General features: G+C 37.0%; 45 protein-coding genes, 1 pseudogene and 1 other annotated feature (2 of these 47 cut by a window edge). Of the genes and pseudogenes, 8 read left to right on the top strand and 38 right to left on the bottom strand.

Going from position 1 to position 57671, the window contains the following annotated elements; genetic code table 11:
- The 4 genes from pyrF to asd form a co-directional block, all read right to left on the bottom strand.
- Positions 1-183 carry the 5' portion of an orotidine-5'-phosphate decarboxylase gene (pyrF, locus tag DW721_RS02510; protein WP_055943573.1) on the bottom strand. The gene continues 735 nt to the left of window position 1, outside the view, so only the first 183 of its 918 coding nucleotides appear in the window; it begins with the start codon at positions 181-183; its stop codon lies off the left edge, out of view.
- Between the two features lie 105 nt (positions 184-288).
- Entirely contained in the window at positions 289-1566 is a 1278-nt protein-coding gene (locus DW721_RS02505) for a dihydroorotase (protein ID WP_118744693.1), read from the bottom strand.
- Between the two features lie 73 nt (positions 1567-1639).
- On the bottom strand, positions 1640-2044 hold the full coding sequence (locus tag DW721_RS02500) for an NUDIX hydrolase (protein ID WP_022014952.1): 405 nt from the start codon (positions 2042-2044) through the stop codon (positions 1640-1642).
- Positions 2045-2115: 71 nt separating this feature from the next.
- Positions 2116-3213 (bottom strand): aspartate-semialdehyde dehydrogenase, encoded by a 1098-nt coding sequence (gene asd, locus DW721_RS02495; RefSeq protein WP_118744691.1) that lies wholly within the window; start codon positions 3211-3213, stop codon positions 2116-2118.
- A 447-nt stretch (positions 3214-3660) separates the two neighbouring features.
- Here asd and hisS point away from each other — a divergent pair, with 447 nt between their 5' ends.
- Positions 3661-4899, top strand: a complete 1239-nt coding sequence (gene hisS, locus DW721_RS02490; protein ID WP_118498312.1) for a histidine--tRNA ligase — start codon at positions 3661-3663, stop codon at positions 4897-4899.
- A gap of 376 nt (positions 4900-5275) precedes the next feature.
- Here hisS and DW721_RS02485 read toward each other — a convergent pair whose 3' ends face one another.
- The 17 genes from DW721_RS02485 to DW721_RS02405 form a co-directional block, all read right to left on the bottom strand.
- Positions 5276-6811, bottom strand: coding sequence for a L,D-transpeptidase family protein (locus tag DW721_RS02485; RefSeq protein WP_182436176.1), 1536 nt, complete (start codon positions 6809-6811; stop codon positions 5276-5278).
- 421 nt (positions 6812-7232) lie between these two features.
- Positions 7233-9023, bottom strand: a complete 1791-nt coding sequence (locus DW721_RS02480; protein WP_118744689.1) for an ammonium transporter — start codon at positions 9021-9023, stop codon at positions 7233-7235.
- Between the two features lie 386 nt (positions 9024-9409).
- Positions 9410-10159, bottom strand: a complete 750-nt coding sequence (locus DW721_RS02475; RefSeq protein WP_022014947.1) for a hypothetical protein — start codon at positions 10157-10159, stop codon at positions 9410-9412.
- 249 nt (positions 10160-10408) lie between these two features.
- Positions 10409-10747 (bottom strand): DUF6142 family protein, encoded by a 339-nt coding sequence (locus DW721_RS02470; protein WP_022014946.1) that lies wholly within the window; start codon positions 10745-10747, stop codon positions 10409-10411.
- 8 nt (positions 10748-10755) lie between these two features.
- Entirely contained in the window at positions 10756-11244 is a 489-nt protein-coding gene (locus DW721_RS02465; protein ID WP_118744688.1) for a VanZ family protein, read from the bottom strand.
- A gap of 541 nt (positions 11245-11785) precedes the next feature.
- Positions 11786-14224 (bottom strand): phenylalanine--tRNA ligase subunit beta, encoded by a 2439-nt coding sequence (pheT, locus tag DW721_RS02460; protein ID WP_118744687.1) that lies wholly within the window; start codon positions 14222-14224, stop codon positions 11786-11788.
- 111 nt (positions 14225-14335) lie between these two features.
- Positions 14336-15355: a phenylalanine--tRNA ligase subunit alpha gene (gene pheS / locus DW721_RS02455; RefSeq protein WP_118744841.1), complete on the bottom strand. Its 1020-nt coding sequence runs from the start codon at positions 15353-15355 to the stop codon at positions 14336-14338.
- Between the two features lie 184 nt (positions 15356-15539).
- Positions 15540-15863: a binding site (T-box leader), on the bottom strand.
- A gap of 72 nt (positions 15864-15935) precedes the next feature.
- Positions 15936-17324, bottom strand: a complete 1389-nt coding sequence (gene murF / locus DW721_RS02450; protein ID WP_118744686.1) for a UDP-N-acetylmuramoyl-tripeptide--D-alanyl-D-alanine ligase — start codon at positions 17322-17324, stop codon at positions 15936-15938.
- Positions 17325-17393: 69 nt separating this feature from the next.
- Entirely contained in the window at positions 17394-18509 is a 1116-nt protein-coding gene (locus DW721_RS02445; protein ID WP_118744685.1) for a D-alanine--D-alanine ligase, read from the bottom strand.
- A 146-nt stretch (positions 18510-18655) separates the two neighbouring features.
- On the bottom strand, positions 18656-20368 hold the full coding sequence (locus DW721_RS02440; protein WP_182436175.1) for an NlpC/P60 family protein: 1713 nt from the start codon (positions 20366-20368) through the stop codon (positions 18656-18658).
- A gap of 56 nt (positions 20369-20424) precedes the next feature.
- Positions 20425-21042 carry a ribosome biogenesis GTP-binding protein YihA/YsxC gene (gene yihA / locus DW721_RS02435; RefSeq protein WP_022014939.1) on the bottom strand — a complete coding sequence of 206 codons (618 nt, stop codon included), beginning with the start codon at positions 21040-21042 and terminating at the stop codon, positions 20425-20427.
- A gap of 8 nt (positions 21043-21050) precedes the next feature.
- Entirely contained in the window at positions 21051-23414 is a 2364-nt protein-coding gene (lon, locus tag DW721_RS02430; protein WP_347560345.1) for an endopeptidase La, read from the bottom strand.
- Between the two features lie 152 nt (positions 23415-23566).
- On the bottom strand, positions 23567-24850 hold the full coding sequence (clpX, locus tag DW721_RS02425) for an ATP-dependent Clp protease ATP-binding subunit ClpX (protein ID WP_055943604.1): 1284 nt from the start codon (positions 24848-24850) through the stop codon (positions 23567-23569).
- A 21-nt stretch (positions 24851-24871) separates the two neighbouring features.
- Positions 24872-25459 carry an ATP-dependent Clp endopeptidase proteolytic subunit ClpP gene (gene clpP, locus DW721_RS02420; RefSeq protein ID WP_022014935.1) on the bottom strand — a complete coding sequence of 196 codons (588 nt, stop codon included), beginning with the start codon at positions 25457-25459 and terminating at the stop codon, positions 24872-24874.
- Between the two features lie 128 nt (positions 25460-25587).
- On the bottom strand, positions 25588-26874 hold the full coding sequence (gene tig / locus DW721_RS02415; RefSeq protein ID WP_118744683.1) for a trigger factor: 1287 nt from the start codon (positions 26872-26874) through the stop codon (positions 25588-25590).
- 132 nt (positions 26875-27006) lie between these two features.
- The gene (gene glmM / locus DW721_RS02410; RefSeq protein ID WP_118744682.1) at positions 27007-28350 is read right to left on the bottom strand and encodes a phosphoglucosamine mutase; all 1344 of its coding nucleotides are present in this window, start codon (positions 28348-28350) and stop codon (positions 27007-27009) included.
- Positions 28351-28490: 140 nt separating this feature from the next.
- Positions 28491-29246 carry a polysaccharide deacetylase family protein gene (locus tag DW721_RS02405; protein ID WP_118744681.1) on the bottom strand — a complete coding sequence of 252 codons (756 nt, stop codon included), beginning with the start codon at positions 29244-29246 and terminating at the stop codon, positions 28491-28493.
- A gap of 237 nt (positions 29247-29483) precedes the next feature.
- Between DW721_RS02405 and DW721_RS02400 the strand changes: the two genes are divergently transcribed.
- On the top strand, positions 29484-31925 hold the full coding sequence (locus tag DW721_RS02400; protein ID WP_118744680.1) for a glycosyl transferase: 2442 nt from the start codon (positions 29484-29486) through the stop codon (positions 31923-31925).
- A gap of 109 nt (positions 31926-32034) precedes the next feature.
- Here DW721_RS02400 and DW721_RS02395 read toward each other — a convergent pair whose 3' ends face one another.
- From DW721_RS02395 to DW721_RS02380, 4 genes are all read right to left on the bottom strand, one after another.
- Positions 32035-32523: a dihydrofolate reductase gene (locus DW721_RS02395; RefSeq protein WP_022014930.1), complete on the bottom strand. Its 489-nt coding sequence runs from the start codon at positions 32521-32523 to the stop codon at positions 32035-32037.
- On the bottom strand, positions 32523-33803 hold the full coding sequence (gene hflX / locus DW721_RS02390; protein ID WP_118744679.1) for a GTPase HflX: 1281 nt from the start codon (positions 33801-33803) through the stop codon (positions 32523-32525). Before hflX ends, DW721_RS02395 begins: the two co-directional genes overlap by 1 nt.
- An 18-nt stretch (positions 33804-33821) precedes the next feature.
- Entirely contained in the window at positions 33822-35012 is a 1191-nt protein-coding gene (locus DW721_RS02385) for a tetratricopeptide repeat protein (protein ID WP_118744678.1), read from the bottom strand.
- Positions 35013-35254: 242 nt separating this feature from the next.
- Positions 35255-35980, bottom strand: coding sequence for a LytTR family DNA-binding domain-containing protein (locus tag DW721_RS02380; RefSeq protein ID WP_022014927.1), 726 nt, complete (start codon positions 35978-35980; stop codon positions 35255-35257).
- A gap of 310 nt (positions 35981-36290) precedes the next feature.
- Between DW721_RS02380 and DW721_RS02370 the strand changes: the two genes are divergently transcribed.
- Positions 36291-37121, top strand: coding sequence for a hypothetical protein (locus DW721_RS02370; protein ID WP_118744677.1), 831 nt, complete (start codon positions 36291-36293; stop codon positions 37119-37121).
- Positions 37118-37705, top strand: a complete 588-nt coding sequence (locus DW721_RS02365) for a dipicolinate synthase subunit B (protein ID WP_118744676.1) — start codon at positions 37118-37120, stop codon at positions 37703-37705. The genes DW721_RS02370 and DW721_RS02365 overlap by 4 nt, the downstream gene beginning before the upstream one ends.
- Before the next feature lie 108 nt (positions 37706-37813).
- Here the strand turns inward: DW721_RS02365 and asnB are convergent, their stop codons facing one another.
- The 3 genes from asnB to DW721_RS02350 all read right to left on the bottom strand — a co-directional run bounded on the left by asnB (position 37814) and on the right by DW721_RS02350 (position 41657).
- Positions 37814-39673, bottom strand: coding sequence for an asparagine synthase (glutamine-hydrolyzing) (gene asnB / locus DW721_RS02360; protein WP_118744675.1), 1860 nt, complete (start codon positions 39671-39673; stop codon positions 37814-37816).
- Between the two features lie 104 nt (positions 39674-39777).
- On the bottom strand, positions 39778-40731 hold the full coding sequence (locus DW721_RS02355) for a tRNA-dihydrouridine synthase family protein (RefSeq protein WP_243035925.1): 954 nt from the start codon (positions 40729-40731) through the stop codon (positions 39778-39780).
- Complete coding sequence (locus tag DW721_RS02350) at positions 40728-41657, bottom strand: YegS/Rv2252/BmrU family lipid kinase (protein ID WP_022014922.1); 930 nt, start codon at positions 41655-41657, stop codon at positions 40728-40730. Before DW721_RS02350 ends, DW721_RS02355 begins: the two co-directional genes overlap by 4 nt.
- Before the next feature lie 576 nt (positions 41658-42233).
- Between DW721_RS02350 and queA the strand changes: the two are divergent.
- Positions 42234-43250, top strand: a pseudogene (gene queA / locus DW721_RS02345) (tRNA preQ1(34) S-adenosylmethionine ribosyltransferase-isomerase QueA); the annotation flags it as partial.
- 291 nt (positions 43251-43541) lie between these two features.
- Here queA and ispD read toward each other — a convergent pair.
- From ispD to DW721_RS02315, 6 genes are all read right to left on the bottom strand, one after another.
- Complete coding sequence (gene ispD, locus DW721_RS02340) at positions 43542-44273, bottom strand: 2-C-methyl-D-erythritol 4-phosphate cytidylyltransferase (protein ID WP_055943638.1); 732 nt, start codon at positions 44271-44273, stop codon at positions 43542-43544.
- A gap of 30 nt (positions 44274-44303) precedes the next feature.
- A complete protein-coding gene (locus DW721_RS02335; RefSeq protein ID WP_055943640.1) occupies positions 44304-45182 on the bottom strand; it encodes a PRD domain-containing protein in 879 nt (292 codons plus the stop codon).
- Between the two features lie 187 nt (positions 45183-45369).
- Positions 45370-47565, bottom strand: a complete 2196-nt coding sequence (locus DW721_RS02330) for a PTS transporter subunit IIABC (protein ID WP_118744673.1) — start codon at positions 47563-47565, stop codon at positions 45370-45372.
- Between the two features lie 395 nt (positions 47566-47960).
- The gene (locus DW721_RS02325) at positions 47961-48566 is read right to left on the bottom strand and encodes an Rpn family recombination-promoting nuclease/putative transposase (protein WP_118744672.1); all 606 of its coding nucleotides are present in this window, start codon (positions 48564-48566) and stop codon (positions 47961-47963) included.
- Between the two features lie 285 nt (positions 48567-48851).
- Positions 48852-49325 (bottom strand): IS200/IS605 family transposase, encoded by a 474-nt coding sequence (gene tnpA, locus DW721_RS02320; RefSeq protein WP_118744671.1) that lies wholly within the window; start codon positions 49323-49325, stop codon positions 48852-48854.
- A gap of 204 nt (positions 49326-49529) precedes the next feature.
- Positions 49530-49757 (bottom strand): hypothetical protein, encoded by a 228-nt coding sequence (locus DW721_RS02315; protein ID WP_118744670.1) that lies wholly within the window; start codon positions 49755-49757, stop codon positions 49530-49532.
- 183 nt (positions 49758-49940) lie between these two features.
- Between DW721_RS02315 and DW721_RS02310 the strand changes: the two genes are divergently transcribed.
- Complete coding sequence (locus DW721_RS02310; protein WP_022013067.1) at positions 49941-50240, top strand: hypothetical protein; 300 nt, start codon at positions 49941-49943, stop codon at positions 50238-50240.
- 381 nt (positions 50241-50621) lie between these two features.
- Positions 50622-51098, top strand: coding sequence for a hypothetical protein (locus DW721_RS02305; protein WP_055943659.1), 477 nt, complete (start codon positions 50622-50624; stop codon positions 51096-51098).
- Positions 51099-51840: 742 nt separating this feature from the next.
- Here DW721_RS02305 and DW721_RS02300 read toward each other — a convergent pair.
- On the bottom strand, positions 51841-52059 hold the full coding sequence (locus tag DW721_RS02300; RefSeq protein WP_118744669.1) for a hypothetical protein: 219 nt from the start codon (positions 52057-52059) through the stop codon (positions 51841-51843).
- An 84-nt stretch (positions 52060-52143) separates the two neighbouring features.
- Between DW721_RS02300 and DW721_RS02295 the strand changes: the two genes are divergently transcribed.
- Complete coding sequence (locus DW721_RS02295; protein WP_147355373.1) at positions 52144-54939, top strand: hypothetical protein; 2796 nt, start codon at positions 52144-52146, stop codon at positions 54937-54939.
- Positions 54940-55139: 200 nt separating this feature from the next.
- On the opposite strand, the gene tpiA is transcribed toward DW721_RS02295, so the two are convergent.
- The 3 genes from tpiA to gap form a co-directional block, all read right to left on the bottom strand.
- Positions 55140-55889 (bottom strand): triose-phosphate isomerase, encoded by a 750-nt coding sequence (gene tpiA, locus DW721_RS02290; protein WP_118744667.1) that lies wholly within the window; start codon positions 55887-55889, stop codon positions 55140-55142.
- A 41-nt stretch (positions 55890-55930) separates the two neighbouring features.
- Entirely contained in the window at positions 55931-57130 is a 1200-nt protein-coding gene (locus DW721_RS02285) for a phosphoglycerate kinase (protein WP_022014214.1), read from the bottom strand.
- A gap of 382 nt (positions 57131-57512) precedes the next feature.
- A protein-coding gene (gap, locus tag DW721_RS02280; protein WP_055943667.1) for a type I glyceraldehyde-3-phosphate dehydrogenase crosses the window boundary here: on the bottom strand, positions 57513-57671 show its 3' portion. It continues 858 nt past the right edge of the window; only the last 159 of its 1017 coding nucleotides appear in the window; its start codon lies beyond the right edge, outside the window — the gene reads right to left on this strand; the stop codon is at positions 57513-57515.

Genomic DNA, 57671 nt, shown 5'->3' with positions numbered 1-57671 from the left:
TGTCGCATCTACTATGGCTTTGTTGAACTGCCATATAGCCTCTGCCGCTCCCTCAAGTGTCTCTCCATGCTGTGCAAAAGCTTTTTCCTGTATATGCTTTGGCACATAGTTAAGCATAGGATCAAGTCCCACGACTATAGGTGCATTTTTCTTCTTAATCTCTGAAACTAATTTATTTATCATTTATCTTCCTCCGTTTTATTTTTTATATACTCTGTTTACTGCTTATAACACTATTAACTGCTATCTCAGCATATAACCTGTTTTGCAATTATCTTATTTGTTTTCCTAGTATTTATATACGATTTTTCCGTCAACTATGGTCGTTATGACTCTGCCTTTGACTTTTTTACCGTCAAAAGGCGTGTTCTTTCCTTTTGATACGAACTTACTGCTGTCTATTTTATACTCCTTAGTAATGTCGGCTATAACTATATCTGCTGCTTTGCCCGGTGCAAGATTTCCTTTATCTATGCCAAGCACTTTTGCCGGATTTACACTCATCTTTTCCACAAGCTGTGACAATGTAAGCACTCCTTTGTCTACAAGCTCCGTATAGCCAAGTGCAAATGATGTCTCAAGTCCGACTATTCCAAAAGGAGCCTTTAACATAGACTGGTCTTTCTCCTCTTTCCCATGTGGTGCATGGTCTGTTGATATAACTTCCATAATACCTGTTTTAAGTCCCTCTTTTAACGCATCAACATCCGCTCTGTTCCTGAGTGGCGGGTTCATTTTAAATCTTCCATTATCCTCCGTTATCTCATCATCAGACATTGTAAAGTGATGCGGACATACCTCCGCACTCACCGGAAGTCCCTGCTTTTTTGCCATTTCGACAAGAACAACGCTGTCTGCCGTTGAACAGTGACAAAGATGCAGTCTGTTTCCTGCTTCTTTTGACATTATAATATCTCTCGCAACGATAACATCCTCAACAGAGTTTGTGATACCCGGAAGTCCAAGTTCCTCTGACTTCTGCCCCTTATTCATAACACCGCCCTCGACAAGAGCCTTGTCCTCACAGTGCGAGAACATTGGAAGATCAAGTCTTGCAGCTTCTTTAAGCGATTTTCTGAACAATGCAGAATCCATAACCGACTTGCCATCCTCGCTTAATGCCACGATACCCGCATCTTTCATGCCCTCAATGTCAGCAAGTTCTTTTCCTTCCTGACCTATAGTACACGCACCTATAGGAAGAATATGAACCGGTGAGCACTCCGCTCTTTTAAGCAGGTCTTTTACACTTTCCGGACTGTCTATGGCAGGTTTTGTGTTTGGCATCGGACATATGGATGTAACACCGCCTCGTGCCGCAGCTTTTGAACCTGTCTCAATAGTCTCTTTATACTCAAAACCCGGCTCTCTTAAATGAACATGTAGATCAATAAATCCCGGCATAACAGCCTTTTCATCTGCATCAATTACATTTGCATCTTCATCTTCCACAATAAAATCTGCAACTTTTTTTACTTTTCCATCCTCTATGAGAATATCCATTTTTTTGTCAATACCATTTGCAGGATCAACAAGCCTGCCGTTTTTTATAAGAATTTTTTCCATAAATATATATTATGCCTTTCCCTATATACAGAGAGAGCACCCGCCAAACAATATGACAGATGCACTCCTCTTATTAATAAAGTTCCGCCTTTTCAAGATCTTCAAGCATTCGCTTATTATGAATGTATTTTTCAAAGTCCATATAATCAATCCACTTAGCATCGTTCAGTTCTTCGGACAAAACCACTTCATCCTCATTCTGCTCTGTAAGACAAAGATAGGCAAGTCCTAAATTACACTCTGATCCAATCATAAATGTCCATGTATAAAGAACTCTGTCAACTTCGGTTATCAGACCTGTCTGTTCCTGTATTGTTCTTACAACGGCTTTATCCGGTGATTCCCCAAACTCTGCCTCTCCATCGATAAATTCCCACTGATACGGCTCCATGATATTATCATCGTACCATTTTTCTACAGCCAGATACTTATTATCCCTCTGGACAATCCCCTTAACTAAAATACGATACTTATTCATATGGCACCTCCCATTCATGTGCTGCCGTTCACACTTATTGTGCAACCGGTAACATTCATGCTGCTTTATGATTATTTTGCTGTAATATATCCTTTTGCTTTCAAAAGTTCTGCGATAAGAACAGCTCCACCTGCTGCACCACGAACAGTATTATGTGATAAACCTACAAATTTGTAGTCAAATACAGTATCTTCACGAAGTCTGCCAAGAGATATTCCAAATCCGTTTTCATAATTTACATCAAGTGAAACCTGAGGACGATTATCCTCCTCAATATACTGGATGAAATGCTTTGGTGCATTTGGAAGTCCAAGTTCCTGTGGCATTCCGCTGAACTCTCTCCACACTTTAATGATTTCTTCTTTTGAAGGTTTCTTTCCCTCTTCAAATGTCATAAATACTGCTGCCGTATGACCATCCTGAACAGGTACACGAATACACTGTGTTGTGATAACAGGACTATCTGCCTTTACTATCTCGCCATTCTCAACATGACCCCAGATACGAAGCGGCTCCTGCTCGCTCTTTTCTTCCTCACCACCGATAAATGGGATGATATTGTGCTCCATCTCAGGCCAGTCCTTAAATGTCTTTCCTGCTCCTGAAATAGCCTGGTATGTTGTGGCAACAACTGTCTTCGGCTCATATCCTGCTTTCTTAAGTGCATGAAGTGCCGGTGTATAACTCTGAATAGAGCAATTTGGCTTAACTACGATAAATCCTCTTGTAGTACCAAGACGCTTCTTCTGGTCAGCAATAACTTCAAGATGCTCAGGATTAAGCTCAGGCACAACCATTGGCACATCAGGTGTCCATCTATGTGCACTATTGTTGGAAACAACTGGAGTTTCTGTTTTCGCATATTCTTCTTCAATTTTCTTAATCTCGTCTTTAGTCATATCTACCGCACTAAATACAAAATCAACTTTTGAAGCAACACTGTCAACATCGCTGACATCCTGTACCACAATCTTCTTTACGGCTTCAGGCATTGGTGTAGTCATCTTCCAACGACCCCCGATTGCTTCCTCATATGTTTTACCTGCACTTCTTGGGCTTGCAGCTATAGCTACAACCTCAAACCAAGGGTGATTTTCTAATAATGAGATAAATCTCTGTCCTACCATTCCAGTACCACCAAGGATACCAACTCTTAACTTCTTATCCATGTCTTTCCTCCATATAGTTTAACTCACCGACATATCGGCTTTATTCATCTTTTAATTTTACACTATTCAGTGCAATAAGTCAATTTTACTGTGACTACTTTGATGCAGAGATGTAACAGTTCAGCCATAAAAAGGTAATCGGCAATATCTGAGCTTGCTCATTATATTGTCGATTATCTTTTTATGGTAGAATAGCCTTTCATTTATTACATGAGGGCAAAGCCCTCGCGAGCACGCTCAGATGGAACAAATTTATTTGTTCCATCCTCACTTTGCTTTCGCGTAAATAAACATAAGCTGCGAAGCAGCGACTGACAGCTTACTGGCAGGTTTATGAATGTACGAAATGAAAGGCTGAACTGTTACGCAGAGATTGATATAAAAGACCAGATATGGTAAAGTATTAAAGGATTATGATTATTATTTTCAGAAAGGATGATTATTTATATGAAATCTACACCAGTCAAAGGAACGAGAGATTATCTTCCAAAAGAAGTTGAAATAAGAGATTATCTTCAGAATGTAATTGCCGAGACATACAGAGATGCAGGATTTGTACGCATTACTACTCCTATCATTGAAGATGCGGTAAACCTTGACAAGAGCGAGGGTGGCGAAAACTTAAACCTTATATTCAGAGTTCTTAAAAGAGGAAAAAAACTTTCTTCTGCATTAAATAACGAAAATGTGACAGAAAAAGAATTATCTGACATGGGACTTAGATATGACCTTACTCTCCCTCTTTCAAGATATTTTTCAAATAACAAAAATGAACTTATGACACCTTTTAAAGTTATTCAGATGGACAGAGTGTATAGAGCCGAAAGGCCTCAAAAAGGTCGTCTGCGTGAGTTTATGCAGTGTGATATAGATATTATAGGAAATGACTCAAGAGACGCAGAGATAGAGCTTATCCTCACCACAACAAAGGCTCTTAACAGAGTCGGCTTAAAGAATTACACCGTAAAGATAAATGACCGCCGCATACTTAAGAGCATTTTCTCATATACAGGCTTTGATGATGCCGACAACGAAAAGCTTGCCATTATATTTGATAAGCTTGATAAGATAGGAATTGACGGTGTAAAAGCTGAACTTGAAGAAAATTCATTTGACAAAAATGCAATTGACAAATTCATAGGTCTTTTTGAGAACGGCAGTCTCACACTTGACTCTATTGCAGATGTATGTGATGCAGAATATGTCAATGACCTTAAATATATCATTGATACAGTTGACAAAGCTTCAAACGGAACTATCCCTGTTGAGTTTACTCCATCACTCGTAAGAGGGCAGGGTTATTATACAGGCACTATATTTGAGGTTGCAGCCGATGGTTACAGCGGTGCTGTTGCAGGCGGCGGACGATATGACAACCTTATTGGAAAGTTCTTAAATGAGGACATTCCTGCCGTAGGATTCTCAATCGGCTTTGAAAGGATTTTCGGCATCCTCATGGAACAGAATTATGCGATACCTGACCGTAAAAAGCGTATTGCCGTATTCTATGACAAAGATAATTATGCCGATGCCCTTGCATATGCTGAAAATTTAAGGGATGAATATATGGTTTCAGTTATCGCAAGACCTAAGAAGCTTGGTAAATTCTTAAACAAACTTGAACAGAATGAATTCGACGGCTTTGCGGTTTTCGGAGAAGCTGACGGAGTTAAGTTGTTTGGGTAAGCAGTAAGCGATTTACGGACGCAAAAACAGGATTTTATTTTACGCTCAGGGACGGCTCGCGCCTCGGAGAAAAGCGTAGCGGTACATATGTGAGCTTAATACGCTCACTTAGTACCGACGCTTTTCTAACGCCCTTTGCTGCAAAATAAAATCCTGTTTTTGCTGTTTCTCGGAAATTTTTAAACACATTTATATATTTAACTTTAAGTAAAACTATTTTTTAGTTATTGTTTATTTTTCCCTTTTCTTGAAGTTTTCTTTAACTAACACTAATATATTATAATTTAGGCATGATTTTTTATATTAGAAAAGATGCAGTTTTTTTCCATATTGAAATACAAATCTGCATCTTTTTATTTTTTGCTATTTTCTCTTTTTAGTAGTGCATGAATACCATCTGTTTATACTTTGTGAGTTCGTATATTCTCGCTGCACTTGATGGACTTAAGTTCAGGCATCCGTGTGAACCTTTTACTTTGTAAAGGCTTGGGCTCCAGCTTCCCCATGGCTGCCATTCTGCCTGATGGAAACCTGTTCCCGTCCATGTGATACGAACCCAGTTTGCTACAGGTGTGTCATAGTTGTCACCATGAAGAATCCTGTGTCTTGCATGTTCTTTTATAAAGAACATTCCCGTTGTTGTCTTTCTGCCCGGTACAGGTCTTCCTGATATTGTGGCACATGAATAGATTACTTTTCCGTTTTTAAATACATATACCATCTGTGAGCCTAGGTCAGCTTCTATATAACTGTTTTTATTCCAGTCATTCATCTTATTCTTTGGATCGTATCTGTATGCTGTTCCTAACCACTCAGGCTTCTTTGTTACAGTGATGGCTTTTTTGCTCGCATCATCTTGATTTTTGATGTATGCGTTCTGAAGTTTTCTGCTTATCTTCTTTGTGACACCCTCTTTTAACTGGGCACACATTTTTTCATAATCAAGCTGCCATCCGTAATCACCACCGGAAAGTCTCATCATTTTTCCTGTATGACTCTTAAACTTTCTTGTTCCGCCAAGAGTCTTATATTTCAGACAAAGCTTTTCCATCCAGTCTCTCATTGCCTGATTGTCAAGAACTGCTTTTCCATTATTATATGTAATCCATTTACTTATGTCTTCCGGTGTCGCACTCTCCTGAACTCCCTTATGTATAGTCCATGTAACCCATCTAAGTGCTGTTGCATTGCATACATTTACTTCTCTTCTGAGTTCTTTATCTTTAGAAGTAAGTGCCGGTTTTTCGTAAATATCCGGATATTTTTTTTCATCAGAAACATCTATTGAAGTTTCACCATTATCTAAAGCTGTCTTTACTGTTTCTGAAAATTTATCCTTATCAAGAGTGTTTCCCACATCTTCTTTTACAACCTGATAACTGTTCTTCTTTTTTGAATATACAGCTTTTGCATCAATAGGTGCCGTAACCTTATAACTGCTGTCTCCCTTTACTATTGATGCCGAGCTAAGGATAGAATCTACTTCATTTTCATCATACGATACCTTTGGTTCGATTTTAGTATCATTATTCTTGAAAAGATTTGAATACGAAAACTTGTCATGCTGCTGCTCAAATGCTTTTTTTACGGCATCTTCAACACCGACTTTGTAATCAATATCATCACCATTTATCGTAAGTTTTCCATCTTTTCTTCCCTTAATGTCAAGCTGATACGAACCATAGACCTTTTCCATTGCCTTTACCGACTCTGAAAGTGTCATGCCTGAAACATCCTTGTCACCTATCTTTGTATCAGGATACCAATGACTGCCATAATAAACTCTTATGCCTATAAAAACTGCGGCAGCTATGACTACAACTGCAGCAACTGCTATCAACGCAATCTTTCTTCCAAGTCCTGAGGTATTATTTCCTGAAATACTATTCTTTTGTTTATTAGCGTTTTTCATAATTTCCTCCATTAATTATAACATCTTTTCCCTATTCCACTTTACGAATTATAGTTTTAAATTGATACAATGTCAATACTTAGCGGCATTACATTTTTATTACGATTGTTACATTTTGTTTAAAGCAATACAGCTATCATAGCACAAATATGTGTCTTAACAGTGTTTTTATGATGCCGTACGCACCTCAAAAGTAAACAGTAATATTTTCATTACTTCCTATAATACAACAAAACTTCCGTTTATGCAAAAAATTAAGGAGACCTGATATAAAGCCTCCTTAACTTTTATTATGTACTCTCGGTATCTTCTGAGCGAAGAATTTCGAGATGGATTTATTATGATATTGGTTTCAAAATTTATTTTATTGCCAACTTATGCCCCAAAATTGCTGTCTGTTTTCAATCCCTTTATCATATCTTTAAATCTCATCATCACTCTGTAATGCATCAAATCCACTGTCACCTGTACGAACTTTGACTACATTTTCAACATCATATACAAATATCTTTCCATCTCCGATATTTCCTGTATAGAGTGCTTTCTTAGCTGTATCTATAACAGTTTCTACAGGAACGGCACTGACAACAACCTCGACTTTCATCTTAGGAAGAAGTACAACATCAAGTTCTGCACCACGATATTTTGTAGTCATACCCTTCTGAGTTCCACAGCCAAGCACCTGCGTTACCGTAAGACCGTTTACACCGATATTGTTAAGTGATTCCTTAAGATCCTCAAATTTACTCTGTTTGCATATGATAGAAACTTTTGTAAGTTTTGGAATTTCCTCATTCTTTTCAGTTTCAGTTTTCTTATAGGCAGCAGGTTTTGGTGCTGATGCCGTTGATACATTTGTAACCTCGACAGCTTTATCAATAGGCACATTTCCCTTAAGGGTCTCAACTGATGTACCTGCTGAGTAGAACATATTTCCCGCCGGCATAAAGTCTGCATATGCTGATGAAAGACCATGTTCAACTGAATCAAGACCCTGAAGTTCTTCTTCTGCAGACACTCTAAGTCCCAATGTATGTTTGATTGCAAGGAATGTAATCGTAATAGTAACAATCGTCCATGCTATTGTTGCTGCCATTCCTACTATCTGAAGTCCAAGCTGTGTAAATCCGCCGCCATAGAAAAGTCCCTCAGCTTTTATTGCTCCACCGTCAAGTGCAATCTGAAATCCCGGTGCTGATTTTGTTGCAAAAAGACCTACGGCAAATGTTCCCCAGATACCATTCATCATATGTACTGCAACGGCACCTACAGGGTCATCAATCTTAAGTTTATAATCAAGAAGCCATACTCCAAACACAACGAGCACACCTGCTACAGCTCCTATAATAAATGAACCTGCGCAGTCAGTAACATCGCAGGATGCCGTGATGGCAACAAGTCCTGCAAGTGATGCATTAAGACACATTGAAACATCAGGCTTGCCATATTTTATCCATGTGAATATCATACATACTACTGTTGCAACTGCCGGTGCTATTGTTGTTGTAAGGAAGATAGAGCCTAAATCCTCAAGTGAAGTAGCTGCTGCACCGTTAAATCCATACCAGCCTAACCAGAGGATAAATACACCAAGTGCTCCTATTGTAAGGTTGTGACCTGGAATAGCGTGCGGCTTTCCTGTTCTTTTACTGAACTTTCCAATACGGGGTCCAAGCATTGCCGCACCAATAAGTGCACAGATACCACCAACCATGTGAATACAGTTTGAACCGGCAAAATCATGAAATCCCATCTTTGCAAGGAAACCACCACCCCATGTCCAGTGTGCTTCGATAGGATAGATGACCGCTGAGATAACTGCTGAATATACGCAATATGAGATAAATTTTGTTCTTTCTGCCATTGCTCCTGAAACAATAGTAGCTGTTGTTGCACAGAATACTAAGTTAAATACAAAGCCTGAAAAATCAAAATTTGCATAATCCTTAAATATATTAAATCCCGGTGCTCCAAAGACACCTCCGACATCGTTTCCAAGAAGTAATGAATAACCTATCACGATGAACATCACCGTACCTATACAGAAGTCCATAAGGTTTTTCATAATAATATTTCCTGAGTTCTTTGCCCTTGTAAATCCGGCTTCAACCATTGCAAAGCCTGCCTGCATCCAGAAAACCAGTGCGGCACCTATAAGGTACCAGACGCCCCACAGATTACTGTTAATATAATCTAAAATTTCATTTGACATATAATGTGCCTCCTTTTTATCCTGATGTACCATAAATTTTATATAATTTTACTGTTCAAATTTACTGTATAACAGTAACATTAACAACATACATATACTTTTCAAATACATCTCGGTCTTAACCTGTTTTAATCTGCGTGTCCGGACAACAAATCTAACTGGCAATATAATTTATACACCAGCACAAGTTTTGTGCTAATGCAAAAAAGGTGCCACGATTATTTCTTCGTGACACCTTTGTCATGGCTATTATTATACACTTAATTGCTTTTCTGTCAACCGTTTTTTTACATTTTGTTCATTTTAGTAAATAGGTCATATAATATATTAAAATTATATAAAATCTTTATCAGAATTATACAAAAATATCAGATTAAAAAAATCTATTACTCTATCATCCATTTTATAAACTGTTTAGCCTCTTCAGTATTTTTTGATGTAGCAGTTATACCAGCTACCGGCTTTTTAAGCAGACCGCCGAGTGTCTCTTTATATTTTTTACTGTCACTCAAATAAAGTCCGAAATTATAAGTCTTTCCCTCTGATGACTTTAACTTGTCTGCACTCTGTTTACTTTTTCTTAATTCCTCACCTGACACATATTTTGCAAAATACTTTTTATTTTTGTCATAATCTTTGTAGAAAGATACAGTATCTGATGATGACGGGTCTGCCATACAGCCCTCATTTGCCCATCTTTTATATGTATCCTCCGAAGCGATGATAACATCAACCACGCCTGAATAAATATATGTCTGTATCTCCTGGTCGCTCGTTCCATTATCGACTTTTACATACTCATTCTTTGTGTCAATGTTCAGATATTTTTCTACGGCTTTCTCAAAATCAGCAACTTTATCCTCATCAAGCACATCATCTTCTATCGCTATATACAGTACGCAATGCGGCTTCTTTTGAACGGCATTTTTAAAAAAAAGCACTGCAAGTATCGCCACCACGATAACAACCGCCACCGTACCGAGATAATACTGTCTGAAATATGCTCTCTTTTCCCTGCCTTTAAGTTTTTTAAGCTGTCCGTTATTTGCATCAAGACCATCATCTCTTTTCTGATAAATCTCAGATTCATCCTCAAGCATCTTCTTTTTTTCTTCTTCCGAAAAATTCATTGCCATATAACAAATTTCCTCATTTCTTTTTTAATAAATTATAAAAAAATAATCAACAATACAACTAACAAACTCTTTGTAATGCCAATTATTTTTTATGATTGAACTGTTACGATAAATCAGATTATAACTTTTATACATACTATATAAAACATAACTTTTTATATTATTTTTGCACAGATAATTATACAGATAATTGCGAAACTGTCTACATTTTTTACTAAGTTTTACACATATAATCAGTTCCTCAATTGATTATATATACGATCCCCATATATAGACCACCATATAACCCACTATCTGCAATCCGTTCACAACCGCTCCTATTGTCGGAAAAAGGTATCTGATATTTTCTTTTCTAAGACTTATCCATGACAATATAAATCCCGAAATACTTATAATAAAACAGAGTATTCCCACAATGCCGACTATCATCCCACCATTTCCTTTGTTATTTCCCGACACAAAACAGGTTACGCCAAACATCACCAACGCAAAAATGCCTATAATCACTGCCCAGATACCCGATGCCGGGTGCTTTTTGTCTGTGAGCCTTAACTCACCCTCTTTTTTTCTTTTTTTCCTGCTTCTCATATTTATCTTTATTTCCTCCTGTTTTTCTTTTTGTTATTTTTTCCCGTCCTATGTCTAAATATAAACATACAGATTGCAAAACATATATATCCCAATATACCGCCCGATGTATTTAATATCACATCATCGACATCGCACGAGCCAAGCTTTGATATAAGCTGGATAAGCTCAACCGTAACCGAGCACAGCATACACATAAATGTTACCTTGAATATACTCCTGTTCTTATATGACAGTACAGGCAGCACAAATCCAAGCGGCATAAAGCATAAAACATTTCCCACGATATTTAAAAGAACATAGAAACTTCCAAGTCTCCTGTAATAAGTAATATACCTCTGAATCTCCGTAAACGGTTTAAGGTTGTAGTGATATGTATCACTCGGAGTTCTCCCAAGCATCTCACTAAAAAACAAAAAATAGACCATCATAACAAGATATATTATAAATAAGATCCATGAAATGACCCGTATTATAAATTTATGTTTCTTTTTCATTTTACTCCTTATTCCTATACTTTTTTACATATATAAATTTGTACAAAACACAAATCTTTGGTGCAAAATTTTTGCATATATGGATTTTCCGTACTATTCTCAGTCAAAATCCACTCAAAAATACAGTACCCTATATGTATTATACATATATGTACTGCGACTTTCTTATATAATATATTATACACCAAAAACTTTTGCAATATTAAAAGATATTAAATTTTTATTACAGTGTAACAGTTCAGCCATAAAAAGATAATTGGCAATACAATGAGCTTGTTCATTGTATTGTTAAGTACCTTTTTATGGTAGAATAGCCTTTCATTTCTGAAATGAGTAAACATAAGCTGCAAAGCAGCGGCTGACAGCTTGCCTGCAGGTTTATGAGCAAGCAGCAAAGCTGATTGCAAATATCCGCTTTAAATGAAAAGCTGAACGGTTACTGTAATGATTTCTCCTCAAAACACAACAAACAGACAGCCTGATACAGACTGTCTGTTTATCACAAATTTATCTCTTGTAAATATTTCTTCATCAGTGACAATTACTGGCGAAGTTCTACATCCATCTCAGCAAGTGCCTTTATTATCTTATCCATTGCAGCATTTACCTCATCATCTTTGAGTGTGTGGTCTTTTGCCCTGAATACTATCTTATATGCAAGTGACTTAAATCCCTTGACAAGCTGTGAACCCTCATACACATCGAAAAGTTCATATGACTCAACAAGTTTTCCGCCCTTTTTGCTGATTACTTTTTCTATATCTCCTGCGAGAACTTCTTTCTTCATGCTAAGACTTATATCTCTTGTCATTGCAGGGAATTTTGGAACGCCCTCGTATTTTACTTCAAAGTCAGCCATATCCATGATAGCTTTCATATCGACTACGGCGATATATGTTCTCTCACCGATTGCAAAGTTTTTCTGTACTACCGGGTGAACTTCACCTAAATAAGCTATCTGAACACCGTCATACATAACTTTTGCCTGGCGTCCCGGATGAAGAAATGCTTTTCCTGCCTCTGGGTCATACTCTGCCTTTTTCTTAAGACCGAGTTTTGTCATAAGCGTCTCGATAATACCTTTCATTGTGAAGAAATCTCCGTCACCGTACATTCCGAGTGTGAGCTGCATACGCTCATCAGGAAGCTCGGTAAGAGGAAGCTGTTTTGGAAGGTAAACATTTGCAAGTTCATAAAGTCTTACATTCTTGTTTCTTCTATTATAGTTTGTTGAAAGTGATGTGAGCATACCTCCGAGTGCAGATGTTCTCATAACGCTGTAATCCTCACCTAAGGGATTTGTTATCTTTATGCTCTTTCTAAGAACATCATCCTCTGGAAGATTTAATTTGTCATATACCTTAGGACTCTCAAAGGAGAATGTCATTCCCTCGTTGAATCCATATCCCTCTACCACAATTCTTGCAGCCTTCTCATGTTTGAGTTTTTCTGACAATCCCCCTGCTGTAGCAGAACTCTTTGGAAGTGTCATAGGAATCTTGTCATATCCGTAAAATCTCGCTACTTCTTCTGCAAGATCGGCAAGTCTTTCAAGATCCTGTCTCCATGTCGGAACAATAACTTCTTTCTTATCAGTATCTACTGTAAGATCAAGTTTTTCAAAATATTTTACCATTGTGGCTTCATCTATATCTGTTCCAAGAAGTGCATTTATCTTATCTGCATCGTAAGGGATAACTATAGGCTCTTTCTCTACCGGATAGTAATCGATTGCTCCACCAACAACCTCGCCTGCACCAAGTTCCTCGACAAGCTGGCACGCTCTGTTCATCGCATCAATGGCATTGTTCGGGTCAAGTCCCTTTTCAAATTTTGCCTGTGCATCAGTACGCATACCAAGTTTCTTTCCTGAAAGACGGATGTTTGTGCCGTCAAATGTTGCTGCTTCAAAAAGCATTGTCGTAACATCATCAGTTATCATAGAGTTTTCTCCACCCATGATACCTGCAATTCCTACCGGTTTCTTGCCGTCACATATCATAAGCATAGTATCGTCAAGCTCCCTCTCCTGTCCGTCAAGAGTCACGAACTTCTCGCCCTTATCAGCTTTTCTTACGATTATCTTTTTGTCCTCAATCTTATCAAGGTCATATGCGTGCATAGGCTGTGCATACTCCTCCATAACATAGTTTGTTATATCTACGATATTGTTTATAGGACGGATTCCCACTGACGCAAGTCTTCTCTGCATCCATTCCGGAGACGGTGCAATCTTGATGTTTTTTACAACTCTTGCCGTATATCTAGGGCAGAGTTCAGGATTTTTTACTTCAACTGAAATATAATCATTTACATCTTCGCTGTTTCCTGTCTCTTTAACCTCAGGTACTACAAGCTCCTTGCCAAATGTTGCAGCAACTTCCCTTGCAATACCTATCATTCCGAAACAGTCTACTCTGTTTGATGTTATCTCGTACTCAAATCTTACATCGTGAAGTCCTAAAAGTTCTACTACATCTGAGCCAATCTTTGCGTCCTTGTACTCAGGGTTATCACTCAATATATAAATCCCGTCTTTTGCAGCATCAGGGTACATATCAGTTGTTGAACCAAGTTCCTCGATAGAGCACATCATACCAAATGACTCAACTCCGCGGAGTTTTCCCTTTTTAATCTTAAATCCGTTCTCTGACTCTCCGTCCTTGTGTGAACTTGCAACATGACCGCCATCGAGAACAACAGGAACTTTCTGTCCCTCCTTAACATTTGAAGCACCTGTTACTATCTGTACTTCCTTTCCGTCCTCGTCAACCTGTACCTGACAGATAACAAGCTTGTCTGCGTCAGGGTGTTTCTCAATCTTATTTATCTTACCTACAACAATCTTATCAAGGTTTTTGTCAAATTCGGTAAATCCCTCAACCTTTGTACCTGATAAAGTCATTGCATCCGTATATTCCTGAGCTGTACAGTCAAGGTCAGGAACATATGCTTTTATCCATGAAAAAGATGTATCCATATCTCTATACCTGCTTTCTTTCTTCGTTTTACATTTTTTGTTTCAAATATAAAAAATCACAAAATCATCAATATATTTCTTATTAGCTTTATTTTTACAAAACATCATATTTTAAAACTGCTTAAGGAAACGTGTGTCATTTTCATATAAGAGTCTCATGTCATCAATCTCATACTTGAACAATGTGATTCTCTCAAGACCTACACCGAACGCAAAGCCTGTGTATTCCTCAGGGTCGATTCCGCTCATCTCAAGTACATGAGGATGAACCATACCACATCCAAGAATTTCTACCCAGCCTGAACCCTTGCAGAAACGGCATCCTTTTCCGCCACACTTAAAACAAGTAACATCCATCTCAGCACTAGGCTCCGTAAACTGGAAATGATGAGGACGGAACTTAACCTTTGTGTCCTCTCCGAAAAGTCTCTTTGCAAATTCCTGAAGTGTTCCTTTAAGGTCTGCAAATGTGATATTTTTGTCGATAACAAGTCCCTCTATCTGATGGAATGTAGGAGAATGTGTGGCATCCACCTCATCTGAACGGAAAACTCTGCCCGGTGCTATCATTCTTATAGGAAGCTTTCCTTTTTCCATCTCATGTACCTGAACTGAAGATGTCTGTGAACGAAGAAGTATGTCCTTTGTAATATAGAATGTATCCTGTTCATCTTTTGCAGGGTGGTTGTCAGGAATATTGAGTGCCTCAAAATTATAGTAATCATACTCAACCTCCGGTCCCTCAACAACTTCATAACCCATCCCAACAAATATATCTTCAACTTCTTCAAGTGTTATAGTATTGGGATGACTGTGTCCCATTGCGAGTTTTTTACCCGGAAGTGTGACATCTATCGTCTCACTCTTGAGTTTTTCCTCTAAAACAGCTTTTTCAAACATCTCTCTTTTTTCATCTAATCTTTCTTCGATAGTCTTTCTTGCTTCATTTACAAGCTGACCTACCTTTGGTCTGTCCTCAGGAGCAACATCTTTCATCGCTTTTAATACTGATGTAAGCTCTCCTTTTTTTCCTAAAAACGATACTTTAATCTCATTAAGTCTGTCAAGACGGTCTGATGAATCAATCTGTGCCATTGCTTCATCAAGAATTTTTTTAAGCTTGTCTTTCATTTCTTTTTTCCTTTCTTTATTTTCATATAAACACATAAATGTGCGAGCCTTACGGAACTTTTTTAAATTTTTTTGATTGCTGTTCCTCTCACAGAACATTTCTTTCATAACAAAAAGACTTTCCGTAAAAACAATACGGAAAGTCTAATATTATATATAAAGGTACCTCCCGGACTGCACTACAGTCAGGGACGGCTCTTACTTATCTTAAGTACCGCGGTACCACCCTGATTTTCATGTGATATATTATCATTTTCATGTCTGTGCATGAACAATGATAAAAATATATACATAAACTCTTAATTTGCTGATAACGGTCGCTAACCCCGTCACTGTCTACCAAAACATTACTTTTCACACATATTGTGAAACAAGTAAAAATAAAATTCAACAGTGAAGCTCCTGTGGGAAATTCATCATAAACCGTAACATAAAGATGCTTTCAGCCGGGGACATCTTCTCTCTGGATGAATGATATATGACTACTTTACACATTCACAGCCTTTAAACTTTAATAATATCATATAAATATAATAATATATTTATGTTAAGCATAACAGCTTTAACGCAAACTATTCTATCACATCTGTTTTAAAACTTCAACTATCTTTTCAAATTTCATTCCGTGTGATGCTTTTACAAGTATCGCATCATTTTCTTTTACTATGTTCTTTAATCGGTCAACGGCTTCATCCCTTGTGGCAAAATAATACAAACCCTCTGTTTTTCCTGCTGCCTTTGCACCGTCATAGTATTCTTTTGCGAGTTCTCCCGCACATACAATACAGTCAATACCTTTATCTGCGGCATACTCACCAACCTCATAGTGAAGTTTTCTCTCATCACTTCCGAGTTCAAACATATCGCCGAGTATCGCAACTTTTCGCTCCTCTGCCTCTGCAAGCACATCAAGTCCCGCTTTTGTTGATACAGGATTTGCATTATAACAGTCATCCATTATCGTAAATCTGTCTGTCTCCACGATACTGCTATGACCTGATACCGGCTTAAATGCAGCCACTCCTGCGGCTATCTGCTTTTCATCAAGTCCCAATTCAAGACCTATGGCAACTGCCGCAAGAGCATTTGATACCATGTGGTGTCCAGGAACATTTACACGAAGTCTCATTTTTCCTTTCGGTGTAACTGCTGTAAATACTGTTCCTGCAAGACCTTTTGATTCCACATCCTCTGCATATATGTCATTCTTTTTATCAAATCCAAAGAAAACAGGCTCTAAACCGTTTACCTCTTTAACAGTGGCAAGTTTATCATCATCACCGTTAAGAAATGCCTTTCCGCCCTCTTTGAGATAATCAAAAATCTCCGTCTTTGCCTTAAGCACTCCGTCCCTGTCACCCAAATTTTCAAGATGGCACTGACCTATATTTGTGATAACGCACATATCAGGCTTTACAATCTTTCCAAGCCTTGACATTTCTCCAAAGTCACTTATGCCCATCTCAACGATGGCAAGTTCATGTTCTTCACTGAGCCTGAACAATGTAAGCGGCACGCCTACTTCGTTATTAAAGTTACCCTGTGTCTTTAAAGTATTAAATTTCTCGGACATAACTGCCGCAAGCATCTCTTTTGTTGAAGTCTTCCCCACGCTTCCCGTGATGCCAACTATCTTTGTGTTCATTACCTCACGGTAATACTCCGCTATATCTTTCAATGCCTGAAAACATGACTTAACCACTATATATCCGTTTTTTTCCGAAATGCTTATGCCATTTTTATCAGGTTTATCCTCAGACAGACAAACAATGGCACCGTCCTCATATGCCCCGTTTATAAATTTATTGCCGTCAACTCTCTCGCCTTTTATTGCAACAAACATACAATCCTTTTCAACTTTTCTGCTGTCAGTAGTAATCGAAGATATTTCTATATTTTCTATGCGCTTATCTGCATAAAGTTTTCCATTACAAATTTCGGATATTTTTTTTAATGTAAGATTTTTCATTATAACTAAAATTCCCTTCTAAAGTTATTATGCCGGCAGAAAACTCTACCGGCAGTTTCTTTTACTCTATTATAATGACTTCAAATCGTCTTTTCCATAATGACTGTTCGTACCTGGTGCCGGAAGTTCTTCTGTCTCACCATTATATGTGGCAAGTGCCTGTGCGATAACCTGCTCACACAAAACTCCGTACTCGATTCCAAGAACTTTTGCTTCCTGTGGTAAAAGACTTGTCGCTGTCATGCCCGGAAGTGTATTTGCCTCAAGACAATACATATTGTCATCTGCATCAAGAAGAAAATCAATTCTCGCATAAGAACCAAGTTTAAGTTCTCTATACACATCAATGGCATATGTCTGCATTTTGTCCGTTATCTCATCTGAGAGCGGAGCAGGGCAAACATCCTCTGCCATTCCCGGCTGGTATTTTGTCTCATAGTCATAAACACCTGACTTTGGAATTATCTCAATAATAGGAAGACTCTTTCCTCCAATAACACCAACGGAAAACTCTCTTCCCTTTATGTATTCCTCGACTACTACCTCAGCTTCATATTTAAATGCAAGTTCCAATGCCTTATTATATTCTTCCTCATTTTTTGCAATGCTCATGCCGACACTTGAACCTCCACAGCATGGCTTTACAATACAAGGATAACCAATCTCATCAGGAAGTTTTATCACTTGAGATTTTTTCATACTGAAACCGTTTGGTGTTGGAATGCCACTCTGTAAAAATACTTTCTTTGCCATTCCTTTATCCATAGCAAGTGCACTTCCAAGATAGTCGGAACCGGTATATCTTATTCCAAGAATATCAAATGCAGCCTGAACCTTTCCGTTCTCGCCATCTGCACCGTGAAGCCCCATATAGACAATATCAGCCTGACGGCATATCTCAATAACATTAGGTCCAAACAGTCCCTTTTCGTCACCATCTCTCAGCTTTTTAACTGACTCAATATCAGGGTCTACCGCCTGTATATCATTAACATGGTCATCCATCTCATCTGACTTTTCAAAAATATTGCTTACATCATCGCCTCTTTTTTTATATCCGAGAAACACATCAAGAAGGATTGCCTGATGACCTCTCTGCCTCAAAGCCTTTAAGATACCCGCTCCCGAAATCAGGGAAACATCTCTCTCGGTACTAATACCACCTGCTAAAACAACTATTTTCATTTTAATCCTCCAACTTTTGATAAAATATATAATAGTAATGTATATGTAAATTTATGTCATAGTGCAAACAGATTGTAACATGATATCATGTTACAATCGTTACAATTTGCCGTACATCACAATACATTTTATGATATAGTGTACCACTATTTCGTTGGTCTTGCAATCATTACTACAGATCTGTTTTTATAGGCATAATGAATAACCTTATTATGCGAACTGCTTGCCGAAACACTCTTTCCATTTCCAACATACATCTCAACATGGCTTATATTCTTATATCTTCCGTTTCTCTGATATGAATAGAATATTATGTCTCCCGGCAATAATTTTGATGATGATACTCCTGTTCTGTATATAACTTTATTGTTTTTCTGACACCAGTATCCCATACTTGCCGCCGTAGGTGCCCACGATGAATTTACTCCAAAGTTTACACCATATCTCTTATATGTTCTCCATACAATAGAACTGCAGTCATAGTAATGTGCTGACATTCTTCTTGCCTGACTGTATCTTGTCTTTGTCTTTGAAATCGCAATTTCTTTTTTAGCTGCATTATATGCTTTTGCAGATGCTATCTCCACATTTGCTGTTATATTTTTTCCATCTACATTGGCAACTACTTTAACATGACCTGTTTTTTTAGCTTTAATGACACCTGTTGCAGTCACTGCCGCCATCGACGCATTTTTACTTGTAAAACTCATGCTGCTGCCGTCTACCGTACCATTTACGGCAATCTTTCTGCTGCCGCCTTTATAAGTTATCAGATTTGTATATTTCAAAGATGGATTTGTCACCTTAACATTACAGCTTATCTCTTTTCCATCAACCGAAAAAGTTATCTTATCGCTTCCCTTTTTTGTCGCAAAAATCTTTCCATCATCAGTAAATGATACTTTTTTAGAAGATGATTTTTTCCATTTTACTGCACTGTTCGCACAAGTTCCGTTAAGTGCCAGCGCCTTTTTTCCACCTACTGCGACTACCATTTTACTTTTAGCCATAATAGGATTTGTAACCGTAACCGGAACTTCCACTTTTTCTACATCTCCGTTTTTAGCTGTTATGACGGCACTTACATTTGTATTGCCTATTCCTTCTGCCTCAAGCTGTCCATCCGTAACCTTCACTACATTTTCATCATCCGAAAGCCACTTTACAGGTACATCATCCGATAAACTCGTATAGTCATTTATCTCCGGTGTATATGGTTCTGTTCCTACAGCTCTTACAACTACATCCTCAACTGAACTCGGTGTATTTACAGATATATCTGCAACTGCTATCTTTTCACCTTTTCTTCCTTTAGCATAAATAGTAGAACTCTTAAATCCCTGTACCGTCACATCACCTGTATCATTTACAGATACGCTGTCTTTATCTGAGATAAATGTATAATTATCCTTGTCATAGATTGATGCAGCCTCTATTGATGAGGTATTTCCGTAACTTACATTCAGTTTTTCAGGCTCCATTATATTAACCGTAAACGGAACAATAGAAAGATTATTTTTGTATGAAAACTTTATATCAACGATAACAGTTCCGGGCTTCTTCGTTGTGAGATTTCCGTCACTGTCTAACGCTGCACATTCCTCATCTCTATTGGCAATGTTAAACTGATATGAAAGTAACTGTTTATCTTCTTTCCTGCTATAGTTTTCTCCATAATTGTCAAATATATATGTATCGTCAACAAAATCCCTCAGATTTACTATCGTCCCCGCATACACGCTTGTCTCGCTGCTCTTTAAAAGATTTCCAAATGCCGATGCATCCTTATAGAAAAAACACATCATTATTCCAACCAAAAACATACCTAACAGTACCTTACCATATCTTCTGTTACTCAAAATTTTCCCTCCTGACTCATTGTTCATTCATGCTGCATAATACCATTATTCTATGGTTATTTATGCTGCTGTTTTTCTTCGGCATTAAAACCTTCATAAACCATATCAATGTATTCCATTATCTCATCTCTCCCGCTTTTGGTCAATGATGAAAATGGAATGACCGGAGTTCCATCGACAACATTAAGTGTCTGTTTTATCTCTTTTATAAGTTTTGCCTTCTGTGACCTTTTGACCTTATCTTCCTTTGTGGCAATGATAATAGGATTAAAGCCATACTCTATGCACCAGTCATACATCTGTATGTCATTGGCATTTGGCTTATGTCTTATATCAACCAAAAGAAATACAAGTCTCAACACTTTTGAATTTTCAAGATAATTGTCTATCATCTTTCCCCATTTTGCCACTGTATCTTTTGACACTTTAGCAAAACCATAACCCGGCAGATCCACAAAATACAAAGCTTCATTGATATTGTAAAAATTTATCGTCTGTGTTTTTCCGGGCTGCGATGATGTCCTCGCATATGCCTTTCTGTTCATCAAAGCATTTATAAGCGAACTTTTTCCGACATTTGACCTGCCGGCAAATGCTATCTCTACCTTGTCATTTTCAGGCAGCACACTTGTTATACCACATACAGTCTCTAAATTAACACTCTTTATCTTCATATTACTCCTTAACTTTCTAATACAAGTTTCCAAACTTCAGGTGCATTTGTGACAAATCTTATGTCAATATTATCAGTAACCTCACCGTCAAATTCCTCAACATCTTTCCTGTTCTTCTCAGGTACAATTACCATTTTCACCCCAGCCGCTTTAGCTGCAAGTATCTTTTCCTTAAGACCGCCTATAGGAAGAACTCTGCCACGAAGTGTAAGTTCTCCGGTCATCGCCGCATCCGCACGCACTTTTTTACCTGTGCACGCCGAATATATCGCCGTAGCCATAGTGATACCAGCCGAAGGACCATCCTTTGGAACAGCCCCCTCCGGAACATGAAGATGTATGTCATGTTTTCCAAAGAAATCATCTTCGAGTATATCTGCCACCTGTGATTTTACATATGACAGTGCTATCTTTGCCGACTCCTGCATGACATCTCCGAGTTTTCCGGTAAGCTGCAAAGCTCCCTTTCCATGCATAATGTTTACTTCTATCTCAAGAGTGTCACCTCCGACAGAAGTCCATGCAAGACCTCTTACTATACCTACCTGTGAACTGTCTGAAACAAGATCAAGAGTATATTTATAATTTCCAAGAAATTTTTTGATATTTCTGTTAGAAATCCTTACTTTTGCCGTCTGGTCTTTTGCCGCCTCCACAGCAGCTTTCCTGCATAGAGTACCTATCTTTCTCTCAAGACCTCTCACTCCGGCTTCCCTTGTATAATTTTCTATGATGGTATAAATGCCTTTGTCAGATATATTAAACTGTTCTTTTGTCAAACCGTTGGCAATTCTTTGTTTATCCACAAGATAATTTTTGGCAATGTGAAATTTTTCATTTTCCGTATATCCCGACAACTCTATTATTTCCATACGATCAAGAAGTGGTCTTGGTATTGTATCAAGCGAATTTGCGGTGCATATAAACATTGCCTGTGAGAGATCTACCGGAAGTTCAACATAATGATCCGAAAAATGCCTGTTCTGCTCAGGGTCTAAAACTTCGAGAAGTGCCGATGATGGATCACCTTTATAGTCAGCACCCATCTTATCAATCTCATCAAACAATATCAATGGATTTTTTACTTTTGCACTTCTTATACCTGCGATTATCCTGCCCGGCATCGCACCTACATAAGTCCGTCTGTGTCCCCTTATCTCAGCTTCATCTCTGACTCCTCCAAGACATATTCTTATATATTTGCGGTTCATTGCCCTCGCAATAGATTTGGCAATGGAAGTTTTTCCTGTTCCGGGCGGTCCTACAAGACAGATTATCGGACTGTAACCATCTTTCTTTATTGCTTTTACGGCAAGGCATTCTATAACCTTTTCTTTCACATCTTTAAGTCCGTAGTGATCCTCATTTAATACTTTTTCTGCATTTACTATATCAGTATTGTCTTCACTCATCTTCTTCCACGGTATAGAGAGAAGTGTCTCTATATATCCTCTGATAACTGCACTTTCAGAAGAATTCGAGTTAGTAAGCTTAAATCTCTTTATCTCTTCAGCAATCTTCTTTTTGACTTTCTTAGAAGCTTTTAACTTACTTAACTTCTCGCCGTATCTGTCTGCATCCGTCTCTGAATCATCATCTCCAAGTTCTTTATGTATCGCCTTTATCTGTTCGTGAAGATAATATTCTTTCTGGTTTTCCTCGACCTGTGACTTTACTCTTTTTGCGACATCATCCTGTATGCGAAGTATCCCTATCTCTCTGCTTAAGATAACTGATATATCTTCATGTCTCTGATAAATATCCGTTTCCGCAAGGATTTTCTGTTTAAACTGATAATTTACCTGCATACCTGTCGCAATCTGATTTATAAGACTGTCAAGATCAGTGCAGTCCATTATCTCATCAACAACATTTTTATTTATCCTGCCACGCTCGTTTACATATACAGAAAACAAATCTTTAAGACCTCTTATAAGTGCGATCGTCTCTATATCATAACTTATCTGTCTGCTCTCCTCTACTTTTTCAAGGTCTGCCTTGTAATATCCGTCTTCAAGCACAAGGCTGCCAAGTTTCATCTTCTCCTGTCCAACAATTATGACTCTAACTACATTTCCGGGCATTGTCACAAGCTGTTTAACCTGTGCCAGTGTTCCAATTTCAAATAGATCATTCTGCTTAGGATGCTCTACCTTTGGGTCTTTCTGTGCAACCGCAAAAATATACTGTTTGCCATGCATAGCTTCATTTACAGCTTTTACCGTAGCTTCCCTGCCAACTTCAAAATATACTGTCGTTCCGGGAAATACCACAACATCCCTCAGAGCCACGACAGGCACATTCTTATATTCATTTATATTTCCAATATTATTATTTGAATAAATTTCATTGTTATCTATGTTTTGTTCCACGTTAATTCCTCCATCCTGCAAACACACTTATCATACATTATATAATATAAAAGAGGGATTAACAAGTAATCCCTCTGAATAATTTTTCTTTGTAACAGTTCAAAAATAAATCACCGAACTGTTGCGTTATTTATCTCAGATTTTCACAAAATCTATGCACTCTTTCCATCTTCACCGGATGTAAGAAGCTTTGTCTCATTATCTTCCATAATGAGTTTTGGTGACTCTCCATCTAAAACAGCCTCCTTCGTTATAACACATTCTTTTATGTCATCCTCTGATGGAATTTCATACATAACATCTGTCATAACATCTTCCATAATGGCACGAAGTCCTCTGGCTCCCGTCTTTCTCTCAAACGAAAGTTTTGCCACTGCCTTTATTGCTTCATCGTCAAATCTTAATTTCACCCCGTCAAGTTCAAGAAGCTTTTTGTACTGTTTTGTGATGGCATTCTTTGGCTCAACAAGAATTTTCTCAAGTGCTTCCTCTTCAAGAAGATCAAGTGCTACATTTATCGGAAGACGACCGATAAGCTCCGGAATAATTCCAAACTTTACAAAATCTTCCGGAAGAACCTGTCTGAAAAGATCTCCGATATTATCATCTTTTTCATTTGCGATTTCTGCATTAAATCCAATGGACTTCTGTCCTATTCTTGTACCTATTATCTTTTCAAGACCGTCAAATGCACCACCGCATATAAACAATATGTTTGTCGTATCAAGCTGGTAGAATTCCTGATGCGGATGCTTTCTTCCTCCCTGTGGTGGAACACTCGCAACAGTTCCCTCAAGTATCTTAAGAAGTGCCTGCTGAACGCCTTCACCTGACACATCTCTTGTAATAGATACATTTTCGCCTTTTCTTGTAATCTTGTCTATCTCATCTATATAAATAATTCCATGCTCGGCACGCTCCATGTCATAATCTGCCGCCTGAATAATCTTTAAAAGTATGTTCTCAACATCTTCGCCGACATATCCTGCTTCGGTAAGTGCCGTTGCATCTGCAATCGCAAATGGAACATTAAGTATCTTCGCAAGTGTCTGAGCCAGAAATGTTTTTCCGGAACCGGTAGGTCCTACCATCATAATGTTACTTTTCTGCAGCTCAACATCCATATCTTTTCCTGAAAGTACTCTCTTGTAGTGATTATACACTGCAACGGACAATACTTTTTTGGCATCATCCTGTCCTACAACATACTCATCAAGGAAACTCTTGATTTCCTTTGGCTTGAGCAAATTTATATCACTATCGTCGAAATATTCATCGTTCTCCATTTCGAGTTCCTCATCCAGAATCTCTGAGCAAAGTTCTATACACTGGTCACAGATATATACATTTGGACCGGCTATAAGTTTACGAACCTGATTCTGGGTTTTCCCACAAAAAGAACACTTTAACTTTGAATCGTCTTTTTTATTTGCCATTTCGACCTCCCCTGAACATTTTTATTTTCTGTTTGTTACTATTTCGTCAATAAGACCATATTCTTTAGCTTCAAGAGCTGTCATATAGTTATCTCTCTCCGTATCTGCTGCGATAACATCAAGTGGTTTGCCTGTATTTTCAGCGAGTATCTGATTTAATCTTTCTCTTGTCTTAAGTATCTGTTCTGCTACAATTCGTATCTCTGTCTCCTGACCTCTTGCTCCGCCTGACGGCTGATGTATCATTACCTCCGCATTAGGAAGTGCAAATCTCTTTCCTTTCGCACCGCCTGCAAGCAGAAATGCTCCCATACTTGCGGCAAGACCCATACATATAGTAGAGACATCACATTTCACATAGTTCATAGTATCATAGATCGCAAATCCTGCACTAACCGAACCACCCGGACTGTTTATATAAAGATGTATATCCTTTGTTGAATCCTGTGATTCAAGGAAAAGAAGCTGTGATACAACAAGACTTGCAATATCATCATTTACTTCATTTGAGAGAAAAATAATCCTCTCCTGCAATAATCTTGAATAAATATCATACGAACGCTCTCCACCACTTGTTTTTTCAATTACATAAGGTATGCTGTAACTCATTATCGTTCCCCCTTTATATATGTGCCTGTTTTTCAAACGGCATAATAGTGCAAAACGCCAACCGTATGAACAGATGTGTATATAAATATACACCATCTGTTCTAAATTCGGCTGACGTAAGCTAATAATTATTTCTCAACTGCAGCTTCTGTTACTATTTCAACTGCTTTCTGTACGGCAAGATCAAGACCGATCTGCTTTTTCTCTTCTTCGCCAATAACTTCTTTTAATTTATCGACTTCCATCTGATACATTGAAGCCATATTCTCAATCTCTTTATCAAGTTCTTCCTCAGTTGTCTCGATGTTCTCTGCTGCAACTACTGCTTCAAGAACAAGGCGGCTCTGGATACGCTTAAGTGCCTGTGGCTTAAGCTCCTCGATCATCTTCTGAGGTGTAAGACCTGTAAACTGCATATACTGGTCGATTGAAAGTCCCTGTGAAGAAAGTCTCTGTGCAAACTCCTGTGTCATCTGACGTGTCTGTGCATCAACCATCTGCTCAGGAATATCCATCTGTGCATTTTCGATTATCTTACCGATAACAGCTTCTTCTCTTTCTCTCTTAAGAGCTTCTTCTTTGTTCTCTGTAAGTTTCTTCTTTAAGTCTTCTTTATATTCTGCGATAGTATCGAAGTTTGATACATCCTGTGCAAAATCGTCATCAAGTTCAGGAAGTTCCTTAACCTTAATCTCCTTAATCTTAACCTTGAATACTGCCGGCTTGCCCTGGAGTTCTTCTGCCTGATAATTCTCAGGGAATGTAACATTTACTTCTACATCATCACCGATGTTCTTTCCGACAAGCTGTTCCTCGAAGTTATCAATGAATGAATGTGAGCCAAGTACCAACGAATAATCATCAGCCTTTCCACCTTCAAACTGTTTTCCGTCTACATATCCGTCAAAGTCAATAAGAACTGTATCTCCATCCTGTGTTGCTCTGTCATCGATGTCGAGCATTCTTGCATTTGATTCTCTTACTTTGTTTATCTCAGCTTCTACTTCTTCGTCTGTAACTTCAACTTCTTTCTTTTCTACTTCAATCCCTTTATATTCGCCAAGAGTAACTTCCGGCTTAAGTGCAACTGTTGCCGTGAAAATAAATGGTTTTCCACTTTCAATCTGTGTTACATCGATTTCAGGCTGTGCAACGATCTCAAGTTCGCTCTCTTTAGCTGCGTCAGCATAAGCATCAGGAATAATTGAATTGGCTGCATCTTCATAAAATATTCCCTTGCCATACATCTTCTCAATCATAGCACGAGGAGCTTTTCCTTTACGGAAGCCTGGCATAGAGATTTTATTTTTATTTTTCTTGTATGCCTTAGCAATTGCGTTTTCAAACTCTTCGCTTGAAACTTCAATTGTAAGTTTAGCCATATTCTTTTCTAACTTTTCTACCTGTACACTCATTTTAATATTTCCTCCTTAACATTGCCGGGAAATCTCCCGTAAATCACCATTTGTATAATATATCATGAATACCCTGATAAAATCAAGCTGTTTCTTATACTTTTTATATCAAAAAATGTATTTTATTATTCTTTACTTAATCCCATGGCCTTTTGCATACAATACACTGACAACCTCGTCAACATATTTTTTGCAAAGTTCATCTGTTCCCGCTTCAACCATAACCCTTATAACAGGCTCCGTGCCACTTTCCCTAAGGAGTATTCTTCCCTCACTTCCAAGCTCATCCGAAACCTTCTTTACCGCTGCCTGAACATCCTTATCCTCTCTTGCGGCAGGCTTATCGGCAACACGCACATTTTTAAGAAGCTGTGGATAAACCTTTAAATCTTTTCTAAGTTCTGAAAGTTTTGCTTTTTTCTCAAGCATTACCTCCATAAGCATAAGTGATGTTAGAACTCCGTCACCCGTAACGGCATATTTACTGAAAATAATATGACCGGACTGCTCTCCACCTAGAGAATGACCGTTCTCCATCATGTTCGCATTGACATATTTATCTCCAACTGCCGTCTGCTCATATGCGATGCCGGCTCTTTCAAGAGCCTTGTAAAGTCCGAGGTTTGACATAACAGTTGTAACAATCGTATTATTATTTAATTCACCTTTTTCTTTCAGATAGCATCCGCAGAGATAAAGAATGGCATCTCCGTCTATAACCTCACCCCTATCATCAACTGCAAGACATCTGTCAGCATCTCCGTCATATGCAAATCCAACATCAAGATTATTTTCCTTAACAAATTTCTGAAGATTTTCAATATGTGTCGAACCGCATCCGTCATTTATATTGATACCATTTGGCTCCATACCGATGGCATATGTCTTTGCACCGAGGGCATCAAAAACACCCTTTGCAACTGAGTAAGAAGAACCATTCGCACAGTCAAGCCCTACCCTGACATTTTTAAAAGACCTTGTCGCAAGCGACATAAGATAACCTATATATCTGTGTCTTCCTATCGCATAATCAACCGTACATCCGATTTTTTCCCTTGTAGCCATAGGAAGCGTATCTTCCGGGCTGTCAATGTATGCCTCGATCTTTTCTTCAATCTCAGCCTCAAGTTTATGTCCTTTTCCGTTAATGACCTTAAGTCCGTTATCATAGTAAGGATTGTGACTTGCTGAAATCATGATTCCACAGTCAAAGTCCTCCGTTCTTACTACATACGAAACACTCGGTGTAGGTGTGACATGAAGAAGATATACATCAGCACCACTTGCCGTAAGTCCGGAAGAAAGTGCATCCTCAAACATATAACTTGATCTTCTTGTATCTTTTCCTATTATTATACGAGCCTTGTGCTCTCTGCCGTAATACCATCCGAGAAATCTTCCGACTTTATATGCATGAACAACATTCAAATTTACATTTGCTTCCCCACGAAAGCCGTCTGTTCCAAAATATTTCATCTATCTTTTCCTCCGCTGTCTGCTTTAATTGTCATACAGTATCTTTATATGTAATTTTAATATACCATTTTATATATTTTTTTACACACATATAAAATCTTATCACATTGCCATTGGCAAATCAATATCTTTTCTGAGTATTAGTTCTCATAAAAGTGGCAGCACTTACTTCTTTTGGAGAGCACATCAAAACCATATCCTTTTTCTTTTAATTCGAGTATAATGTTATTTAAAACTGATAATGTCATCTTGTTTGCACCGGAATCGTGCATCAATATTACCGGTTCGTCGTATCTGACATAATCCTTTCTTATATTCTGCATTATCGAGGCCTGCGTTGGATTTCCAACTGAATCCTCGGCACTTACATTCCAGTCTGCATACTCAAGACCGATATTTTTAAATCTCTGTATGATATTGTCCCTGTAGCTGCTTATATATGTATTGGCACTTCCCCACGGAAATCTCACAAGACCGGCATCATAACCAAACTGTTTTTTTAATATATTTTTTACTTTAATAACATCCTTATAATATGTATCACAATTACAATATATCCGGTCTGCCTCATGACAATAAGTATGCACTCCGATTTCATGCCCTTGCGATATTTCTCTTTTTATCGTCTGCTCCTCTCCGTTTATCTGCTGTCCTATGACAAAAAATGTTGCCTTTACCCCCTCACTCTCTAAAATATCAAGATATTTTTCAGTAAGGCAGCTCGGTCCGTCATCAAAAGTAAGATATGCTGTTTTTTTAGTGTTTTGAATATTTTTTCCATTATCTTTTGCAATTACATCTACCGCTTTATCCTTTTGCTCTGTTCTTTCACAACCGCATAACATAGTCACAAGGAACAAGGTGAACACACATAAGATTATCTCAAAAAACATCATGATTTTTCTGTAAATAATACAAATTACCCCCTCTTTGATAAAAAAACAATTTTTTCATGTATATCTTATGCAAATTATATGGCTATATGCTTGTTGCTTTTAGTTCTTTTTTAGAATATAATTTGTAGAGATTATTAAAAATCGAATGTACTTCCGGAATCTTCTGACCGAATCCTTTCGTCTGTATTTTTTTAGAATATACCGTGAGTACATAATTAACATGAACGGAGGAAAAATATGAAATTTGGATTTTTCGATGACCCAAATAAGGAGTATGTCATTACAACTCCTAAAACACCTCTTCCATGGATAAACTATCTTGGAAGCAGCAATTTTTTTTCACTTATTTCAAATACCTGCGGTGGTTACAGCTTCTACAAGGATGCAAAACTTCTCCGCCTTACCCGTTACCGTTACAACAACATCCCTACGGATGAGGGCGGACGCTATTATTACATAAAAGACGGTGATACTGTATGGAATCCCGGCTGGCAGCCTGTAAAAACAGACCTCGACTCTTATGAGTGCCGTCATGGTATGGGCTACAGCCGTTTTACATCAAGCAAAAATGATATTGAAGCATCTCTTTTAGCTTTTGTTCCGGTTAATGACAACTGTGAAATAAACCAGCTTAAGATAACAAATAAATCATCTAAGCCAAAAAATATCACTCTTTTCTCTTATGTTGAGTTCTGCCTCTGGAATGCCATGGATGATATGACAAACTTCCAGCGTAACTTAAATATCGGTGAAGTTGAGGTAGTAGGTTCTACTATCTACCACAAGACAGAGTACCGTGAGCGTAGAAATCATTTTGCCGTATATTCAGTAAATACTGATGTAGACGGATTTGACACAAGCCGTGATGAATTTTTAGGTGCATACCGTGGTGTCGCTGATCCTGCCGTAGTTGAGGAGGGAAAAGCACACAACTCTATAGCAAGCGGATGGAGTCCTATCGGTTCACACCAGATAAATGTCACTCTTGAGCCTGATGAGACAAAGAGCTTTATCTTCGTTCTTGGATATTGTGAGAACCCTGTTGATGAAAAATTTGTCGCACCTAATGTTATCAATAAAAAGCCTGCTGATGAGCTTCTTGCAAAATACAAGACTGATGAACAGGTATATGCAGCACTTGACGAACTTAAACTTGACTGGGAAAGTCTCCTTTCTAAATTTACCGTTAAATCGGACGAAGAAAAACTTGACCGCATGGTAAATATTTGGAATCAGTATCAGTGTATGGTGACCTTTAATATGTCGCGTTCAGCTTCTTACTACGAGTCAGGTATCGGTCGTGGAATGGGATTCAGGGATTCATGCCAGGATCTTTTAGGTTTCGTTCATCTTATTCCTGAGCGTGCAAGAGAGAGAATCATCGACATTGCATCTACACAGTTTGAAAACGGAAGTGCTTACCATCAGTATCAGCCTCTCACAAAGAAAGGCAACTCTGATATAGGAAGCGGTTTCAATGATGATCCTTTATGGCTTATCGCAGGAACATCTGCTTACATCCGTGAAACAGGTGATACTTCTATTCTTGAAGAAATGGTTCCTTTCGACAATGACGAGAGTAAAGCTGTTACTCTTATGGAACATCTTAAACGCTCATTCGACTATATTGTAAACCACAAAGGACCACACAATCTTCCACTTATCGGACGAGCAGACTGGAATGACTGCCTTAACCTCAACTGCTTCTCAGAGCATCCGGGTGAATCTTTCCAGACATTCGGACCTAGTGAAGGGCCTGTTGCAGAGTCAGTATTTATCGGTGGAATGTTCGTTAAATACGGTAAAGAATACGCAGACCTCTGTGCATACACAGGTGACCAGACAGAAGCTGACCGTGCAATGAAAGAAGTTGCTGCAATGAATGATGCCGTACTTGATGGCGGCTGGGACGGCGACTGGTTTGTTCGTGCGTATGACGCATACGGCAAAAAGATTGGTTCTAAGGAATGTGAAGAAGGTCAGATATACATTGAACCACAGGGCTTCTGCGTACTTGCAGGAATCGGTGTTGAGACCGGTGAAGCTAAAAAAGCTCTTGATTCAGTAAAGGAAAAACTCGATACAAAATACGGTATCGTTTTACTTCAGCCAGCTTACACAAAATATCATGTAGAGCTTGGTGAAATTTCTTCTTATCCACCAGGATACAAAGAAAATGCCGGTATCTTCTGCCACAACAATCCGTGGGTATCATGTGCAGAAACCGTTATCGGTCGTGGAAACAGAGCTTTTGAAATCTACAAAAAGACTTGTCCTGCTTATATCGAGGACATCAGCGAGATTCACTGCACAGAGCCTTATGTTTACTCTCAGATGATAGCAGGAAAAGATGCTCACTTCTTCGGACAGGCTAAGAACAGCTGGCTTACAGGAACTGCTGCATGGACATTTGTAAATGTTTCACAGTATATCCTCGGTGTAGTACCTACATTAAACGGACTTAGCATCGATCCATGTATCCCGTCAGAGATGGGAACAGAGTTTACAATGACCCGTAAATACCGCGAAGGAATTTACAATATCAAGGTTGAAAATCCTTCAAAGGTTGAAAAAGGTGTTGTAAAACTTATCGTAAACGGAAAAGAACTTACAAATACAACCGTTGTCCCTTATGAAAAAGGACAGACACATTATGATGTAACAGTTGTAATGGGGTAGGGTTGAGTTGAACGATATATAAAAATTTCAATGCAGGAGAACAAGCTCTCTTGCACCGAATAACAACAAAATCCCATGTTTACCGTAAATGCGGCAGACATGGGATTTTTTATCTTCTCTTATATTGATAAAAATAATATTCCAGGTCATAATAAGTCCATTCATCGGAGTCATGCGTCATAATCCACTCGTCTGACTCTTCAAGATTTTCAAGGTAGGCATCTGCCTGATACTCATAATCAACTTTCGTTATATATGCTCTTTCACAGTACGGAAAAAACTCCTTATATACTTTCTCCCCACCGACAACAAAAATATCCTCATCAGCATAATTTTTAAGTTCTTCCATCGCTTCATCCATATCATGAACTATTTTGGCATTGCCATAAGAATAATTTTGGTCCGATGTTAAGATTATATTTGTCCTGCCGCCAAGCGTAGTCCCACCCGGTATAGATTCCATAGTCCTTCTGTCCCCAACGACAACCTTGCCGTCCGTTAATTCCTTAAACAGCTTTTTATCTGCCGGAATTGACACAAGAATCTCACCTTTATTGCTTATCGCCCAATTTGAATCCACACATGCTATAAGATTCATTACTCCCAAGCCTCCTTTTTCTTCTCCTCTTCTACGAAAAGGTACATATATTCCTTTGGTATAAGAGCCTTTATATAAATTCCCTCATTTCTATACTCTTCTTCTATTACCTGACCGTATTTTCTCACATTTGCAACAACTGATGCCTCGTCATATCCAAACACCTTGTCTAGAAGTTTCTTTCCCTCCGCTATCACTTCGCTTATAACATCAAGCATCTGCTCTATTCCTTCACCTGTTTTCGCCGAAATCTTTACCGTTCTGTCAGCATTCAGGTCTTTTAATGTACTCTCGCTGTCGCAGATATCAATTTTGTTAAATGCGGTTATTACCTTTTTGTCGCCCACCTCAAGTTTTCTAAGTGTTTCATATACTGTAAACATCTGTGCATCCATATCTTCATTTGAACTGTCTACCACATGAAGTATTATGTCGGCATACTTTGCTTCTTCAAGCGTACTTCTAAATGCCTGTATAAGATGATGCGGAAGTTTTCTTATAAATCCTACGGTATCAGTAAACAATATCTCCTCACCGTTTTCTCTCACAAGTTTTCTCGTTGTAGGGTCAAGTGTCGCAAAAAGTTTATCCTCCGATAAAACTCCTGCACCCGTAAGATGATTGAGAAGGGTTGACTTTCCTGCATTTGTATAACCTACTATCGCAACGACCGGCACCGGATTTTCCTGACGCTTCTTTCTCGTCAGCTCTCTAGTCCTTTTTACCTGTTCGAGTTCTTTTCTGACCTGTGTTATCCTCTCCTTGATAAGCCGCCTGTCCATCTCAAGCTTTTGCTCTCCCGGACCTCTAGTACCTATACCTCCTCCAAGTCTTGAGAGTTCACTTCTTCCACCGATAAGATGCGAAGCACGGTATCTAAGCTGTGCCAGTTCCACCTGAAGTTTACCCTCACTTGTCGATGCTCTCTTAGCAAAAATATCAAGTATCATAACAGTCCTGTCAATAACTTTCACATCGAGCATATCAGACAGATTGTTAAACTGTGCAGGTGTAAGCTCATCATCACATACCACCGTATCAGCGTGATGCTTTATAACAAGCTCCCTCACTTCCTCAATCTTCCCCTTTCCTATATAAGTTCCCGGATGAATCTTCTCCCTGTTTTGTATGACTTTTGCAACAGTCTCAACACCAGCCGTCTGCCCCAATTCTATAAGTTCATCAAGAGATTTCTCTGTGTCATCATTATCTGAGGTGGCAACACCCACCACAATAATCCTTTCTTTCTGTTCCGATGTATCAAATAATTTATCTTCCAACTCTAATCTCCTATTCCACTATATCCTAGTCTTTATAAATCTTACTTCTTTTTTCATTTCCTTATCATCAGGATATGTCTTTACATATTCTCTTGCACACTTTAAAGCATCTTTATAATTTCCTGTTTTTTCATACAAAATTACCTGTTTTTTAAGAAGCTTAACCCCTGCTGTCTGGTCATCCGCTTTAAGTCCCTTTCTAACATATAAAAGGGCATTGTCATAATCCTCTTCAAGCATATAACATTTAGCTATCTTATCGTAAACATCTGATTTCTTTGTCGCCTTCGCTAAAGCACTTTCTTTGTCCGCATATTTTTTATACTGTTTTAAAGCAGATTTATTGTCACCTTTTTTTGCATATACAACACCCTTATAATATATTGCATCAGCTTCACCATTTTTCTCCGCAGAATTAAACATTTCCATCGCATCATCATATTTACCTTGATAATAATACGCTTTTCCTGCCGGAATATACATACTCTCATCACTTGCAACCATATCTATAACTTTATTTAATATGCCTGTTGCAGAATCATCATCCTTTTTCAGCTTGTAAACATTATACAGTTCAAAATATGCATCCACATTTTTTTCTTCTAAGTCTATGGCTTTTGTAAGATCTTTCTGTGCGTTGTCATAATCTTTTGTATCCCTGTAAAGCCCCGCCCTCATAATATATGCTTTAGCATATTTATTGTTGCTCTTTATTACCGAATCATATATCTCTTTTGCTTTCTTTACATCTCCCTTAGTCTGGTATGCCGATGCCATAAGACAATTTATCTTATTATTTAGATTATCGACCTGCTTTATATCCAGCGCTTTCTTACAGTCATCAATAACCTTATCATAATCATTTATACCATAATAAGATATTGCTTCACCATAATATAGCTGTTTGTTGTTCGTGTTTGATATGCTGTTTTCCGATGACTGAAAAGCTTTTGAAAAGCGTTTTATTGCATCCTGATATTTTCCTAGATAATTATATGCCATACCTGATGCAATATAATATTCCGCTTTCTCATTGTTCACAGCGATAGCATCGTCAAAACACTCTAAAGCCTGTTTATAGTCTTTATCTTTAATATAATCCATGCCTTTATCATAGAGACTGTCTGCCTTACCACAACCTGTCACCAAAAAAGCTGCACTGCACACAGTTATCACTGCCTTTAAAATAATTCCATGTTTTCTATGCATAAAACTTCCTCATTTCTATATTTTTTAACTCAAATGTTACCGTTCACACCTATAGTGAAACCAGTAACCCTCAACCTCTGATTTTAAAACATATGTCATATAAACGCAAGCAAAAAAAGAATTGTATGACTATAAGCATATATAATCACACAATCCGCTCTTATACTTTACATTTATAATTTCTAATCCCTACATATATAAAGCATGATTTTTAAATTTCAAATAGATATACCATTTAAATATTATGTCTGTTTAAGTGACTCCTTAAAAAATTCTTCATATTTTTTTACTATAAGTTTTCTTCCACTTTTTCTTATAGGAATCATCTTGTCATTTATCATAATAAAATCAGAATCAACAAGTCCTGCCACATACTGCATATTTACAAGGTAACTCTGATGACATCTCAAAAATCTGTCATCGGAAAGTTCCTTCTCAAAAACATCAAGTTTATTATAAACCTTTACAATACCCTGCGTGGTTGTATAAATGTAAACAACCTTATTATCTGATTCCATGTTTATAATATCTTTGTATGGTATAATGAGTGATTTTCTTCTGGATTTAACTTCTATGTAATTCTGATTTTTCTGCGGATGCTTCTGGACATAGTAATCAATTACTGCACCTATGCGCCCCGGCTCATATGGTTTAAGAAGATATCCCATAGCATGAACCTCATATGCCGCTATCGCAAAATCACTGCTTGAAGTGCAATATACAATCTCAACATTTTTATCCATCTGGCGTATCAGCTTTCCGGTTTCAATTCCATCGATCTCATTCATCATGACATCAAGAAATATAAGATCAAAAGGATGATTTTTATAACCTGCGACAAGACCCTCACCATTTGAGAATGGTGTCATATTATATTCAAGTCCCCTGTCAGTCATAAGGAATCCTATAATCTCTTCTAACATCCCTCTATCTATTTCACTATCTTCACACACTGCAACTTCAATCATAATTCCACTCTCCTATTCCAAATCCTACACTACATATAGCATACCCAAAATCAAAGATAAGGTCAAGCAATTTTTGCATTTTTCTCCCATATGATGACTAAATTCGGCAATTTCCACTCTCTATACTTACTTTCATCTCCGTACCGTTCATTATTTTTAATTTCACACGATTACAAATCTCATTTATCACGATTTTAAAAAAATTACAGCCCCACACATAATAAATTTCAACAGATTGCAGACTCACTCCACCGGATATTCTGCATATACTGTATTATTCATAAATATATGCGGAAAACGGGAGGGAAAAATGAATATCTTTGATGACAGAATCTATATTTTCGGAGATGACAGCAGACAACTTGCACTTTTTAATCTATTTCTCGAAAAGGGATATAATGCGGCATACTCAACAGACTGTTTTTCAAATAATAACAAAAAAATCAAATACTCTCACCACTTTTATGAAGACAACTTATGCACCGGAACTGATTTCTTAATCTTTCCTATTCCGTTAAAGAAACGATCGATTGACAATCTTTTTCCATTTGCCCATAAAAATAATTATATTATCGGCGGACTCTTTGATAAAGAACTGACTGCCTTTTGCAATAGAAATAATATATGTTACTACGACCTTTACCTCTCAAAAAATTTTGTAACAAGCAATGCAAAGATAACTGCCGAGGGTGCGATTTTTTGTGCAATGCAAAACTCAACCAAAACAATTGCAGGCAGTAAAAGTCTCGTTATAGGCTATGGCAACTGCGGCTGTAAAATCGCAGGTATGTTAAAATGCATGAACTCTGAAGTCCATGTTATAGAACCCGCAAAAAAAACATATATCGGACGAAATATCCGTTTATATAAAAACATTACAGAAGTCAGAAACATTCACCGATTTGATTTTATATTTAATACGGCACCACAAAAAACACTTGTCGATGACATCCTCTGCCGCCTAAAAAAAAATGTAACAATAATTGACATTGCTTCAGCTCCCGGTGGTACTGATTTTGATTATTGTAAAAAATACGGCATATGTGCAAAACTTTGTCCCGGAATTCCCGGACATTATGCTCCTGATACTGCTGCCCGCATTATATTTAATGAAATTGTCAACTTAAAAAGGGAGGGATAACCTTGGAAAATAACAAAATCGGATTCGCTGTTACAGGCTCCTTTTGTACCCATTCAAAAATAAAAAATATCATCTCACAAATGTGCACCAACGGGTATGATATAACACCCATTGTTTCATTTAACACAGCATCAATGGACAGTCGTTTTGGCAAATCATCCGTATTTTTATCAGATATAGAAGATATTACAAAAAAGAAACCGATAATGAGTATTCAAGATGCCGAAAAGATAGGTCCCGGCAATTTTCTTGATGCACTCGTCATAGCACCATGTACCGGAAACACACTTGCAAAGCTGACCTGCGGCATAACAGATTCGCCTGTCCTCATGGCTGCAAAAGCGCATCTGAGAAATGAAAAACCGCTTATTATAGCGGTTTCTACAAATGATGCTATGGGAATGAATTTTCAGAATATAGGAAGGCTTTTCAACACAAAAAATATTTATTTTGTACCGTTCTTTCAGGATGATACAAATAAAAAACCCCGCTCACTGATAGCAGACTTTGAACTTATTCCACAGACAATTAAAGCTGCCCTCACAGGAAGACAGCTTCAACCGGTATTAAAATGCAAGTCATAGAGTATCATTGACGCTAATTTACAAACAATACTTTGAGCAAACAGTATATCGCATCTGACACAAACATTATATACAAAAAATATATGGTTAAATGAATGATAACACCAATTACAGCTCTATTTTTATTTTATATTTATTAAGCCAGTAATTTATCTGTATCAGATACGCAAGCATCTGTGGTCCTGCCATAAGCTGACCGTACCACGGTGCACCGTAATCCTTTTCTCCCGCCATAAAATCTGTAAGTTTTTTTTCGTCTATAAGTGAGAGCACCGGTGCACCGTCTTTAATATCTTTTTTCAATTTTTCTATGAGCATTTTCTCATAATATGGATTATATGATTTCGGATAAGGACTTTTCTTTCTGAACAAAACCTCCTCCGGCACCCTGCCCCTCGCCGCCTGTCTCAATATATTTTTTACAAGTCCATTCCTGCATTTCATGTCCCACGGAATATTAAATACATATTGCAAAAGCTTCCTGTCTGCAAACGGAACTCTCGCTTCAAGACCTGAGTGCATACTTGTTCTATCCATTCGGTTTAGCAATGTCTGCATAAAAAAGCGTATATTCAGATAACTTATCTGCCTTCTCTGAGACTGTATCTCATTTTCCCACGGAAGAATATTTATCTCACTTACCGCACTTTCATATGCCGATTTTACATAATCGTCCATATCAAGTTCCACTAATACCTCCTGCTTAAGCAGCTGCTTTCTCGGAGACAAATCGGGTGTCCAAGGAAAAGTTCCGCATTTTAAAAATTCCTCACGGTGAAACCACGGATAACCGCCAAATATCTCGTCAGCACATTCTCCGGTAAGCACTACCTTATGTTTTTTGCTTACTTCTCTACAAAAATATACAAGGCTTGAATCTATATCTGCCATACATGGGAGGTCATGTGAATCTACCGAATCATAAAGCAGCTCAGCCTGTTTTTCGTAATCACATTTAAGTATCGTATGATTTGTTCCAAGATATTCCACCATCTTTTTTGCGTATGGTGCATCCTGTGACGGCTGAAAACTGTTTGCCTTGAAATATTTTTCATTTCCTGCAAAGTCAAATGAATATGTCGAAAGAATCTCTCCCTTTTCTTTTAATTTCATGGCACATATAGCAGACACAAGACTCGAATCTATTCCACCGGAAAGAAATGTGCATATAGGCACTTCTTTATCAGAAACCATCTGTCTTACTACAGCATCTTCTAATAAATATCTTGTCTTTTCAATCGTCTTTTCATAATCATCTTTATGGTATCTGCTTTCAAGTGACCAATAAACTTTCTTTGTTATACCATATTGGGTACACACGAGATAATTTCCTGGTTTCACTTCTTTTATTCCTTTAAACACTGCATTTCCGGGCTGCCTTGCCGGTCCAAGACCAAATATCTCATTTAAACCGTTCCGGTCAACAACAGGCTTTACATCGCCATACTTAAATAATGCCTTTATCTCCGAAGCAAAGACAATGCTTTTTTCATCATCAAGCCATGTATAAAAAAGCGGCTTGATTCCAAACTGGTCACGATAAAGATACAATATATCATGTCCCGAATCATATATAGCAAATGAAAATATCCCGTCAAGTTTTTTCACAAATTCAGGTCCGTATTGCAAAAATAAAAGCAGCACGACCTCTGTATCGGACTTAGTTTCAAAATGCCAGCCTTCACTTTTTAAGTTATATCTCAATATTTCCGTATTGTATATCTCACCATTATAGACAATGACATAATCATTATTATTTATAGTCCTTATCATCGGCTGTCTGCCATTATTAACATCCCGAATCGCAAGCCTTGTATGTGCAAAACCACAATGTCTGCCCAAATATATTCCCGAATCGTCAGGTCCTCTGTGGAAAAGACTTTTTTTCATCTCGTACAATATGTTTCTATACTTGTCACTTGCTTTAAATTCTATTTGGCTCGAAAAAAAACCTGCAATGCCACACATATATAAAAACCTCCATGCATACGCTTTTTTATACTCACAATAGTGTATGCACTTTTATTTTATATATACCTGATATTGCAGGTTATAACAGTTTAGCCTGTTATTCATTCAACACTAAAGCTGCATCTGCTAAGCAGCGTTTCTACTGCCGCTTTATACTCCGTAAGCTTTTTTGCTTTTCTTATCTTTTTTACATATTTATCCGCATCATCAAAATCATTTGCAAAATAAGCCCACAATTCTTTCAGCTTAAATAATATAAATGTGTCTCCATCATATACCTGGCAGAATTTGTCAAAAATCGCCTGATGATATTTTTTAAAAAATTCCTTATCTATTGCACCTTTTCCTCTTATCTGCCCGAAAAGTCCAGGGTTTGCGAGTATTCCCCTGCCTATCATAATACTGTCCGTGTCAGGAAATCTTTCCGTTATCATATCATAATCGGATTTTGTCTTTATGTCTCCGTTATAACATACCGGATTTTTGCTTGTGTTTAGAGCATAATCAAACATTTCAAGATTTGGTTTATTTTTATACATATCCTGTCTTGTCCTCGGATGGATTATAAGCTCATATACCGGATATTTATTAAAAATTTCAATCAGCCTGTAAATCTCGTCAGGATTTTCAAAGCCTATTCTTGTCTTAACTGAAATTTTCATATCACATTCCGTATATATCCTGTCTAAAAACTCATCAAGCTCCTCAGGGTATCTTAAAAAACCTGCTCCTCTCTTCTTTGAAACAACTGTTCCTGACGGACAGCCGAGATTAAGATTAACTTCATTATAACCAAGTTCCCTCATTTGTCCTGCCGCATTTATAAAACCGTCAGCATTATTTGCAAGTATTTGTGGAACAAGAGATATATTTTCGTTATTCTCCGGAAGTATATCACGCAGTTCTTTATTTTTCATAATACCTGACGGTCTTGTAACAACAAACGGCGAAAAATATTTGTCAACATCGTCAAAAAAATCTGCATAGATATTTCTAAAAATATAACCGGCAACACCCTCTAACGGTGCAAAATATAACTTCTTTTTTTCCATCATTCAATCGCCCTCTTTGATGATACTTTAGCAAGTGCTCTTCTGTCACAAATAATAGAAAGTGCTTCCTTCATATTCTGCATATATGCGTCTTTGCAACATCCACCGTCCTCTCCGTCAAGTGTCCACTGAATATCATCATCACTTATTATATGTATAAAACTGCTGCTTAAATAACACATATTTTCAGCATCAAGCTGTTTTGACAAAAGTGCATTTAAAACCTGCTGTAATTCAATAGGATTTTTAAGACTCTTTATGAGAAGTGCTTCAAAAAGTCCATCATCCATTTTAATATTTTTCTTTTCATAATATTTATATCCTGCAACCGAAACAGAATTACTGATAAGCCCTAATATAAACTCATCCTCAATAACTCCTCCGTCATATTCTATCTTCATATGATGAGGTTTTATATCTGCGATATGTTTTAAAGCTTCAATAAAATAAGCCGCCTTTCCAAGTGCATTTTTCCACTCCTGCGGTGTCTGATAAGAGACTTCAGTAAATGCACCAAACCCCGCAACATATGTAAAATATCTGTCATTGAACTTTCCCATATCGCAGTTAAAAACATCACCATCCGCAATAAGTGATGCTGCATTTTTCATAACTCTTGGAATTTTCAGGCTTGATGCAAAATCGTTGACAGTCCCTGCAGGTATATATCCGCATATAGGTCTTTTTTCAAGCTTCATAAGCCCTGTAGCAACCTCGTTCATAGTACCATCACCGCCAGAGCAGACTATATAATCATATCTCTCACCTTTTTTCTCTATAATCTTTGTGGCATCCTCCCTGCCCCTAGTGGCAAAAATAGTAACCTCAAACCCCTCTTTACAAAAAATCTGTATTATCTCAGATAATTTATTTTTAATCTGCTCCTTACCTGCCATAGGGTTATAAATAAATAACATTTTTTTACTCATAAAGTAACCTCACTTATCATCTTAAATATTATGATGTTGGTGTCCAAATGTATTTTGTCTCCAACTGATGCCACAGATTGCTAAATTGCTTTGCAATTTTCGCAATCCTGCAAACACCTCAAATATCATTGTCAGTGTTTGATTTGTCAAGCCGGCAGATAACAATGTGTGTAAACATACATTGCTATCTGCTTTTGACCTTTGCATCATATTATACCGTTATAATTTACTCTTTGCAAATGTTTTGTTCGGTGTTATGATATAAACTATAACAGTTCAGCCTTGCATTTCTTACATTCATAAACCTGCCAGCGAGCTGTCAGTCGCTGCTGTGCAGCTTATCTTTACTCATTTCAGAAATGAAAGGCTATTCTACCATAAAAAGGTACTTAACAATACAATGAACAAGCTCATTGTATTGCCAATTATCTTTTTATGGCTGAACTGTTACTATAAACTATAAATAATAATAAATGTTTGGAAAATTATCAATATATTATTCGATTGTGCTGATATGATAAACAATCACATAGCCTGGAATAAATTTACCAAACAAAAATAAACCGGAGGTCCCAAATGAAAACTGCTGATTTTTATTATGAATTACCTGAGGAACTTATTGCACAGGATCCTCTTTCAGATAGAGCCGCCTCAAGACTGCTCGTTATAGACAAGATTACCGAAAAACGCACACATACAGATTTCCACCATATAGGCGATTACTTAAATCCGGGTGACTGCCTTGTTATAAATAACACAAAAGTCATCCCTGCCAGACTTATCGGTGAAAGAGAAAACACCGGTGGCAAAGTTGAATTACTACTTTTAAAGAGAAAAGAAAATAATATCTGGGAAACTCTTGTAAAGCCCGGCAAAAAGGCGCGTATCGGTTCAAGGATAGTTTTTGGCGGCGGTATCTTAAAAGCTGAAGTCGTCGATATTATCGAAGAAGGCAACCGTCTTGTCAAATTTGAGTTTGATGGTATATTTGAGGAAATCCTTGACAAACTCGGTCAGATGCCACTCCCTCCTTATATTACCCATCAACTTAAAGATAAAAATATGTATCAGACCGTATATGCAAAATATGAGGGTTCTGCCGCTGCACCTACAGCTGGACTTCATTTTACGGAAAAACTTCTTGAGGATATAGAAAAAAGCGGTGTAAACATTGCAAGAGTGACACTCCATGTAGGTCTTGGCACTTTCAGACCCGTAAAAGTCGATGATGTATCAAAACATCATATGCACACTGAGTTTTATCAGGTTTCAAAAGAAGCTGCTGATACTATAAACAACACAAAGAAAAATGGTGGCAGGATTATATGTGTCGGGACTACAAGCTGCCGTACAATAGAGTCTGCATCTGACAAAAACGGAATAGTTATGGCAGGTGAGGGCGACACTGACATATTTATATATCCCGGCTACCGTTTCAGAGTCCTTGACGGACTTATAACAAATTTCCATCTCCCTGAGTCAACACTCCTTATGCTTGTCTCTGCACTTACCGGACGGGATAACATAATGGCAGCATACAAGGAAGCTGTTGATATGAAATACAGATTTTTCTCATTTGGAGATGCCATGTACACTGACGCAAGACGGCTTGTCTACAACCCTGACGGAACATACAATTCACTTTATTTTGAAAACGACGGAAAATTAAAAATCTCTGCTGATGAATACCAAAAAGCAGAGGAAGAATATCACAAAATATTATTATTAGATGGAATAGATAAGGCATGGAACACATTCCACTCTGATAAATGGAATGTATCTGCCTGTGAAGAATGGTGTAAAAATAATTCAGCCAATCATCGCTTTTAACACTATTAGGAGGGGCAATCCCATTCTGATATGCTGCGATAGCAGCTAATAGTGTTATGAGCAAGTAGCAGAGCGGATTGAGAATATCTGCTTAGCAATAGACTCGGCAAATATCATATCTTCTTTATAAGTTATCTTTATGTTGGTTCTCTCGCCATTTACAATGGCAACCTTTTTACCGGAGAGAACCAATATTTTTGACGCATCGGTAAGTATCCCCCGCTCACTGTCAGTAAGTGAAAAATAAAGTTCTCTAAGCTGTTTTGCATGAAATGTCTGTGGTGTCTGACACTGGTACATACTGCTCCTGTCAGGTATATTTTCTATCACACCATTGTTACAGTCTAAAATAGTATCAACAGCAGGTATCGCCGTTGTAGCGGCACCATACTCTAAAGTTTTCCCAACATTTTCGGATATTATCCTGTTATTTATAAACGGTCTTGCAGCATCATGCGTAACTATTATCGTATCATCATCAACACCATAATGCTCCTCTATATAAGCTATCCCGTTCATTATTGTTTCATTGCGGCTGTCACCGCCTGTAATTATCTCTATATCCGCCGCTTTTTTGTTCTCACATTTATCTTTGATAATATCTCTTGTATATCCTATCCATTCATCAGGACAAAGAACTATTATCTTCTCAAAACTTTCATACTCTATAAACCGTTCAATGGTATGCACGATTATCGGCTTGTCTCCTATCTCAAGATACTGTTTCGGTTTATCAGCACCCATTCTGCTCCCTACACCACCTGCTAATATCAATCCAAATATCATATGTTTACACCTTTACATTTTATTTTTTCACTATTCTTCTGCTTCTAGCTCGCCGCTTGTCACACGGCATATGTGCATGGCAAGATAACCAATCTCTGCCTTATTTAACTTATGTTTTATCATCCCTGAAATCTCATCACAGATTTTTTCTGCCATCGCAAACTCGTCAGGATATTTAATGCTCATGTAGTCATTAAGGCTCATTTTTAATTTCTCACCCTTTATAGCCCTAACTATCATATAACGGACATGATTCATAAGTCGGTTGTAAGCAAGCGACATTATATCTATCTTTTTGTCTATTGCTCTCTCTACAATATCCACGCACTGCCTGACTGCCCTTGCAGTCTGCATCGCATCCGAAACTTTCTCGTTATCTATTGCTGAATGAACATGAAGTGCTATATATCCCACCTCATCATCATCTATAAGAATACCAAACTTCTCCTGAATTACCGGTATGACACATAATGCAGCTTTGTATTCCATGTGAAACAAAAGCCTTATATCTTCTGTCAGCGGATTGCTTATTCTCTCGCCGTTTTTCATTCGCTTTACCGCATAGAAAATATGGTCGGCAAGGGAAAACAGGATATTTCTGTCAATGTCACCAAACATTTTTTCAGCCTCTTTAAGCACTATATCCGCTGTTTCAAGATACTCAGGTGTAACTTCGTCAACAATATCCTTTGCATCACCTCTCTCACCACATTCCTGAAGTGAGTACACACGGCTGTCCTCTTTAAGCTCTGCTGCTGCACCGGTTTTTTTCCCGAAACCGATTCCTTTTCCCATCAAAAGATATTTATCTTCTTTATCTAAAAGATTTTCTTTTCCATGCAACTTTTCACAATCATCCAAAGCTGCAATCACTGTATTGTGATTTAATACTCTCACAACTTTATACATACCTTTTTCATCCTCTCCATAATGTAATCCTTAATGACCATCAGCCCAAGACATCATAGCTAATACACTAGCCGACATCTTGAGCCTGATAGTCAAACTTATATTTTATTCTGCTTAAATAATAAGCTTTTGGGGTCAAAAAGTATTTTTACCCCAACATCATAATAACAATTTTACCACCAAAAATCTACTCATAAATATCTATGGCAAAAAGTTCATCTCCTGCCTTTATATCTCCCGTTTTTAAAAGGCGTACTTTCTGATTGTCTTCAAGTTCAGTACATAAAACCGGTGAAACAAGTGATGGTGCATTTTCTTTTAAGTAGTCAATATCTATCTTCATAAGCGGCTCTCCCTTTTTAACCTTCTGACCGCTTTCGACAAACACTTCAAAGCCTTTTCCATCAAGTTTTACCGTATCTATACCTATATGAAGCAGGAGACTAAGTCCTGAATCCGTCATAAATCCGATAGCATGTTTTGTATCAAATACAAATACTACCTCTCCATCCTCAGGTGCTTTTATAATGGCATCCTCAGGTGTAACAACAGCTCCGTCTCCCATCATCTTACCTGCAAATCCTTCGTCAGGTGCAGTAGATAAATCTGCCGCCGTTCCAGTTATAGGACTTGACACAACAACTGTCTTTACAACTTTTTTTTCATTGTCGGCATTTGGCTCATTTTCCTGTTTATCTTCAATCTTTTTATTAATCTCTCCTGATAAATCTTCACTGCTTTCAGTATATTCCATATCAGGTGCAGTTTCAAGATAATCTTCAAGATTTGATTTAATAACAGTTACATGAGGTCCGTAGATAACCTGTACTCCGTTACCTTTATGGATAACACCGCTCGCTCCCGTAGCTTTAAGTGCCGCATCATTTACAAGGTCAGGATTTATTACAGTACAGCGCAGTCTTGTCGCACAGCAGTCAACCGTATCTATATTTTTCTTTCCGCCAAGTCCTCTTGTTATATCCCTGCTAAGTTCATCCTCTACCGCTACACCGTCGGCATTGTTCCCTTTTGCCCTTCTTGCGTTCACATCGGCTTTTGTATAAAGTTTAACCTCCCCTGCATCATCTTCCCTGCCCGGAGTTTTAAGGTTAAATTTTTTGATAAGGAATGAAAATATAACATAATACAATATAAAATAAATTATACCGACTGGAATTATCCTAAACCAGCTTGTCTTATCATTTCCCTGAAGTATTCCGAAAAGGAAAAGGTCAAGAAGTCCACCTGAGAAAGTAAGACCTACTGCTATATTTAAGATGTGTGCTATCATATAAGCTGCACCTGCAAGTACAACCTGAACACCGAATAATATCGGTGCTACAAAGAGGAATGAAAACTCAATAGGCTCTGTGATACCTGTAAGCATACAGGTAAGTGCTGCCGAGAACAAAAGTCCCCCTGCCTGTTTCTTCTTTTCAGGCTTTGCAGTACGATACATGGCAAGTGCCGCACCCGGCAGACCAAATATCATAAAGATAAACTCACCTGAGAAATATCTTGTCGCATCAGCACTAAAATGTGTAATATGTGCTGAATCAGCAAGCTGTGCAAAGAAAATATTTTGTCCACCCTGAACAAGATTTCCTGCAACATTCATAGTTCCACCAACCGCCGTCTGCCAGAAAGGCATATAAAATACATGATGGAGTCCAAATGGAATAAGAGCTCTCTTAATTATACCAAAAGCAAGTGTTCCAAGATAACCACTGCCAGTAACAAGACCGCCAAGTGCATAAATACCGTTCTGGACTACAGGCCATACGAAATACATTAAAATTCCTACAAACATATAAACGATAGTTGAAATAATAGGAACAAATCTTGAACCTGCAAAAAATGACAATGCATTAGGAAGCTGTATCTTGTGAAAACGGTTGTGAAGTGCCGCAACGCCAAGACCTACTATGATACCGCCAAAAACACCCATCTGCAAAGTATTTATACCACAGACAGAAGCTATCGTTCCCTCAAGCACATCTTTTGATATGCTTCCATCAGAAAGAATTTTTCCGTTTATCTCAAGCATACTACTGATGGATATGTTCATAACAAAATATGCGATAACCGCAGACAAAGCAGAAACTTCTTTTTCCTTCTTTGCCATTCCAATAGCAACACCGACTGCAAACAACAACGGCAGATTGTCAAAAACAGCACTTCCGACCTTGTTCATAATCACAAGCAGTGCGTGCAAGATAGTACCATCTCCGAGAATTTTTCCAAGATTATACATCTCAATAGTTGTCTCATTCGTAAACGAACTTCCAAGTCCGAGTAAAAGCCCTGCTACAGGCAAGATTGCGATTGGAAGCATGAAACTTCTTCCAATTCTCTGTAAGACTTCAAAAATTTTGTCTTTCATAATAATCTCCATTTCTGCACACATTTTTTGCATAATGTGAAATATAATATATTTCACATATAAGATTTGCGTCAAGTGTGCACAGACACAAATCTTGTGTATGAAAAATCGGATTTTTCATACTATCCTCACTTTCTGTGATATTTACATGGAAGCGTTCTTCATAAAATGCTCTTACAATATAATAATGATGTTGGGGTCAAAAGGTATTTTGACCCTAACTGATGCTCCGGATTGCTTCATTGCTACGCAATTTCTTTATAAACACAAAAAAAGAGACACTAACTCCACATAAATATACTATTTGCAATTTATGTATAGTTAATGCCTCGATTTTTTAAATCAAGTAACATACTATTTATTATTTTTATATCACTTTTCGGAATTAATGTCAATTACTTTTTTGCAATTAATATATATTTATAAGCCTGTTCCTCGTCTATGGCAAATTGTTTTATCAACTGCTCCGCAATCTGCTCATCTGAATAATCCAACCCTGCCAATATCTTAATAGTTCCACTAATTCCCTGTTCTATGCCACGCTCCAAGCCCTGTTCCAAGCCCTGTTCAAATTTTTCCTGATAACTCATCTGTAAAGTCATATAATCCAACCTCCATTTCTCGTTATCTCTTACTTTTTTGACTGCCTGCTCCAATTCTTCCGTAAACTCATCTGATGGTGCTTCTCCGTCTATATAATTTAATAACTTTTTCATTTCAGGACTTACATCATCAAGTGTCCCTTTTGTATTTAATATTATCTTTGTAGTATCATCACCAAGCGGTAATTCCAAATCCTCAATACAACGATTTTCAAATGTATATACATGACGGCCTAATCCGAACAAATCAAATGTGCATATAAATATAACAAAACTCTTTTTTAGATTTTTATAGTTTTCGCCTTTTTCCAGTATATTTAAATCTATCATCCCCTGATAATAACGCATCCTCTTCGGCAGATTATCTTTTAACTTTAATTCCTCAAATCCTTTTATCATACATCCCCATTAAAAACCTTATTTTGCATATATAGTTTCCACATATCTGTTACAAAAATTTCTATAATACATCATATACTACAATATTTTATATACTGTTTATATATATTATATAATGTGCAGCAAAATTCTTCAATAATATTTTCACAATCACAACCACCGGCTTAGCCGGTGGTTTGCTTTGCGGCCTATAAGGCCTCTTTGCCGGCGTCTGAGTCTAAAGACTCGCCGAAAGGTCTGCCCACCGCAACATCAGTTACTTACTTAAGCCCCCTGGGCTTATTATTAATTGTTTTTCTTTACCGGCTCACCCGTGAACTGGTCAACATACTCTTTGATTGTCATCTGGTCATATTCCAAATCTTCTTGTAATTGATTTCGAATATATTCTTCTATTTTCTTTGCATTTTTTCCTGCTGTATCAACATAATATCCTCTACACCAGAAATGTCTATTTCCATATTTATATTTTAAATTTGCATGTCTCTCAAATATCATCAATGTACTTTTTCCCTTTAGATATCCCATAAAATATGAAACACTCATTTTAGGTGGAATTTCAACAAGCAAATGAATATGATCCGGACATACTTCTCCTTCTATAATATTTACACCTTTTCTTTTACAAAGCATTATAATAATATCGCGAATATCTTCTCTTAACTTTCCATACGCTACCTTTCTTCTATACTTTGGTGCAAAAACTATATGATACTTACAATTCCATGTAGTATGTGATAAACTGTTATTGTTGTTCATACGGACAACCTCCTTTGCTTTTAATGTGGTTGGCAGACCATCATTATTATAACAAAGGAGCTTATCATTGCACATCACTTAAGCTCTTTCCACCACCCGCATAGCAGGTGGTTTATTTATTTGCTACATTCCATTTCTCCTCCAAGAGAAACTACATTTCGCAAATGAGGCCTCTAGGCCTATACAAATAGAATAGGAACTGCTCTACTCAGTTCCCATTCTATCTCGCTCCTGCAAGTCAACCTCTAATGAGGTATCATCGTATTGAGCTTTTATGCTAACTTCTTTATATTCACAAATTTTATCTGTAATGTGTTGGACTATATCGCACATGAAGTACAGAGACGTTCCAAGTAGAGCACATACAATGATAACGGCAATAAGTTTATATAGAGAGTTGCATTCAACAACATATTTAATCATTTTACTCATAACAGTCACCTCCTATCATTGTCTTTGTTTTCAACATCGTACTATTGATAGATTGGTGTTTGTTTGAGGAACACCTTTTAAAAATGGAAGTAACTATATTTTCATTTGAAGCCGTAAGTGTATTATATAGCAAATTAGAATGTTTTGGTAGAGAGAACATTTATTTGTAAGGAGATAAAAGGATTGAAAAAACTTAAAAATTTTATTGAAAATAATTATATTCGTATGAATTATGTATGCTTATGTTTGGTAATTTCAGTATCACTAGCGATAGGATTTTTCTTGTATGGTCTTACAATAGATTGTCTTACCGATTTTGTTGGAATGATAATTGTCTTTATAGGCAATATACTAAAAATTACCGTTGATGTAAATGTAGTTTCAATGTTTTCAAAGACTATTTCATATTTGATTTTAGTAGTATTTTTTGCTTGCACAACAAAATATACTATAAATAAAATTGAAATTTCAGAAATTGATTAAACCAAGAATTCTCAATTTCAATATTGGAGAGAAATCGTAAAAACATTGCAGTAAACATTATGAGCGTAGTCACACGGCTACTCTCTCACTATATGAATCGTATGTTTTATTTAAAAAACTTCAAATAGGTGTTTACAAATCTCAATTATTGTGTATAATATAGATAAGAAATCAGAAGTGGTTTCTTTGTAATCCGTGGATAACGGAAAGAATATTATCCAATTGTAAGTTTGTCTCCGAGAATGACGGGACTAAAATTTAGAATATCATTCAGTCGTAAGTTTATCTCCGTGGATAACGGGATGTAAATTTAGAATATTATCCAATTGTAAGTGTTAGAGAGAGCCTGTAACGGCTCTTTCTTTATATCAGGAGCAAAAGATGAAATTAGTAAAAATATCAAATAAGTTTTTCAATGATTGTAAGAAGAATAACATACATAAAGAGTTAATGTTTAATGAAGATGGTCGCCCAAGTGTTTTGATTGTTCGTTTGAAATATAAGGGAAATTTCCATAAGTTCGTTGTACCACTTCGTTCAAACATATCTCCTACCACACCCAAAAATCAATATATGTCATTACCTCCAAATTCAAAGACAAAACCACATCATTCTCATGGAATACATTATATTAAGATATTTCCAATTACAGATAAATATGTTCAATCATATTTAATAAGTGATCCGTTTGATTTAATGGTAAAGAACATAATTGATAATAATGAATCTGAAATTATTCAAGCTTGCCAGGATTATTTGTTTGAATGCGAAAATGGTAATAAACATTTTATGACACCTGATATAGATGGAATAATAAAAATGTTAGATATGTTAGACGAAAACAAAGACACCAACTAAGGTGTCTTTTTATATTGCGGTAAATTCACATCTACTCTTCCATCCAAGTTCAACACAAAATAAACGACCTGCCTTTCGACAAGTCTTCTACTCTTAGATTGGTGATGATAAATACGAATATTGATTTAATAAAACTTATTCCTCAACCTGACCTACGAAACCTATTTGACGATTCGGAGCTTCTATCTCAGGTTTCGGTACAACCATTAAAAGAAAATTCAACTGTTGTACATGCTGTATCAGTTCCAACGGTTTGCCAGATGTGTCCTCTCCGTGGAAACAGACCAAATTGTAGCCAATGTAACCGATTTCTTTAATTAAAAGTGAGGTGAAAATATGAACGAAAATTAAAAAAATAATATTACCACTAATGAATCATCAAATAATATCGTAATTCACAGTGACAATAGTGATACTATTACTATAGATGACATAGGAATAACTTTTAATCTGGAATCTGGAAAACTCCATTTCCTAAATCAATAACTTCTCCACTTGAAATTATTGTAAAGTTTACATCTACATCTTGTTCAACAGTAAGGACAAACCTATTGGATATTTAGAAACAATTCTAGTAATACCATGTTCGGTATGAATTGTTCTTTGAATATCATTTGGGTTGCATCCTTTTGGATTAAGAATCTGTGCTATCATTTTTATCAACCCCTCCTCTGCATTAGTATATGGAATATTTTACCACTAATTGTTATACAGGTATAGTCGGAACTTTTGTTTGTTTTCTTCATTTCTTTTTACTACCTACATATAAAATTGCAGATATAATTGAAGAAACTGCAAGAGTCAATATTGATATACCTACTGAAATAGCATCAGTTACCCATGTAGAAGTATTTGGTTTTATTGGATCTGGAATGTAAAACAATTTCATGCAAACAAAATTGGCTATTATAGCTAATAAAATTGGTACTACAATATGAATTATTATTTTCTTTTTGTTCATAGGCTTACTCTCCTATTTGTATAATCTAGTGTTTTCTATTTTATCACATAATTTTAAAACAAGCAACAATCATTCCTCAAACAAATGATTGATATGGTATCCTCAAACAATACCTTTGCTAACAATAGTATGATATTTAAAACAAAAGACAGTTCTGTTGATAGCACTAGAAAAACATTATCTTTATTCAATAAGGATTGGAATACTTATAAAACAAATTGGCAACAAGGTTTCTCTCAAAACGGTATTTCTGGTGGAATAAAGTCAATATTCCAGTCAAGTAATTCCGTTATTTCAAAAGATCAACTTCAGATTTTAAGAAATTGGAACAATGCGGTAGCACATGGTTGTACAAATCAGGAAACCTTTAATAGAATCATTAAAGATGCTGACAGTAATACAAAACTGTATTTTTCTGGTTTAAATAAGAGTAAGGGTTCTGTTGAAGGACTAAAAAATGCTCAAAATGTTGCAAAACAATCTACTATTGGATTAACACTTGCTCAAACAGCATTAAACACTGCTATATCTCTTGGATTTACAGCCGCCTTAATGTTAGCAGTTAAAGGATTAGACAAACTTATAAACTCTGCAAAAAGAGCATCTGAAGCGGCTGACGAAGCATTTTCTGATACAACTGAAAAAGTACAGAAAAATGAAGAAGAAGCAAAATCATTAGATGAACTTGTTTCTAAATATAAGGAATTAAAGACATCAGGAAATTTAGATGTAGATGGCAGAAAAGAAATAAAAGAACTCCAAAATGATATTGCCGATTTAGTTGGTGTACAAGCATCCAATCTTGATTTAGTAAATGGTAAATTGGATGATGAAATCTCTAAATTGGATGAAATATCAGAAAAAGAAGCAAAAAATGCATATGAAACAGCGACAGCTAATTATAACAATTCAAAGAAGTCAACGGATAAAGCTGCTGGTGATGATAATTATCTTGTATTTGATGGATATGCTTATGTTGGGAAAAAAGAAAAAGAAACAATTGATATTTTGCATAATGCAGGATTTAAAAATAACGTACAAACAGGTGGATTAAATCCATTTAATCAACAAGTGTTTATCACTGATGCATGGGATGATGACTATAATGAACTAAAGGGTGCTCAAGAAAAAGCTGACTACTTACAATCTATGATTGATGTTCTTGAACAGAATGGTCAAAGAGCAACAGATTTATATGCTGGGTTGATTTCCCAAAGAGATAAATATTTACAGTATATAGACAACCAACAAGATGCAGCAAATAGTTTGGTTAATTCTTGGATATCTTATAGTCAATTTTCAAATGACGAACTTTCAAAAATAAATATTGATTCACTCGATTCGTTTGAAGAATATCGTCAAAAGATGATTGAAGAATCAAAAAATGATGAAAGCATTGGAAAAATGTTAGCAGACGGTACTTTGTCTGATGAGGATTTAGAAAAAGCTATTGATGATTTTATGGCTACATCTACTAAATTTTCAAAATGGTATGAAAAATGGATTAAAGATACTCAAAATACCTCAAAACAAAAAATAGAAACACCAAAAATAACTTTCGATTCCGCATGGTCATCACTCAAGGCTTCAGATAAAAAATCTCTTCAAAAATCTGCACTTGATGGCACTTTCGATAAAGAAAGTCTTAGTAATTTTTCTAAACTTAATTCTCTTGCAAAAGAATTTTCTCTCGAAAAAGTTCGTCAAGAAATCCTTAACACGACAAATCTTGACGATAGAATTGGTCAATTTATTGATGATATAGGTAATCTCACATCCGCTTTTACTGAAATGCAGAAAAATGGTGTTGTATCAACAAAGACATTACAAGGATTGCCAGAAGGAATTCGTAGACTTAAAGGTTACACAGATTTTAGAAATACTGTTGTTGATCCAAAGTCATCAAAAGATGCCAAAAAATCATCATTTGAAAGTCTTATTAGCGAATATACAAGCAGTCAACAAAGTATTAAAGGTGTAACAAACGAGACTCGCAATTATGTAATTAATGCACTTAAAGATGTTGGCATTGTTAATGCAGAAGAAATAGTAGATGCACAAATTGCTTATGGTAAAATAACTAAAGTTGTTAGAAAAGTAACAAACGAAGTTAGTCAGATGACTAAAGAGGATGCTGATAATTTTTTAAAAGCTGCAAATTTAAAGAGAATGACAAATGCCACTCTTGCTAATAAAATTAGGAAAAATACTTCTACTCTTATTAATTCTTTAGGTAAGGAATATCAAAAAGATGTAAACAATTTTATTAATTCCGTTAAATTAAAGCTTGAAGCTCAAAATGAACTCACTAAGGCTTTAAGACAATCATGGAAATTAGAAGCATCAGCACGTATCACAACTGAAACTAGAACTTCAAATGATATAAATGGTACTGGAAGTAATGGACATAGTACATACACTTATGATACAAACAGCAAAAAATATAAAAAATGGGACAAACAGCAAGAGAAAGTTGCAAAAACACGTAAAGCTTTAGAAGATGCAAAAAAACAAACTGATACAAATCTGAAGCAATTACAACAAGATTATAAATTGCAACAATCTAAACTCTCTAAAATTCAATATAAGCCTTCCACATCTTCTTCAAATAATAAGTCTTCAAAAAAATCTAAATCCTCTGATACTAAACAGGAAATAGATTGGATTGCAAGAAAGCTTACCGTTCTTCAAAGTATTATAGATAAAACATCGGGTAAACTGCAAAATCTGTTTTCAATTAAAGGTAAGAATAATAATATTGATAAACAGATTGCTGAACATGATACTCTTATTAAAGCTGATAATAAAGCTTATATGAAAAAAGCCAATAAGATTAAATTAAGTAAAAATTCTAAGGAAGTTTATCACTTTCTTTTATAAGCAACTATCACTCAAAAACCAAAAGTATCACTTTTTAAAAACTCAAAAAAGACAAGTGATAAAGTGATATTTATAAGTGATATTACAGCAAATATAAAATGCCACCAAACACATTACAATGTTAATAATCCCCAAAGTTTTGATGTGCTTAGTGGCGTTTTATTGTGCTTTATGCACTAATATATAATGAAATTTAGAACTTATTTGTAGTTTACAATCTTTCCAAAATCAGCCTTAAGACTTGCTCCACCTACAAGACCACCATCAATGTCAGGTTTTGCAAGTAATTCTGCTGCATTTCCTGCATTCATAGATCCGCCGTACTGGATGCGTACAGCTTCTGCTGTTGCTTCATCATACATTTCTGCAACGCAGTCACGGATTCCTTTACATACTTCCTGTGCCTGATCAGATGTAGCTGTCTTTCCTGTTCCGATTGCCCAGATTGGCTCATATGCGATAACCATACTCTTTACCTGAGCTGCTGTGATTCCTGCAAGGTCAGATTTAATCTGGAGACGAATCCAGTCCATTGTTACACCCATCTCTCTCTGCTCAAGTGACTCACCGCAGCAAAGGATTGGTGTAAGACCTGCTTCAAATGCTTTCTTAACTTTCTTGTTGAGTAAGCAATCACACTCTTTGAAGTAATCACGACGCTCTGAATGTCCGATGATAACATATTTAACACCTGCATCTACGAGCATTGCAGCAGAAATCTCACCTGTGTAAGCTCCGCTCTCCTCAAAGTACATATTTTCAGCACCTACTTCTACATTTGTTCCCTTTGTAGCTTCTACTACAGGCACAATGTCGATTGCAGGTACGCAATATACAACATCAACTTCATCATTCTTTACTAAATCTTTTAATTCATTTACTAATGCAACTGCCTCACTAGGAGTTTTGTTCATTTTCCAGTTGCCGGCAATAATTTTCTTTCTAGCCATTTTTATCCTCATTTCTGCACACATTTTTGGTGCTCGGTTTCTTATTTATCGTCTGCTGCTACTACACCAGGAAGATCTTTACCCTCTAAGAATTCAAGAGAAGCTCCGCCACCTGTAGAGATATGTGTCATCTTGTCACCAAATCCTAACTGATTGCAAGCTGCTGCTGAATCACCACCACCGATGATTGTTGTAGCATCTTTAAGTTCAGCCATAGCTTCTGCTACTGCGATTGTTCCTTTTGCAAAGTTTGGCATCTCGAAACATCCCATAGGTCCGTTCCATACTACTGTCTTTGCACCTTTAACTGCATTTGCGAAAAGCTCTGCTGTCTTAGGTCCGATGTCAAGTCCTTCCATATCAGCAGGAATTTCTCCACGACCTACTACCTTGAAGTTTGCGTCATTTGAGAAATCATCAGCTACTGTTGTATCGATAGGGATGAGAAGTTTAACACCTTTCTCCTCAGCCTTTTTCTCCATCTTAAGTGCATAGTCTTTGTAATCTTCCTCAAGAAGTGATTTACCAACTTCCTCACCGTGAGCTGCCATAAATGTGTATGCCATACCACCACCGATAATAAGTGTATCTACCTTATCAAGAAGGTTTTCGATAACAGAAATCTTTGAAGAAACCTTAGCTCCACCAAGAATTGCTACAAATGGTCTTTCAGGATTGTTTACTGCATTTCCGAGGAAATCAATTTCTTTCTGCATAAGGTAACCAACTACACAGTCACCCTTAACAAACTTTGTAACACCAACATTTGAGCAGTGAGCTCTGTGAGCTGTACCAAATGCGTCATTTACAAATACATCACAAAGTGAAGCAAGCTCTTTTGAGAATTCCTCTCCGTTCTTTGTCTCTTCTGCTCTGTAACGAGTGTTCTCAAGAAGGATAACATCTCCGTCATTCATAGCTGCAACTGCTGCCTTTGCGTTGTCTCCAACTACATTAGCATCTGCCGCAAATTTAACTTCCTGTCCGAGAAGCTCAGTAAGTCTCTTTGCTACTGGTGCAAGTGAAAGCTCAGGCTTTGGCTCTCCCTTTGGCTTACCAAGATGTGAACAAAGAATAATCTTTCCACCGTCAGCGATAAGCTTTTTAATCGTAGGAAGTGCAGCTACAAGACGGTTCTCATCTGTAATCTTTCCATCCTGTAATGGTACATTGAAATCACATCTAACTAAAACTTTTTTTCCTTTTACGTTGATATCATCAACAGATTTTTTATTTAACATAAAAAACTCCTCTCACATTTATTATTATAGGTAACCATAAAACTTATCATATACTTATTGCTTCATGGCACAATCAACCATATATAATGATTATATTGCAAACACCTATTCTTTAATTATTATCTTTATCTTCTTTATTTTAATTATTGCAACATAGGCAATTATCATATAATAAAGAAAAACGAGCCCGGTCCTCTAAAAGACCGGACCCGTATATGGATCATATCCGTACTTGATTGTTTAAAACAACCAGTCACATTAGCTGACTAGCAGTTCTCTGAGAAGTACTTGATTGTTCGGAGAACAATCTCTAAATCACAATGATTAGCAGTTCTCTGAGAAGTATTTGATTGTTCGGAGAACAATCTCTAAATCGCAATGATTAGCAGTTCTCTGAGAAATACTTGATTGTTCTTACCATCTGAGATGTGTAAGAGTTCTCATTGTCATACCAAGAAACTACCTGAACCTCATAAAGGTCATCAGCTACTTTGTTTACCATTGTCTGAGTTGCATCGAAGAGTGAACCAAATCTCATTCC

Origin of the sequence: Clostridium sp. AM27-31LB (genome assembly GCF_003480745.1) — a bacterium.
GTDB classification, from domain to species: Bacteria; Bacillota; Clostridia; order Lachnospirales; family Lachnospiraceae; genus Butyribacter; species Butyribacter intestini.
Note: the sequence above shows the minus strand (reverse complement) of the source record. Positions and strands in the feature narration are given on the sequence as shown.

Coding starts and splice junctions, on each gene's coding strand:
- DW721_RS02350 (WP_022014922.1), bottom strand. CDS start 41,657: ATGAGTAAAAAAATGTTATTTATTTATAACCCTATGGCAGGTAAGGAG.
- DW721_RS02335 (WP_055943640.1), bottom strand. CDS start 45,182: ATGTATAAAGTTGTGAGAGTATTAAATCACAATACAGTGATTGCAGCT.
- hisS (WP_118498312.1), top strand. CDS start 3,661: ATGAAATCTACACCAGTCAAAGGAACGAGAGATTATCTTCCAAAAGAA.
- tnpA (WP_118744671.1), bottom strand. CDS start 49,325: ATGAACAACAATAACAGTTTATCACATACTACATGGAATTGTAAGTAT.
- DW721_RS02295 (WP_147355373.1), top strand. CDS start 52,144: ATGATTGATATGGTATCCTCAAACAATACCTTTGCTAACAATAGTATG.
- DW721_RS02380 (WP_022014927.1), bottom strand. CDS start 35,980: ATGATTGAAGTTGCAGTGTGTGAAGATAGTGAAATAGATAGAGGGATG.
- DW721_RS02305 (WP_055943659.1), top strand. CDS start 50,622: ATGAAATTAGTAAAAATATCAAATAAGTTTTTCAATGATTGTAAGAAG.
- DW721_RS02315 (WP_118744670.1), bottom strand. CDS start 49,757: ATGAGTAAAATGATTAAATATGTTGTTGAATGCAACTCTCTATATAAA.
- DW721_RS02285 (WP_022014214.1), bottom strand. CDS start 57,130: ATGTTAAATAAAAAATCTGTTGATGATATCAACGTAAAAGGAAAAAAA.
- murF (WP_118744686.1), bottom strand. CDS start 17,324: ATGAAAAATCTTACATTAAAAAAAATATCCGAAATTTGTAATGGAAAA.
- DW721_RS02325 (WP_118744672.1), bottom strand. CDS start 48,566: ATGATAAAAGGATTTGAGGAATTAAAGTTAAAAGATAATCTGCCGAAG.
- DW721_RS02355 (WP_243035925.1), bottom strand. CDS start 40,731: ATGATGGAAAAAAAGAAGTTATATTTTGCACCGTTAGAGGGTGTTGCC.
- DW721_RS02400 (WP_118744680.1), top strand. CDS start 29,484: ATGAAATTTGGATTTTTCGATGACCCAAATAAGGAGTATGTCATTACA.
- DW721_RS02505 (WP_118744693.1), bottom strand. CDS start 1,566: ATGGAAAAAATTCTTATAAAAAACGGCAGGCTTGTTGATCCTGCAAAT.
- clpP (WP_022014935.1), bottom strand. CDS start 25,459: ATGAGTTACAGCATACCTTATGTAATTGAAAAAACAAGTGGTGGAGAG.
- ispD (WP_055943638.1), bottom strand. CDS start 44,273: ATGATATTTGGATTGATATTAGCAGGTGGTGTAGGGAGCAGAATGGGT.
- DW721_RS02370 (WP_118744677.1), top strand. CDS start 36,291: ATGAATATCTTTGATGACAGAATCTATATTTTCGGAGATGACAGCAGA.
- DW721_RS02395 (WP_022014930.1), bottom strand. CDS start 32,523: ATGAATCTTATAGCATGTGTGGATTCAAATTGGGCGATAAGCAATAAA.
- DW721_RS02485 (WP_182436176.1), bottom strand. CDS start 6,811: ATGAAAAACGCTAATAAACAAAAGAATAGTATTTCAGGAAATAATACC.
- clpX (WP_055943604.1), bottom strand. CDS start 24,850: ATGGCAAATAAAAAAGACGATTCAAAGTTAAAGTGTTCTTTTTGTGGG.
- tig (WP_118744683.1), bottom strand. CDS start 26,874: ATGAGTGTACAGGTAGAAAAGTTAGAAAAGAATATGGCTAAACTTACA.
- DW721_RS02500 (WP_022014952.1), bottom strand. CDS start 2,044: ATGAATAAGTATCGTATTTTAGTTAAGGGGATTGTCCAGAGGGATAAT.
- asnB (WP_118744675.1), bottom strand. CDS start 39,673: ATGTGTGGCATTGCAGGTTTTTTTTCGAGCCAAATAGAATTTAAAGCA.
- DW721_RS02470 (WP_022014946.1), bottom strand. CDS start 10,747: ATGAGAAGCAGGAAAAAAAGAAAAAAAGAGGGTGAGTTAAGGCTCACA.
- pheS (WP_118744841.1), bottom strand. CDS start 15,355: ATGAAAGACAAGCTTAAAAAAATTCTTGATGAAGCAATGGCACAGATT.
- DW721_RS02475 (WP_022014947.1), bottom strand. CDS start 10,159: ATGGCAATGAATTTTTCGGAAGAAGAAAAAAAGAAGATGCTTGAGGAT.
- asd (WP_118744691.1), bottom strand. CDS start 3,213: ATGGATAAGAAGTTAAGAGTTGGTATCCTTGGTGGTACTGGAATGGTA.
- DW721_RS02480 (WP_118744689.1), bottom strand. CDS start 9,023: ATGTCAAATGAAATTTTAGATTATATTAACAGTAATCTGTGGGGCGTC.
- DW721_RS02465 (WP_118744688.1), bottom strand. CDS start 11,244: ATGAAAAAGAAACATAAATTTATAATACGGGTCATTTCATGGATCTTA.
- pheT (WP_118744687.1), bottom strand. CDS start 14,224: ATGGATACATCTTTTTCATGGATAAAAGCATATGTTCCTGACCTTGAC.
- tpiA (WP_118744667.1), bottom strand. CDS start 55,889: ATGGCTAGAAAGAAAATTATTGCCGGCAACTGGAAAATGAACAAAACT.
- DW721_RS02330 (WP_118744673.1), bottom strand. CDS start 47,565: ATGAAAGACAAAATTTTTGAAGTCTTACAGAGAATTGGAAGAAGTTTC.
- DW721_RS02405 (WP_118744681.1), bottom strand. CDS start 29,246: ATGATGTTTTTTGAGATAATCTTATGTGTGTTCACCTTGTTCCTTGTG.
- DW721_RS02445 (WP_118744685.1), bottom strand. CDS start 18,509: ATGAAAATAGTTGTTTTAGCAGGTGGTATTAGTACCGAGAGAGATGTT.
- yihA (WP_022014939.1), bottom strand. CDS start 21,042: ATGAAGATAAAGAGTGTTAATTTAGAGACTGTATGTGGTATAACAAGT.
- DW721_RS02385 (WP_118744678.1), bottom strand. CDS start 35,012: ATGCATAGAAAACATGGAATTATTTTAAAGGCAGTGATAACTGTGTGC.
- glmM (WP_118744682.1), bottom strand. CDS start 28,350: ATGAAATATTTTGGAACAGACGGCTTTCGTGGGGAAGCAAATGTAAAT.
- DW721_RS02300 (WP_118744669.1), bottom strand. CDS start 52,059: ATGAACAAAAAGAAAATAATAATTCATATTGTAGTACCAATTTTATTA.